The 55,744-nt window shown below is 39.0% G+C and carries 53 protein-coding genes and 1 tRNA gene (1 of these 54 cut by a window edge); 36 read left to right on the forward strand and 18 right to left on the reverse strand.

What is annotated here, in order from left to right; all coding sequences use genetic code 11:
• A tRNA-OTHER gene (locus DD649_RS10175) sits at positions 1 to 23 on the reverse strand (it extends 60 nt beyond the left edge of the window).
• Between the two features lie 250 nt (positions 24 to 273).
• Here DD649_RS10175 and mltA point away from each other — a divergent pair.
• Both mltA and tcdA read left to right on the forward strand, forming a co-directional pair.
• The gene (gene mltA, locus DD649_RS10180; RefSeq protein ID WP_294106854.1) at positions 274 to 1,368 is read left to right on the forward strand and encodes a murein transglycosylase A; all 1,095 of its coding nucleotides are present in this window, start codon (positions 274 to 276) and stop codon (positions 1,366 to 1,368) included.
• A 30-nt stretch (positions 1,369 to 1,398) separates the two neighbouring features.
• Positions 1,399 to 2,208, forward strand: coding sequence for a tRNA cyclic N6-threonylcarbamoyladenosine(37) synthase TcdA (gene tcdA, locus DD649_RS10185; RefSeq protein ID WP_336430514.1), 810 nt, complete (start codon positions 1,399 to 1,401; stop codon positions 2,206 to 2,208).
• Between the two features lie 47 nt (positions 2,209 to 2,255).
• Here tcdA and csdE read toward each other — a convergent pair whose 3' ends face one another.
• Entirely contained in the window at positions 2,256 to 2,714 is a 459-nt protein-coding gene (gene csdE / locus DD649_RS10190; RefSeq protein WP_294106859.1) for a cysteine desulfurase sulfur acceptor subunit CsdE, read from the reverse strand.
• 31 nt (positions 2,715 to 2,745) lie between these two features.
• Entirely contained in the window at positions 2,746 to 3,951 is a 1,206-nt protein-coding gene (csdA, locus tag DD649_RS10195) for a cysteine desulfurase CsdA (protein ID WP_294106861.1), read from the reverse strand.
• A 667-nt stretch (positions 3,952 to 4,618) separates the two neighbouring features.
• Here csdA and DD649_RS10200 point away from each other — a divergent pair.
• The 3 genes from DD649_RS10200 to rlmM are packed head-to-tail and all read left to right on the forward strand — an operon-like array spanning position 4,619 to position 7,079.
• Positions 4,619 to 5,560 carry a transcriptional regulator GcvA gene (locus tag DD649_RS10200; RefSeq protein WP_294106863.1) on the forward strand — a complete coding sequence of 314 codons (942 nt, stop codon included), beginning with the start codon at positions 4,619 to 4,621 and terminating at the stop codon, positions 5,558 to 5,560.
• A gap of 27 nt (positions 5,561 to 5,587) precedes the next feature.
• Positions 5,588 to 5,983: a DUF423 domain-containing protein gene (locus DD649_RS10205; RefSeq protein WP_294106865.1), complete on the forward strand. Its 396-nt coding sequence runs from the start codon at positions 5,588 to 5,590 to the stop codon at positions 5,981 to 5,983.
• Positions 5,976 to 7,079: a 23S rRNA (cytidine(2498)-2'-O)-methyltransferase RlmM gene (rlmM, locus tag DD649_RS10210; protein WP_294106867.1), complete on the forward strand. Its 1,104-nt coding sequence runs from the start codon at positions 5,976 to 5,978 to the stop codon at positions 7,077 to 7,079. The genes DD649_RS10205 and rlmM overlap by 8 nt, the downstream gene beginning before the upstream one ends.
• A gap of 65 nt (positions 7,080 to 7,144) precedes the next feature.
• Here rlmM and xni read toward each other — a convergent pair whose 3' ends face one another.
• The 3 genes from xni to queF form a co-directional block, all read right to left on the reverse strand.
• Positions 7,145 to 7,900, reverse strand: a complete 756-nt coding sequence (gene xni / locus DD649_RS10215; protein ID WP_294106869.1) for a flap endonuclease Xni — start codon at positions 7,898 to 7,900, stop codon at positions 7,145 to 7,147.
• 30 nt (positions 7,901 to 7,930) lie between these two features.
• Positions 7,931 to 9,298 (reverse strand): nucleotide 5'-monophosphate nucleosidase PpnN, encoded by a 1,368-nt coding sequence (ppnN, locus tag DD649_RS10220; protein WP_294106966.1) that lies wholly within the window; start codon positions 9,296 to 9,298, stop codon positions 7,931 to 7,933.
• Between the two features lie 128 nt (positions 9,299 to 9,426).
• Entirely contained in the window at positions 9,427 to 10,272 is an 846-nt protein-coding gene (gene queF / locus DD649_RS10225) for an NADPH-dependent 7-cyano-7-deazaguanine reductase QueF (protein ID WP_294106871.1), read from the reverse strand.
• 151 nt (positions 10,273 to 10,423) lie between these two features.
• Between queF and syd the strand changes: the two genes are divergently transcribed.
• Positions 10,424 to 10,984, forward strand: coding sequence for a SecY-interacting protein (gene syd / locus DD649_RS10230; RefSeq protein ID WP_294106873.1), 561 nt, complete (start codon positions 10,424 to 10,426; stop codon positions 10,982 to 10,984).
• 478 nt (positions 10,985 to 11,462) lie between these two features.
• Here syd and DD649_RS10235 read toward each other — a convergent pair whose 3' ends face one another.
• Positions 11,463 to 12,377: a DUF535 family protein gene (locus DD649_RS10235; protein WP_294106875.1), complete on the reverse strand. Its 915-nt coding sequence runs from the start codon at positions 12,375 to 12,377 to the stop codon at positions 11,463 to 11,465.
• A gap of 261 nt (positions 12,378 to 12,638) precedes the next feature.
• Here DD649_RS10235 and DD649_RS10240 point away from each other — a divergent pair, with 261 nt between their 5' ends.
• From DD649_RS10240 to DD649_RS10250, 3 genes are read left to right on the forward strand one after another with little or no spacing between them, the layout of a single operon-like run.
• The gene (locus DD649_RS10240) at positions 12,639 to 12,980 is read left to right on the forward strand and encodes a YqcC family protein (protein ID WP_294106877.1); all 342 of its coding nucleotides are present in this window, start codon (positions 12,639 to 12,641) and stop codon (positions 12,978 to 12,980) included.
• Complete coding sequence (gene truC / locus DD649_RS10245) at positions 12,981 to 13,739, forward strand: tRNA pseudouridine(65) synthase TruC (RefSeq protein WP_294106878.1); 759 nt, start codon at positions 12,981 to 12,983, stop codon at positions 13,737 to 13,739.
• Positions 13,740 to 13,777: 38 nt separating this feature from the next.
• Positions 13,778 to 14,230 carry a flavodoxin gene (locus DD649_RS10250; protein ID WP_336430517.1) on the forward strand — a complete coding sequence of 151 codons (453 nt, stop codon included), beginning with the start codon at positions 13,778 to 13,780 and terminating at the stop codon, positions 14,228 to 14,230.
• A gap of 109 nt (positions 14,231 to 14,339) precedes the next feature.
• Here DD649_RS10250 and DD649_RS10255 read toward each other — a convergent pair whose 3' ends face one another.
• The 4 genes from DD649_RS10255 to map form a co-directional block, all read right to left on the reverse strand.
• Entirely contained in the window at positions 14,340 to 14,726 is a 387-nt protein-coding gene (locus DD649_RS10255; RefSeq protein WP_294106882.1) for a DUF3461 family protein, read from the reverse strand.
• A gap of 362 nt (positions 14,727 to 15,088) precedes the next feature.
• Positions 15,089 to 15,916, reverse strand: a complete 828-nt coding sequence (dapD, locus tag DD649_RS10260; protein ID WP_294106884.1) for a 2,3,4,5-tetrahydropyridine-2,6-dicarboxylate N-succinyltransferase — start codon at positions 15,914 to 15,916, stop codon at positions 15,089 to 15,091.
• A gap of 65 nt (positions 15,917 to 15,981) precedes the next feature.
• Positions 15,982 to 18,621, reverse strand: a complete 2,640-nt coding sequence (gene glnD / locus DD649_RS10265; protein ID WP_294106886.1) for a bifunctional uridylyltransferase/uridylyl-removing protein GlnD — start codon at positions 18,619 to 18,621, stop codon at positions 15,982 to 15,984.
• A gap of 128 nt (positions 18,622 to 18,749) precedes the next feature.
• Positions 18,750 to 19,547 carry a type I methionyl aminopeptidase gene (gene map, locus DD649_RS10270; RefSeq protein ID WP_294106888.1) on the reverse strand — a complete coding sequence of 266 codons (798 nt, stop codon included), beginning with the start codon at positions 19,545 to 19,547 and terminating at the stop codon, positions 18,750 to 18,752.
• Positions 19,548 to 20,134: 587 nt separating this feature from the next.
• Here map and rpsB point away from each other — a divergent pair.
• From rpsB to tilS, 19 genes are all read left to right on the forward strand, one after another.
• Positions 20,135 to 20,860: a 30S ribosomal protein S2 gene (gene rpsB, locus DD649_RS10275; protein WP_294106889.1), complete on the forward strand. Its 726-nt coding sequence runs from the start codon at positions 20,135 to 20,137 to the stop codon at positions 20,858 to 20,860.
• A 136-nt stretch (positions 20,861 to 20,996) separates the two neighbouring features.
• The gene (gene tsf, locus DD649_RS10280; protein WP_294106891.1) at positions 20,997 to 21,848 is read left to right on the forward strand and encodes a translation elongation factor Ts; all 852 of its coding nucleotides are present in this window, start codon (positions 20,997 to 20,999) and stop codon (positions 21,846 to 21,848) included.
• A 207-nt stretch (positions 21,849 to 22,055) separates the two neighbouring features.
• Complete coding sequence (gene pyrH / locus DD649_RS10285) at positions 22,056 to 22,784, forward strand: UMP kinase (RefSeq protein ID WP_294106893.1); 729 nt, start codon at positions 22,056 to 22,058, stop codon at positions 22,782 to 22,784.
• Positions 22,785 to 22,892: 108 nt separating this feature from the next.
• Positions 22,893 to 23,450, forward strand: coding sequence for a ribosome recycling factor (gene frr / locus DD649_RS10290; RefSeq protein ID WP_294106895.1), 558 nt, complete (start codon positions 22,893 to 22,895; stop codon positions 23,448 to 23,450).
• 149 nt (positions 23,451 to 23,599) lie between these two features.
• Positions 23,600 to 24,793, forward strand: coding sequence for a 1-deoxy-D-xylulose-5-phosphate reductoisomerase (gene ispC / locus DD649_RS10295; RefSeq protein WP_294106897.1), 1,194 nt, complete (start codon positions 23,600 to 23,602; stop codon positions 24,791 to 24,793).
• A 187-nt stretch (positions 24,794 to 24,980) separates the two neighbouring features.
• Positions 24,981 to 25,733: a polyprenyl diphosphate synthase gene (gene uppS / locus DD649_RS10300; RefSeq protein WP_294106899.1), complete on the forward strand. Its 753-nt coding sequence runs from the start codon at positions 24,981 to 24,983 to the stop codon at positions 25,731 to 25,733.
• Between the two features lie 12 nt (positions 25,734 to 25,745).
• A complete protein-coding gene (gene cdsA / locus DD649_RS10305; protein ID WP_294106904.1) occupies positions 25,746 to 26,606 on the forward strand; it encodes a phosphatidate cytidylyltransferase in 861 nt (286 codons plus the stop codon).
• An 8-nt stretch (positions 26,607 to 26,614) separates the two neighbouring features.
• Entirely contained in the window at positions 26,615 to 27,967 is a 1,353-nt protein-coding gene (rseP, locus tag DD649_RS10310) for a sigma E protease regulator RseP (protein WP_294106906.1), read from the forward strand.
• Between the two features lie 41 nt (positions 27,968 to 28,008).
• Complete coding sequence (gene bamA / locus DD649_RS10315) at positions 28,009 to 30,435, forward strand: outer membrane protein assembly factor BamA (protein ID WP_294106908.1); 2,427 nt, start codon at positions 28,009 to 28,011, stop codon at positions 30,433 to 30,435.
• 90 nt (positions 30,436 to 30,525) lie between these two features.
• A complete protein-coding gene (skp, locus tag DD649_RS10320) occupies positions 30,526 to 31,020 on the forward strand; it encodes a molecular chaperone Skp (protein ID WP_294106909.1) in 495 nt (164 codons plus the stop codon).
• A gap of 3 nt (positions 31,021 to 31,023) precedes the next feature.
• Positions 31,024 to 32,061: a UDP-3-O-(3-hydroxymyristoyl)glucosamine N-acyltransferase gene (lpxD, locus tag DD649_RS10325; protein ID WP_294106911.1), complete on the forward strand. Its 1,038-nt coding sequence runs from the start codon at positions 31,024 to 31,026 to the stop codon at positions 32,059 to 32,061.
• Between the two features lie 130 nt (positions 32,062 to 32,191).
• Entirely contained in the window at positions 32,192 to 32,644 is a 453-nt protein-coding gene (gene fabZ / locus DD649_RS10330; protein WP_336430522.1) for a 3-hydroxyacyl-ACP dehydratase FabZ, read from the forward strand.
• A gap of 1 nt (position 32,645) precedes the next feature.
• Complete coding sequence (gene lpxA, locus DD649_RS10335; RefSeq protein WP_294106916.1) at positions 32,646 to 33,443, forward strand: acyl-ACP--UDP-N-acetylglucosamine O-acyltransferase; 798 nt, start codon at positions 32,646 to 32,648, stop codon at positions 33,441 to 33,443.
• A gap of 55 nt (positions 33,444 to 33,498) precedes the next feature.
• Complete coding sequence (gene lpxB, locus DD649_RS10340) at positions 33,499 to 34,650, forward strand: lipid-A-disaccharide synthase (RefSeq protein ID WP_294106917.1); 1,152 nt, start codon at positions 33,499 to 33,501, stop codon at positions 34,648 to 34,650.
• On the forward strand, positions 34,650 to 35,243 hold the full coding sequence (rnhB, locus tag DD649_RS10345; RefSeq protein WP_294106919.1) for a ribonuclease HII: 594 nt from the start codon (positions 34,650 to 34,652) through the stop codon (positions 35,241 to 35,243). Before lpxB ends, rnhB begins: the two co-directional genes overlap by 1 nt.
• An 11-nt stretch (positions 35,244 to 35,254) precedes the next feature.
• Positions 35,255 to 38,737: a DNA polymerase III subunit alpha gene (dnaE, locus tag DD649_RS10350; protein ID WP_294106921.1), complete on the forward strand. Its 3,483-nt coding sequence runs from the start codon at positions 35,255 to 35,257 to the stop codon at positions 38,735 to 38,737.
• Positions 38,738 to 38,749: 12 nt separating this feature from the next.
• On the forward strand, positions 38,750 to 39,709 hold the full coding sequence (gene accA / locus DD649_RS10355; RefSeq protein WP_336430525.1) for an acetyl-CoA carboxylase carboxyl transferase subunit alpha: 960 nt from the start codon (positions 38,750 to 38,752) through the stop codon (positions 39,707 to 39,709).
• Positions 39,710 to 39,802: 93 nt separating this feature from the next.
• The gene (locus DD649_RS10360) at positions 39,803 to 40,687 is read left to right on the forward strand and encodes a DMT family transporter (RefSeq protein WP_294106967.1); all 885 of its coding nucleotides are present in this window, start codon (positions 39,803 to 39,805) and stop codon (positions 40,685 to 40,687) included.
• Positions 40,688 to 40,703: 16 nt separating this feature from the next.
• On the forward strand, positions 40,704 to 42,056 hold the full coding sequence (tilS, locus tag DD649_RS10365) for a tRNA lysidine(34) synthetase TilS (protein ID WP_294106922.1): 1,353 nt from the start codon (positions 40,704 to 40,706) through the stop codon (positions 42,054 to 42,056).
• Positions 42,057 to 42,125: 69 nt separating this feature from the next.
• On the opposite strand, the gene rof is transcribed toward tilS, so the two are convergent.
• On the reverse strand, positions 42,126 to 42,389 hold the full coding sequence (rof, locus tag DD649_RS10370; RefSeq protein WP_294106924.1) for a Rho-binding antiterminator: 264 nt from the start codon (positions 42,387 to 42,389) through the stop codon (positions 42,126 to 42,128).
• Positions 42,390 to 42,661: 272 nt separating this feature from the next.
• Here rof and nlpE point away from each other — a divergent pair, with 272 nt between their 5' ends.
• From nlpE to chbG, 7 genes are all read left to right on the forward strand, one after another.
• Positions 42,662 to 43,318: an envelope stress response activation lipoprotein NlpE gene (gene nlpE, locus DD649_RS10375; RefSeq protein WP_294106926.1), complete on the forward strand. Its 657-nt coding sequence runs from the start codon at positions 42,662 to 42,664 to the stop codon at positions 43,316 to 43,318.
• 386 nt (positions 43,319 to 43,704) lie between these two features.
• Positions 43,705 to 44,025 carry a PTS sugar transporter subunit IIB gene (locus DD649_RS10380; protein ID WP_294106927.1) on the forward strand — a complete coding sequence of 107 codons (321 nt, stop codon included), beginning with the start codon at positions 43,705 to 43,707 and terminating at the stop codon, positions 44,023 to 44,025.
• Between the two features lie 112 nt (positions 44,026 to 44,137).
• On the forward strand, positions 44,138 to 45,496 hold the full coding sequence (gene chbC / locus DD649_RS10385) for a PTS N,N'-diacetylchitobiose transporter subunit IIC (RefSeq protein WP_294106929.1): 1,359 nt from the start codon (positions 44,138 to 44,140) through the stop codon (positions 45,494 to 45,496).
• Between the two features lie 158 nt (positions 45,497 to 45,654).
• On the forward strand, positions 45,655 to 45,999 hold the full coding sequence (gene chbA / locus DD649_RS10390; protein ID WP_294106930.1) for a PTS N,N'-diacetylchitobiose transporter subunit IIA: 345 nt from the start codon (positions 45,655 to 45,657) through the stop codon (positions 45,997 to 45,999).
• 44 nt (positions 46,000 to 46,043) lie between these two features.
• On the forward strand, positions 46,044 to 46,907 hold the full coding sequence (gene chbR / locus DD649_RS10395; RefSeq protein ID WP_294106931.1) for a transcriptional regulator ChbR: 864 nt from the start codon (positions 46,044 to 46,046) through the stop codon (positions 46,905 to 46,907).
• 112 nt (positions 46,908 to 47,019) lie between these two features.
• The gene (locus tag DD649_RS10400; protein ID WP_294106933.1) at positions 47,020 to 48,372 is read left to right on the forward strand and encodes a 6-phospho-beta-glucosidase; all 1,353 of its coding nucleotides are present in this window, start codon (positions 47,020 to 47,022) and stop codon (positions 48,370 to 48,372) included.
• 53 nt (positions 48,373 to 48,425) lie between these two features.
• Positions 48,426 to 49,181, forward strand: coding sequence for a chitin disaccharide deacetylase (gene chbG, locus DD649_RS10405; protein WP_294106935.1), 756 nt, complete (start codon positions 48,426 to 48,428; stop codon positions 49,179 to 49,181).
• Between the two features lie 90 nt (positions 49,182 to 49,271).
• Here the strand turns inward: chbG and proS are convergent, their stop codons facing one another.
• The 6 genes from proS to metN form a co-directional block, all read right to left on the reverse strand.
• Positions 49,272 to 51,002, reverse strand: a complete 1,731-nt coding sequence (gene proS, locus DD649_RS10410; RefSeq protein ID WP_294106937.1) for a proline--tRNA ligase — start codon at positions 51,000 to 51,002, stop codon at positions 49,272 to 49,274.
• A 120-nt stretch (positions 51,003 to 51,122) separates the two neighbouring features.
• Positions 51,123 to 51,842 (reverse strand): tRNA (N6-threonylcarbamoyladenosine(37)-N6)-methyltransferase TrmO, encoded by a 720-nt coding sequence (gene tsaA / locus DD649_RS10415; protein ID WP_294106939.1) that lies wholly within the window; start codon positions 51,840 to 51,842, stop codon positions 51,123 to 51,125.
• A gap of 6 nt (positions 51,843 to 51,848) precedes the next feature.
• Positions 51,849 to 52,250, reverse strand: a complete 402-nt coding sequence (gene rcsF, locus DD649_RS10420; protein ID WP_294106941.1) for an Rcs stress response system protein RcsF — start codon at positions 52,248 to 52,250, stop codon at positions 51,849 to 51,851.
• A 125-nt stretch (positions 52,251 to 52,375) separates the two neighbouring features.
• Entirely contained in the window at positions 52,376 to 53,197 is an 822-nt protein-coding gene (locus DD649_RS10425) for a MetQ/NlpA family lipoprotein (RefSeq protein ID WP_294106943.1), read from the reverse strand.
• A gap of 60 nt (positions 53,198 to 53,257) precedes the next feature.
• Positions 53,258 to 53,911, reverse strand: a complete 654-nt coding sequence (gene metI / locus DD649_RS10430; RefSeq protein ID WP_294106945.1) for a methionine ABC transporter permease MetI — start codon at positions 53,909 to 53,911, stop codon at positions 53,258 to 53,260.
• Positions 53,904 to 54,935: a methionine ABC transporter ATP-binding protein MetN gene (metN, locus tag DD649_RS10435; protein WP_336430536.1), complete on the reverse strand. Its 1,032-nt coding sequence runs from the start codon at positions 54,933 to 54,935 to the stop codon at positions 53,904 to 53,906. The genes metI and metN overlap by 8 nt, the downstream gene beginning before the upstream one ends.
• A gap of 170 nt (positions 54,936 to 55,105) precedes the next feature.
• Between metN and gmhB the strand changes: the two genes are divergently transcribed.
• Positions 55,106 to 55,672: a D-glycero-beta-D-manno-heptose 1,7-bisphosphate 7-phosphatase gene (gene gmhB, locus DD649_RS10440; RefSeq protein WP_294106947.1), complete on the forward strand. Its 567-nt coding sequence runs from the start codon at positions 55,106 to 55,108 to the stop codon at positions 55,670 to 55,672.
• The last annotated feature ends 72 nt before the right edge of the window (positions 55,673 to 55,744 follow it).

Raw genomic sequence — 55,744 nt, forward strand, 5'->3', positions numbered from 1 at the left:
CTACCAGACTGCTCCACCCCGCGTCCGATATGGGGCACTATACTCGGGATGAGATCTGATGCAAGTTTTTTCGTGTTTTTTTTCATTTATTACGGATTGTAGAACAAAATACATACTTGACGATTATTTTTTAATCTTAATCCATGGGAGTGTAGGCAACCGAAGGTATAAATAGAAAACAGAAATAGTGGGCTAAAATATGTTTACTCATTTCATTCTTAATTTGAGTTTGCTATTGTGCGCTTCATATTGGATTAGTTCGGGCAGAAAATCATGAAATTATGGCAAAAATGGTTAGTCACAGGTATGTGTGTTTCTTTTTTGGTTGGATGCCAATCTCACCCAACTGATAAAGGGCAGCAATATAAAGATGGTCACTTGGTTAGTGATCTTCAAAAGGTTAATCAAGTAAATACTCAAGGCCGCCCGATTAATACCCCTGATTTTAATCGCCAAGTTGTTGAAATTAAAAATGCCTCACCTCGTCTTTTTCAAAATAATAATGAAACTTATCATGCTATAGAGAGCTGGCTAATGGCAGGCGGTGACCCGAGCCAGTTAGTTAATTTCAATTTAGCGGCTTTTCAAATGGAAGGTGCAGATAATTATGGCAACGTACAGTTTACGGGCTATTACACACCTGTTATTGAAGCGCGACGTACACCTCAAGGTGAATTTCGCCATCCATTATATGGAATGCCACCTAAAGGTAAAAAGCGTTTACCTAGTAGAGCGGCAATTTATAACGGGGCGCTTAGTAATAATTTAATTTTAGCTTACAGTAACTCTGCGGTTGATAACTTCATGATGGAAGTGCAGGGGAGTGGCTATGTGAACTTTGGTGATGGCAGCCCATTAAATTTCTTTGGTTATGCAGGCAAAAATGGCCATGCATATAAAAGTATAGGTAAAGTGTTAGTTGACCGTGGTGAAGTGCCATTGAATAAAATGTCATTGCAAGCTATTCATGATTGGACAAACAGTCATAGCGAAGAAGAGGTTCGTCAACTATTAGAAGAGAATACGTCATTTGTCTTTTTCAAACCTCAATCGTTTGTACCTGTCAGAGGCGCGAGTGCGGTACCTTTGATAGCTAAAGCTTCTGTGGCATCAGATAAATCATTAATTCCAGCGGGTACAGCTTTATTGGCTGAAATACCGGTACTTGATAATAATGGTAAATTTACGGGGCAATATGAAATGCGTATGATGATTGCCTTAGATGTGGGTGGTGCAATTAAAGGACACCATTTCGATATCTACCATGGAACAGGTCATGAAGCCGGTAAAATGGCCGGGTTTTATAATCATTATGGACGAGTTTGGGTACTGAAGAAGGATCAACAGCTTTTTGGTGCTAGTAAGTAGTAGCCGTTTTAATTAAGGTCATTTGTTATTATGCAAACTCAGCTTTCTGATGCGTGGATGCAGCGCTTTGCTGGAATTGGGCGCTTATACGGGCAACAAGCACTTTTTCTTTTTGCTCGCTCTCACGTGTGCGTTATTGGTATTGGTGGTGTTGGGGTATGGGCTGCCGAGGCGTTAGCGCGTTCGGGTATTGGTTCAATCACATTAATTGATATGGATGATGTTTGTGTGACAAACACTAATCGTCAATTACATGCACTTAGCACCACTGTGGGACAACCCAAAGTAGATGTAATGAAAGCACGTATTTTGGCGATTAATCCCGAATGTATTGTGAATGTAATCGATGATTTTATTACTGTCGATAATGTGTCTGAATACCTCAGTACGGGGTTTGATTATGTTATTGATGCAATTGATAGTGTAAGGCCAAAAGCTGCGTTGTTAGCCTATTGCCGACGTTTTAAAGTCCCAGTTGTCACCACTGGAGGCGCAGGTGGTCAAATCGATCCCACTCAAATACAAGTTGTTGATTTGGCTAAGACGGTTCAAGATCCTTTAGCCGCTAAATTACGCGAACGTTTAAAGTCTGACTTTAATGTCGTTAAAAATAGTAAAGGTAAGTTGGGAATTGATTGTGTGTTCTCAACAGAGCAATTAGTCTATCCACAAAGTGATGGAACTGTCTGTGCGGCAAAAAGCACGGCGGATGGCTCTAAACGGATGGATTGTGCATCTGGTTTTGGTGCAGTAACAATGGTCACCGCAAGTTTTGGTTTTATCGCTGTTTCTCATGTACTTAAAAAAATGATCGCCAAAGCACAAAGAACGGTGAAATGATTAAATGAGGCTAATAATAAATTATATTAATAGCCTCATTCAGTTATTTAAGCCGGGGTCATCTCATTGGCGATATTTCTAATCGCAGTAATTAAGGATTGGATGCCATTTTGGCGAGATTCACTTAATTGACCAGATAATCCTGTTTGATTTAAAATATCAGTAAAATCGATTTCGAGGATTTGTTGGGCGGTTTTAAGCTCAATAGCTGCTAATAAAATTGCAAATAAGCCTTTAACAACACGACCTTCACTATCACCATAAAAATGGAAAGTCTCATCATCATTTAAGAGCGCGCCAATCCATACTCGGTTTTCACAGCCTTTAACCTCTTGAGTTTGTTGTTTCTCTTCATCGGTTAATGCAGGTAGCTGTTTGGCTAGTTGGATCAGCAAGCGGTACTTATCTTCCCATGCTTTTTGGGTAGAGAATTGTTCAACTATTCCTGGAATAACTATCTCAGTACCAAAAGGGTGCGGAGCAAGTTCATGTTTAGTCGAAGTCATTAGGCTTCCTTCTTCATCATTTAATATCGATTTAATCATTTAGTATTGAAAGGGCAAATTTGATTGCCTTAATAAATTGGTCAATATCTTGCTTGTTATTATAAGGCATTACTGAAATGCGTAAACAGCCTCTAATATTTAAAGCATCCATTAAAGGTTGAGCACAATGTTGCCCATAGCGTAGTGCAATATTTTGTTCGGTCAAGAGAAGCCCTAAATCACTATGATGAATATCTTTAAAATTGAAAGACAGTAAGGGTGAATTGGGCGTGCTATAACAAATCAAATTATCGAGTTGCGAGAGTTGTTCATGTGCATATTGGATCAGTGAGCAAGAATAAATTTCTGCTTGAACGAAGTCTATCTTATTTAACCACTCTAACACAGCAGAAAATGCGATTACCCCTGCTATATTAGGCGTTCCAGCTTCAAAACATTGTGGGATAGGGGCTGGAGTGAAATCATCAAAAGTGACGTCAGTTAGCATTTTGCCACCTCCATGCCAAGGGCTCATTTGTGACAGTAAACTTGGCTTTCCATAGCAGACACCTAAGCCTGTAGGACCATAAAGTTTGTGGGCAGAAAATGCATAGAAATCAATATCAATAGCGGATACATCAATTGGGAGATGAGCAATACCTTGGGCACCGTCAACGACCACAAGTGCACCCGCAGCATGGGCAAGTTGAGTGATTATGCTTAGGTCAGGTTGGTAGCCCGTTACATTTGACATTTGGGTGATTGCGACGACTTTACTTTTTGTATTTAGTTTTGATTTAAGTGCGTCTATATCTAATATTAGGCTGTCATTAATTGGCCATTTAACAATTTTAGCTCCAGTCTGCTTTGCCAGTATTAACCACGGTAATAAATTCGAATGATGCTCTATTTCACTTACAATAATTTCATCATCAGGTTGTAATTTTTCTCTAAAAAAGCTTTGGGTGATGAAATTTATGGATTCAGTGGTGCCGCGAGTCCAAATAATTGACTTTTCATTTGGTGCATTGATTAACTTTGCAACTCTAATTCGCCCTTGCTCATAGTCATTGGTAATTTTTAATGATTCAGCTGATTGACCTCGATGGACCGAGCTACCGGATAATTGATAGTAATTATTCGATGCCTCAATCATAGCTAAAGGTTTTAATGCGGTTGCCGCACTATCTAAAAAAGTAATATTGGCAGCTATAGCAGGGAAGGCTTGGCGAAATTGAGTAGCATTGAAGTGATCCATAGTGTTTATTCTTTTATACCTAGTTTGAGATTCATTTTGACAGACTAAATTTTAAAAATTAATTATTAGGTTTATCAAGAAGGATGATAGTTGAACCAGTCATTTTTTAATCTATTCGTTGAAATGTTTTGTTACATTTGCTATTAATTGTTTCAACGAAATTTAATTGATTTTAAGATGATTCAGTGTTTTGCATGACAATGCAATCCCTTTTCTGAACGATGAGTGATTTTTAGCTTAGTTTACGGACTAATTTCAAGAATTATCTTAAATATCCAAGTGAATATTTTTTCGGTAAACTAGTAGCTATTCATAGTTTGTTGTATTTATTAATTTATTTGCTTTACTAAATATTATAATAGGCAAAAAAAAGCACCGCGCTTAGGCGGTGCACTATAAAATCACTATGGACAGACAGGGTAAATGTACAGGAAGTGAAAATAAACAGTAGCAATAGCTACAACGTCTGGCATCCCCAGACAACTTGCAAACACAACATCACAACCACAAAGCCAAAAGTTCCAAAGTAACTAAACTCTGTAACTTTTCGTTCCGGCTTAGGAAGTGTGCATACTATAGGTATTTACTGGCGTATCCTCAAGGGACAATTTATAATGCTTCGGATGAAAAAAACTAATAGATACCTATATGCCAAATAGAAGTGATTATGTCTAAAAGATTACCGCCACTTAATGCACTGAGAGTCTTTGATGCCGCAGCCCGTCATTTAAGTTTTACTAAGGCGGCAGAAGAATTATTTGTGACTCAAGCTGCTGTTAGTCACCAAATGAAAAGCTTAGAAGATTTTCTTGGCTTAAAATTATTCCGTCGACGTAATCGTTCGTTATTATTAACGGAAGAAGGTCAAAGTTATTATCTTGATATTAAAGAAATTTTTTCTTCTTTAAATGAAGCAACTCGAAAGTTACAAGCGCGAAGCGCTAAGGGAGCATTAACCGTAAGTTTATCACCGAGTTTTGCTATTCAATGGTTGGTACCACGCCTTGCGGGGTTCAATCAAGCGTATCCTGGTATTGATGTGCGAATTCAGGCGGTAGATAGAGAAGAGGATAAATTGGCAGATGATGTCGATGTCGCTATTTTCTACGGTAAAGGTAATTGGTCAGGACTTCGAACAGATAGGCTCTATGCAGAATATTTGATGCCTGTTTGTTCTCCTTCGTTATTAACGGGAGAGCTTCAGTTAAAGCATCCTGAGGATTTGGCTAATCATATGCTATTACATGATTCTTCTCGTCGGGATTGGCAAGCATATATTCGGCAATTAGAATTACAAAATATTGTTAATGTACAAAAAGGGCCTATTTTTAGTCATAGCTCAATGGTTATCCAAGCGGCAGTGCACGGTCAAGGAATTGCATTAACGAATAATGTGATGGCACGAAATGAAATTGATGCAGGGCGTTTAGTTTGTCCCTTTAGCGAGGTGTTAGTCAGTAAAAATGCATTTTATCTTGTCTGTCAAGAAAGTCAGGCTGATATAGGAAAAATAGCGGCATTTCGTCAATGGGTACTCGCTCAGGCTGCAAGTGAACAAGAAAAATTAGGTTTTATTACGGGTGACCAAGATGTGGCGCTTAATCAGTAATCAAATATTTCATAAAAAGGTGTTACTGTGAATAGTCGTTTGATGTTAATTTTTGCGGGAATTAGTGGTTTTTTTACCGTGGCTTTCGGAGCTATCGGTTCCCATGCACTATCTTCAATCATGAGTGTCCATCAGATGGAATGGATTGAAGTCGGTATACGTTATCAGATGTTACACACAGTGGCTTTAATGGTGCTCGGTGCAATTTTACTGCGTAAAGTTGTACTGTGGTTCTATTGGTCTGGTGTTTTTTTCTCGGTAGGCATACTTCTTTTTAGCGGTAGCCTTTATTGTATGGCCCTATTGCAGGTAAAATACTTTTCTTATTTTACGCCTATAGGGGGAGTTTGTTTCCTTATTGGCTGGCTGTTAGTTGTTATCGGCGCTATGCGTCTAAGGAAATCGGCGTCACGCAATGAGTAATAAAATTGCATTATATTGCCGCCCAGGCTTTGAAAAAGAGTGCGCAGCAGAGATCACAGATAAAGCTGGGCAAAAAGAAGTCTTTGGTTTTGCTCGAGTAAAAGATAATAGTGGTTATGTCATTTTTGAATGCTATCAAGCTGAAGATGCAGATAAACTTGCACGTACTTTACCTTTTAGTGAACTTATTTTTGCTCGTCAGATGATAGTCGTTGGGGATTTACTCAAAGATTTACCCCCAGAAGACCGTATTACACCAATTGTGAATGTACTTAGCCAACAAGTTGCTCGAGCTGGTGATCTTCGCGTTGAGGTTGCTGATACTAATGAATGCAAAGAATTAATGAAGTTTTGCCGTAAATTTACGGTGCCTTTGCGTAACGCTTTACGTAAAGAAAAAATACTTCTTACACAAGAAAATTTTAAACGTCCGGTTATTCATGTGTTCTTTATTGCACCAGGTTGTTGCTATACAGGCTATTCGTATACCAATAATAGTTCTAGTTTCTACATGGGTATCCCTCGGTTAAAATTACCATCAGATGCGCCTAGCCGTTCAACACTGAAGCTTGAAGAAGCATTCCATGTGTTTATTCCTTATGATGAATGGGAAGAACGTTTAGCCAGTGGAATGAAGGCGGTAGACTTAGGGGCTTGTCCTGGTGGTTGGACCTATCAGCTTGTGAAGCGCAGCATGATGGTACATGCAGTTGATAATGGAACAATGGCTGAAAGTTTAATGGATACAGGGCAGGTTACTCATCACCAAGTTGATGGTTTTAAGTTCCGTCCAATATCTAATAATATCACTTGGCTTGTTTGTGACATGGTTGAAAAACCCGCTAAGGTTGCTGCGCTTATGACTGAATGGCTGCAAGAAGGCCTGTGTCGTGAAGCGATTTTTAACTTAAAATTGCCAATGAAAAAACGTTATGAAGAAGTCTCTCATATCTTAAACAAAATGCAGGTTCAGCTAAAAGAGCACAGTATTAACGTGCGTATTCAAGCTAAACAGCTATACCATGACCGCGAAGAGATTACAGTACATGTTCAGCGTGTCTGGTCAGCGAATCCAATGGCTCGTGAGTATTACTAGCATTTGATGGTATTCAATACGTTAAAGTAAAAAAGGTCACTTTAGAGTGACCTTTTTTATAGCAATTATTTGGCTTGATAGCGCAGTTGGTTCAAATTACCTTGAATAATGATGTCGGTCTTTAACGTGGCAATATCACGACAAATTAGTGCAATTTCTTGCTGGTTAATTAATTTTTTTTGCCATTTTTCATCTAGATTATCGATATTCGTGTATAAATTTTCAATCGATTGGTATTGCTGTAATAGCATCGTTGTACTTTTAGGACCAATTCCTGCAACTCCTGGTACTTTACTACTACTAATACCGGCAAGCCCCCAATAATCAGGAAGTTGTTCGGGCGTTACACCAAACTCTTTTTCAATAAAAGGAACATCTAACCATCGTTTTTGAAAATAATCGCGGATCCGAATATTGGGTGATAGTAATTGGCAATAGCCTTTATCTGTCGATACAATCGTCACCATATGCCCTGCATTTGCGATACGTTTTGCCAACGTCGCGGCAAGATCATCGGCCTCATCACCTTGAGATTGCCAACAATGAACCCCTTTTTCTTCAAATTGTGTTATCAGTGAAGGTAGGTTTTTTTGCAAGTCTTCAGGCATGGGTTGGCGACCTGCTTTGTAGTCAGGTAATTTTTCATGGCGCCAGCTAGAATGCCTTCCTTCTTCATCAAAAACAGCGACAACGTGGCTTGCTTCAGTATGATTGATGAGTTGAGATATCGCAGATAAGCAGGTATCTCCACATGGGCTTCCTTGCACCGCGTGGATACGACGAATTAGATTTAATGCATCAATAATTAATAAATGGATCATAAGTATCGGGCCGTCCTTGGCTGCTTAAATTTATTTCACAATTTCATAGCAAGGTTCGTAGGCAGTTCCGCCCGGCAGTTTCATACGATGCTGACTAACGAAGCCTTGTAATAAGATATCCATACGTCTCATGATGTCAGTATCACCATGGATTTTAAAAGGACCATTTTTTTCAATAGCTTTCATTCCTGATTCTTTCACATTACCCGCAACAATGCCTGAGAATGCGCGGCGTAGGTCAGCGGCTAATTTTTCAGGTGCCTGGCCCGGATGTAAGTTCAAAGAAGCCATATTTTCATGACTAGGCTCAAAAGGATGCTGTAAAGCATGATCAATTTTAATTGACCAGTTGAAACTATAGGCATCACCAGTACTGCGGCGGTTATCTTTAACTAGAGGCATACTTTTTTTCATGACTCTAGCGACTTCTTGAGGATTATCAATAATGATCTGATAATGCTTACTCGCTTCATCCCCTAAAGTATGGCGAACGAAATCATCAAGTACAGCAAAGTATTCTGCACTTTCTTTTGGTCCGGTCAGAACGAGAGGGAGAACTTGCTCACTGTTTTCAGGATCCATTAAGATACCCAGTAAATAGAGAAGTTCTTCTGCTGTACCTACACCACCTGGGAATATAATGATCCCATGGCCTAATCTGACAAATGCCTCTAGACGTTTTTCGATGTCAGGCATGATTAATAGTTCATTAACCAATGGATTAGGTGGCTCAGCTGCAATAATCGAAGGTTCAGTTAAACCGATAAAACGGCTATTTTTATATTGTTGTTGTGCATGGCCTACCGCAGCACCTTTCATCGGAGCTTCCATCGCACCTGGTCCGCAACCAGTACAGATATTGAGTTCCCTTAAACCTAATTCATTACCGACTTTACGGCCATACAGATATTCAGTTTCATTAATTGAGTGTCCACCCCAACATACGATCATGTTAGGTTCTTCATCAATATGTAAGGCGCGAGCATTGCGTAAAATAGAGAAAATCATGTTAGTTAAATGAACACTGTTTTCAATATCTAAATGAAATTGTTCTTTTGCGTTACTAATTTGAGCATGGACAAAAAGAATATCACGCAGTACTGCAAATAAGTTAGCTTGTAACGAGCGGATAATCTTGCCATCAACAAAGGCTTCTTCCGGTGGATTGATTAGTTCAAGTTTTACACCGCGTTCACGACGCAATACATTAATGTCAAAATCAATGCTTTTTGCCAGTAACTCTTTACTACTATCGGTTAAGCTGCCGGAGTGTAAAACCGCTAAAGAGCAATTTCTAAACAGCTGGTATAAATGGCTGCTAGCCGTTCTTTTTAACATATCAACTTCAAGCTGAGATAGTAGATCCATAGATCCTAATGGACTAATATGAGTAATCAAGTAACACTCCTTTATCCCCGCAGGGATCTTGATGTTGGATTGTGTTGAAATAGGTTCAGCGGCTGTTGTTTCAACTGCATTTTCCAATAATACATTTCAACTACATTCATTTTGACTATATTTTGTACTTATTGCCGTGCTAAGCGACCTGTTTGTGGTTTAAATTGCTCATTACTACGCCATGGGTTGATATCAAGGCCACCTCGGCGTGTATAGCGTGCATAAACACTCAATTTTTCAGGTTTACACAGTTGTGTTATATCGTTAAAAATACGTTCCACACATTGTTCATGAAACTCATTATGATGGCGAAATGAAATGAGATAGCGTAATAACGCTTCATGATTAATTTTTGGGCCACGATAATGAATTTGTACTGAACCCCAGTCAGGCTGATTCGTAATAAGACAATTCGATTTTAACAAATGGCTGACCAATGTTTCTTCAACAATTTCACTTTGTGTACAATCAGCTAAATAATGGCGGCTGAATTCATAATTATCGATATCAATATCTTGTTCATCTATACAGATACCATTAAATTGATGAATAGTTTGTTGTGAAAAATCATCTAGCTTATGGAGTGTAACGCTAACCTCGCCGTTAGCACAGTAACTTAAATCACTTTGCAAAACGCTTCGCACATTTTCCCACGTTTCAAATTTGGTTTGGTTAAAACTGTTGAGATAGAGTTTAAAACTTTTAGATTCAATAAGGTTGTCACTATTTGCATTTACACTAATAGAGCCTATTGCGACTTGAGGTAGACCTTTAGGGTTGAGCCATGAAAGTTCATACAGTGTCCAGATATCAGCCCCTTGAAATGGCAGAGCATCATTTCGAATTGCTAAAGGCTCTCTATTTAAGCTACGAGGAACCGCTTGTAATAACGTTGGATCGTATTGATCAATGTAAGCGGTTTTTTTACCGAGAGTTAAATTGTCGAGAGCTGGATTGTTCTGGTAGTGTGACATATTGATCCTTATACTTCATAAACTAAAATGAGGCTCAAAGCAGGAAAAGGGCGTAACAAGCACATTTTTTACGGTTAATCTGCTGTGATAATATCATTTATCAACCCTATTGACGTCTTTCAATTCAATTTGGTCTAAATAATACATAATTATGAATACAATAATTTCTGAATCACTTAACAATTTTACTCAGTTATATATGTCTCAATGGTTGGAGCAAACAGGTTTACCTCCAGCATCTGTTGATTTATATGGTATTCCCTCACCCTGTATCGTACGTACAGGTGAGAATTGGGTTTATTGGGAACCTCAACCTTTTCCGCTAGAAAATAAAAGTCTTCAAAAGGTTGCCACTGCACTTGATATTAGTTTACAGGATGATATTCATGGTTTTTATACCACTCAACTTGCGGGTGATATGAAAGCGAGATTTGCAGAGTTAGAGCTCAGTTTGGTTCAAGTATGGAATGAAGACGATTTTATTCGTTTACAAGAAAATTTAATTGGTCATTTAGTGACTCAAAAGCGTTTAAAACTGCCACCAACATTATTTATTGCGACTTTGGATTCTGAAATTGAAATGATTTCTATGTGCAATTTAAGTGGCGAAATTATTTTAGAAAAATTTGGAAGTAAAGAAAGAAGAGTACTTGCTCCTAATCTTGCTAGTTTTATAAATGCACTTTTACCGATAATTGAGCCACAAAGGTAAGATATCAGATACGAAGATGTGTAAGCATTTACCTACAATTGGGTTAAGCAATATCTTAAATATTTTTAATTTAAGTGAAATGATAATTATTTCACTTTTGATTTCATGACGTTACTATAGATACCCAATATCACTATGATTTGTAATGAATTTTAGTTTCCTCCACTAGGTTGTTTCATTAATAGATTTAATACATTCTTATGTGGCTGGACAGGGTAGATTGTTTAGCTTTTTATAAGTAAAAACAAAGTTATGGATGACTAATTAGACTTATTTTGTCTATTAAATTGTTTTTATTTGACAGGATGTCAGACGACAGGGAGTCGTTTTTGCAGGATGCTGTAAAACGTGTTTAAACTCGAGATGAGCCAGTCAATGTTTTTATTGGCTGGCTTTTTTCGTTAACGGCACTTTATTTCTTTATCGATAATTCAATTTTTGATTATGCGGTATTGATTATATACAGTAATAATTGTATTTAACTTGCTAATTTTTCTGATGTATTCGTATTAACTGAATATTGAGTGAGGGAGTTTATTATATTCTGGAACATGGCCTCTCTTAATGCTTCACGTCGACGAAATTCAGCTCGGCGCTGGCTTTTAACTAATTCAATATCTCGTACTGGTTCTTGAAGCGGAAGTTGATACCAACCTTTAGGCGTCAATATTGCACCACATTCTTGCCAAAAATTGTCATAGCTTGATTTTAAATGTTGGCTTTTAATATGGCTATTATTTGATATTCCCAAAATCGATGTAATGTTGAAATAAGCAGCGACTGCATAAATTGCTGACATTAATAAATTTTTAGGTCTCATACCATGCATTTGTTTGGTAATAGATTTAACTTGTTCAACACTTTGCTCAGTTGAGGGGCCTTGTAGAGAGCAGACATATAATTGTCCTTGGGGCCCGAATGAAAAACTCATTAAATAAATTTCATCACCGGTTTCATTGCGTAAATTTAAAGTTAAGTCACCTTCTCGAGGATATTCGGAGTAAATCAGTCTTAATTGCGCGAGATCGCCTGATTTAAGTTCTATATCGGCAACTTTAAGGCCTTCACGCTTATCTGAAAACATCGCCTCAATGGCATCAGGGGTAAAAGTATTTTCTATCAAATTCAATGTATGGCTTGCAGTAAGTAGCTTTTGTTTACCACTCCAAGCTTTGTGTAGGTATTTATTAATTGGGCGTTCAATAAAATGAGGAACATTACTTATTGTGCTTGATAATTGAGCACTATGGTAATTTTCACACATAAATTGATATTGCTGATATTGTTGTGAAGGCAGTTTAGCGATGCGAATACGTCGCTTTAATTGAACGTAACTATTGCTAAAGGATTTCCATATATTATTTTCTTTACGCCACTGCTTTAGTAATCCCATAAATAAACCATTTCTTCTGTGTTAGTAATACACAAGTATCAATTTGAAAAACATTCGATGATAAAGGTGGTTACAACAACAAATCATAAACGAAACTTAATTATTCTAAATGTATTGTGCAAATTAATCGGAGTAATTTAAAAAAGGGTGCCATGTTAGTAGTAGAACTTGTTTTTTATCGTTATCAGCACCATGTTTTCGACAGAATTGTAGAAAAAAATACAGTATATTTTGGGTTATCACCGTTAAATAGGTTTTAGTATGAATATCGAGCAACACATTGTTGAAAAATTGCGTCATGTAGAAGATGAAATGAAAGCCAAATCATTTTGGCGTGAATTACCGCCAAACGCAGAGGCATTTGAAAGTACTGAGCCATTTTCTATTGATACGATGGAAGCGCTGGAGTGGCTTCAATGGATTTTGATCCCACGACTGTATGAGTTGATAGAAAAAGGTGCCGCTTTACCCAGTAATTTTTCTATCGCGCCTTATTTCGAGGAAGTTTATAAGGATGACTGCAATGGTGATTTCATTGCGCTTTTTGAACATTTACGCGGACTTGATAATCTATTTCAGTTTACGCCAATGGGTAAGTTATAAATGTTAGAAATTATTTACCATGATGAATATATTATTGCCATTAATAAACCCGCTGGCATGTTGGTACATCGTAGCTGGATAGATAGTCAAGAAACCGTTTTTGTGATGCAGACTCTTCGCGACCAAATAGGGCAGTATGTTTATCCCATTCATCGTTTGGATAAACCAACTTCAGGTGTTCTACTTTTTGCACTATCAAGTGAAGTTGCAAGGCTGCTATCTGAGCAATTTGAGAATCATCAAATTGAGAAAACCTATCATGCCATCGTACGGGGTTATGTTACTGAGGAACAAAAAATAGATTATCCGTTGCTTGAAGAGTTGGATAAAATTGCTGATAAGCGAGCAACAAGAGAACCCGTATTACAAGAGTGTGTGACGCACTGTAAGCCGATTGAAACAGTTGAGTGTGCGGTTGCTATTGGTCGCTATGATACTGCCCGCTTTAGCTTGTTAGAGTTGAAACCTGAAACGGGGCGAAAACATCAATTAAGACGACATATGTCACATATTCGCCATCCTATCATTGGTGATAGTAAACATGGTGATTTGCGGCAAAATCGTGGGGTAACCGAACATTTTTCAGTTGCACGATTAATGCTACATGCGAGCCAATTAGTTTTAATTCACCCGATAACAGCGCAAAAAATAACGCTTATTGCAAATTGGGATACTCAATGGTTATCACTGATTGAGCAATTTGGATGGTTGGATGTTGCGACAAAACTAGGTTTTGATGCAGTAAATCAGGCGAGTTAATTTTTACATAAATTAAGCACGTAAATTGAGGAACGGTTATGTCTAAAATTGGTATTTTTGTTGGCACTGTCTATGGTAATTCATTGGCTGTCGCTGAAGCTGCGCAGGATATTTTAGCGCAACAAGGGCATGAAATTGTTATTTTTGATGAGCCTACATTGGATGATTGGCAATCTTATAATTCAGATAATAATATTGCTTTAATTGTCACGTCTTCTACAGGACAGGGTGATTTCCCCGATACCATAGCGCCACTTTTTTATGAAATTAAAGATGTACTCGGTTACCAACCTGATTTACGTTACGGCATTATTGCGCTTGGCGATAGTAGCTATGAAAGCTTCTGTGGAGCAGCTAAGCATTTTGACGAGTTACTGACAGAACAATCTGGTACACGTATTGGTGATGTGTTATTCATTGATGCAACAGAGGTGGATACGCCTGAAGAGTTTGCTAAAGCGTGGATTCAAGCTTGGAGTGAACTTATCTGAAGATCTGCACCGGTAAACTATCTTAGAAACTATCTTAAAAACTAAAGTACAGTTAATGTAGATATCACGGTGCAGTCATTTATTCTGCAATTTTAAAGCGATTTTTGAATTATTTACGTGTTAATTTTTCAAGATCTGCTTCAATTTCGGCAATTTTATTAGAGACAACATGTTCTAAATGGCGTAAGTCATCAAGAATTTTATGTTTTAAATCGAGTTCAGATTTATCGGTCTGACAGATTTGATCGAGCTCTTCAATAGCATAACGAAGATTAGTATTGATTTCGTTGATTTCTTTAAAATTATTACTGCCATCTGTCGCAGCAATTGTTTTGCGCTGGCGTGGATATTTAAATTTCACGCTTTTAGCAAAAAACTCGCCTTTGTCTTTGCGAAAATAAATTTTCAAAATATCGTTATTTGCTTCTTGGCGCAGGGTATAGCGGTCGATGTCTTGAGGGTTGCTGATACCTAAACTTTTCAAATTATCGTACATGTAAACTCACTTAGCCGTAGGAGACAGAGTCGATGAATAAATATGAGAGTATGGGCCGGTTATAACAATATCGGTCTATTTCTCGCTTCTAAAGGATGTGGTGGGTCTGTTTAAATGATAAACAGTATTTCTATTAACTATATAATATTAAATAGAATAGATGAAAATATCTGCGCACATCACATCATTATTATGGCGAAAAATAAAATAATACAGTTTTATTAATGGCAACCAGCTAAAGCCACGGTCATATTATGCGCGATTTATTGAAATTGACAAACCTCTCCTTACAAGAAAAAGAGGTCTATCATCTAATTGGAAGGGGAGAGTGTTAGGAAGCTACTCTGTCACCTAATGGAAAGTTATTCATCAATGCTTCGTAATAGCTCATTGATACCAACTTTACCACGGGTTTTTTCATCCACTTTTTTAACGATAACAGCGCAGTAGAGACTATAACGACCATCTTTAGAGGGAAGGTTGCCAGAAACGACAACAGAGCCTGCGGGTACGCGACCATAAAAAATTTCACCCGTTTCACGGTCATAAATTTTAGTGCTTTGACCGAGATATACACCCATTGAAATGACAGACCCTTCTTCAACGATAACGCCTTCTACAACTTCAGAACGAGCACCGATAAAGCAATTGTCTTCAATAATGGTTGGATTGGCTTGTAAAGGCTCAAGAACACCGCCAATACCGACGCCACCAGATAAGTGAACATTTTTACCAATTTGTGCACATGATCCGACGGTTGCCCATGTATCGACCATACTCCCTTCGTCTACATAAGCACCAATATTCACATAAGAAGGCATCAATACACAGTTTTTAGCAATATAGGCACCTTGGCGAACCGCCGCGGGAGGAACAACTCGGAATCCCTCTTTTTCGAAACGCGCTTTATCATAATCTGCAAATTTCATAGGGACTTTGTCGAAATAGCGACTTTCTGCACCTTCAATGACTTGGTTGTCATGAATACGAAATGAGAGTAAAACGGCTTTTTTTAGCCATTGATGGGTAACCCAAACGCCTGCAATTTTCTCTGCAACGCGGAGTTTGCCGCTATCGAGTAATGTTATAGTGTCCATTACGGCTTGTCTTACTGGCGCAGAGACGGTATTCGGTGTGATAGTCGCTCTGTCTTCAAACGCCTGTTCAATGATCGCTTGTAAATGCTGCATTGAGTTTATTTCTCCTTGGATAACGAAAAAAATGTTATATCCACCACAGATAAATGTGATGGATGTTATATTTTATCCTTCGATTTAAGGGCATCTGTCAACCTTTCTGATAACTCTTGTTGCATATTTTTACTGAGCGCTTTGTGATTTTTATCTGCAAGGACAAAAAAATCTTCAACTTTTTCGCCAATTGTGGTGATCCGCGCGCCGTACAATGAAATTTCCATTTGTGCAAAAATATGCCCAATTTTGGCCAGTAAACCTGGTTGATCAAGTGCGAATAATTCCATATAGCTACGACGTTCATTCGTAGAGTGTAGAAAATTAACTTTTGTCGGTACGGTAAAATGACGTAATTTTGCAGGGATCATCCGCGGCTTAGGTGGCAAAATTTCAGGTTGTTGAATGGCGAGCAGTAGCGTTTTACGGATCTGCTCATATCTATCTTTCGATAAGGCGGCGCCATTTGGCTCGAGTACGACAAACGTATCCATTGCCATATTGTCTTTGTTGGTGAAAATTTGAGCGCTATGAATGCTTAAATTACGTCTATCAAGTTCGCTAGCGACAGCGGCAAATAAGTGTGGTTTATCAGGGCACCAGATAAATATTTCGGTGCCACCATGTTTTGATTGAGTACTAATCAAAACTAATGGATGCGTTAAATCGTGTTTCAATAAATTACTGGCGTGCCAAGCGAGTTGTGACGGTGTGTGTCGTAAGAAATAATCTGCATGGCAACGAGACCATAATGCATTTAGTTTCTCTTCATCAATAGATGATTGGCGTAGTAATGATAAAGCCTGATAACGATGATGACGAATACGTTCACGTAAGTCTGGCGTGCTTTGCATTCCTTGATTTAATTGATGTTCAGTCAATAGAAAAAGTTCTCGAATAAGACTTTGTTTCCAACTATTCCATAATGTGCTGTTGGTGGCGCAAATATCGGCAACAGTTAGGCACATTAAATAATTTAGACGTGACACCGATTTAACTTCTAGTGCAAATTGTTTGATTATATCAGGGTCTTGAATATCTCTTCGCTGTGCAGTGACAGACATCAAAAGGTGGCTTTTCACTAGCCAAGCAGCAAGTTCCGCTTCTTTTATTGAAAAATCATGTTGTAGTGCAAAACTATAGACAAATTCAGCGCCAAGATCTGAATGATCGCCAGAGCGGCCTTTTGCAATATCATGGAACATCGCTGCTAGACGTAAAATTTCGGGTTGCAGTAACTTTGGATAAACACTGACACAAAGTGGGTGATCGCGGCGATTTTCTTCTAACGTAAAACTGTCAATTTTCTGAAGGACACGAATAGTATGCTCATCAACAGTATAAGCATGGAATAGGTCAAACTGCATTTGGCCGACAATATTGCTCCACAGTGGTGTATAGGCGCTTAAAACACTGTGCAAATGCATGGGAACAAAGGCCCCTTTAATTGCGCGAGGGTGTCGTAATATTTTCAAAAATAACTTTCGTGCTTCAGGGTTTTCACATAGAGGAGTGGCAAGATTCCGTCTAGCAAATCGTAATTGACGTAATGTAGTCGAATAAATACCAGTAATGTTTGGATATCGAGCCATTTGGTAAAACATTTTTAAGATGGTGGCGGGCTCTTTGATAAATAACGCTTCATCAATCACATCAATTAATGATCCGCGAAGTTGGAATTGTGTATCAATGGGGCGTGGTTTTTCATTCGGATTTAACGTTAAAATAGCTTCATCAAATAGCTGCAATAGCATTTGATTGAGCTCTCTGACTCGACGAGTTACACGATAGAAATCTTTCATCATCCGTTCAACAGGTTGATTTTTATCACCTTCATAACCCAGTAAGCGAGCAACACTAAATTGTCGATCAAATAACAGTCGATTATCGTAACGTTTAACCACTAAGTGTAAGGCAAAGCGGATCTTCCATAGAAAGGTTAAACATTCTTTAAGTTCGTGATGTTCTTCTTCAGTTAGAAAACCAAAACTCACCATTTCATCAACTGTAGTGGCACCAAAGTGGCGGCGGCCTATCCACAGTAAAGTGTGCACATCGCGCAAGCCTCCAGGGCTACTTTTAATATCTGGTTCTAAGTTGTAGCTGGTGCTGTGGTAGCGTTGATGGCGTTGGTGTTGTTCTTCAATTTTGGCGGCAAAAAAAGTGGTTGATGGCCAAAAGTCATCACTGAAAATAGTTTTTTGTAGTTGTAAAAATAAGGCGATATCACCACAAATTAATCTAGACTCAATTAGGTTGGTCGCCACGGTTAAGTCATCATTTCCTGCTTTAATGCATTCTGCCAATGAACGAACACTATGACCAATATCGAAGCGCAAATCCCAAAGCAACGTAATAAATTGCCCAATTTTGGTAGCAATTTCTTCGGCAAGAGGCTCTTTACTTAGCACTAAAATATCAATGTCCGATAACGGATGCAGTTCATGCCGGCCATAGCCGCCTACTGCGATTAAGGACATATTTGGACGTTTATCAAATTGATATTCTTGCCATAATCTTGTTAATAGCGCATCAAGGTAATCACTACGGACATGAACTAAATCCACCACGGATTGACCATGATTAAAGGCTACTTCTAACCAATTATTAAAGTCTTCAACATGCAATCTTAACGTTGATAGCTCAAGGTCAGAGGGTTGAAATAAATGAGGCGATAGATATGTTTTAGAAGATACTGTCATCATTTTCTTTCCGTGTTGATAAGCGCTACAGAAACTTTTATCAGCTTACGGTGTTTGAATAAAGATGAATAGTGAAAGATACCCCGAAGAAGGGGTATCCGAGACAAAATAATTTACTGATTAAGGGCTAATTACACATTAACGAGAACTGCTGAAATGAATGGCTCTTCTTCTTTGCGCAATGTGAGGATTTCACAACCATTATCTGTCACAACTAATGTGTGTTCGTATTGTGCTGACCAGCCTCTATCTTTAGTTTTGACGGTCCAACCATCTTTCATTGTGCGGATACGGTAATCACCAGTATTCACCATAGGCTCAATCGTAAATGCCATCCCTTTTTGTAGCACAACGCCTCCATCATCTGCATCGTAATGCAAGACTTGTGGTTCTTCATGGAAGCCGACGCCAATACCATGGCCGCAGTATTCACGTACCACGGAAAGATCATGTTTTTCGACAAACTCTTGAATAGCTTTACCCAAAGTACGTAGACGAATACCAGGTTTCACCATGCGCAATGCTAAATACAGGCTATCTTGGGTAATTTTACAAAGACGTTCGCCTTGAATCGTTGGTTTTCCAACAATAAACATTTTTGAGGTATCGCCATGAAAACCATCTTTAATAACGGTAACATCGATATTAACGACGTCACCCTCTTTTAGAATTTTATCATCGCTCGGAATACCGTGGCAGATAACATCATTGATGGAAATACAAACAGATTTTGGAAATCCGTGGTAGTTCAGACACGCGGGAATAGCTTGTTGCGTTTCAACAATATGCTGATGACAGAGGCGGTCTAGCTCACCCGTACTCACTCCAGGCACAACATGCGGAGCAATCATTTCTAACACTTCAGCCGCTAGTCGCCCAGCAACTCGCATTTTCTGAATATCTTCTTCAGTTTTGATAATAATAGCCATGAGTTCGGTCCACTTATGTCAATAACAAGATTATGACAATTTGATAAAAAGATTTGAAAATGAGCGGTTAGTACCGCTTATTCACCATTAATGATACTAATGGTAACAGCCACCGCATTTTCTGCCAACTAGCACAGAACTAGATGCCACATAGAATATGGAGTAAGGATACGTGAATCAGCTTCAGAGCCTTGTTCAATTTGAGCCTTTAATCGCACAAATTGCAAAAATAAAAATCTGGTGAACCTCTTGCAGATGAAAGGATTTACTGGAAAATACGTCAATGTATGCGTTATTTTTACAATTTAAAAAACAACAAAAGTTAGCTTATTCTTCCGTTTTATGGTATAAAGCGCGCCGGCAATCCATATTTTTCTTCTTACTTTTTGGTTTGTGTTGATTTTGACATAAGTGTGAATTGTAAATGATTAAAATGGGTATGCGTAAACTAAACTCAATTGTGTAAATAACACACACGAATCGACACATGCACCGGGGTGCTCCTATGCGTTTCTACGCAGCTTTGGAGTCGGTAGTATGGGATTCGTGGAGGCATAACCCCAATTACTTAAATACAGAGGTATTAAATGGCAACTGTTTCCATGCGCGATATGCTACAAGCGGGCGTTCACTTTGGTCACCAGACTCGTTACTGGAACCCAAAAATGAAACCTTTCATCTTTGGTGCGCGTAACAAAGTACATATCATCAACCTGGAAAAGACTGTTCCAATGTTTAACGAAGCTTTGGCTGAGTTGACTAAAATCTCTTCTCGTAAAGGCAAAATTTTGTTTGTTGGTACTAAACGTGCTGCAAGCGAAGCCGTTCAAGAAGCTGCTAACAGCTGCGACCAGTATTTCGTTAACCATCGTTGGTTAGGCGGAATGTTGACTAACTGGAAAACAGTTCGTCAGTCAATCAAACGTCTGAAAGATTTAGAAATTCAATCTCAAGATGGCACTTTCGACAAACTGACCAAGAAAGAAGCGCTAATGCGTACTCGTGAACTTGGTAAGTTAGAAAACAGCTTAGGCGGTATCAAAAACATGGGCGGCTTACCTGACGCTCTGTTCGTTATCGATGCAGACCACGAACACATTGCTATCAAAGAAGCAAACAATCTGGGCATCCCAGTATTTGCTATCGTTGATACAAACTCTGATCCAGACGGTATTGATTTCATTATCCCTGGTAACGATGATGCGATCCGTGCAATTAAGCTGTATCTGGGCGCTGTAGCAAACACCGTTCATGAAGGTCGTTCACAAGATCTGGCTGTTCAAGCAGAAGAAAGCTTAGTAGAAGCTGAATAATAAGGTAAAAGCCCTTATTAACCAGGTATTGCTATATATTGGTTAGAAGGGGCCTAATTAGGCCCCTTTTGTTTCTGTGAATCAGAACTATCCTTGTGGGGAATGCTCCCGTAAGGTATATCGAGGAAGAAATCACATGTCTGGAATTACCGCGGCATTGGTAAAAGAACTGCGCGAGCGTACTGGCGCAGGTATGATGGAATGTAAAAAAGCACTAGTTGAAGCTAATGGTGATATTGAATTAGCAATCGACAACATGCGTAAATCAGGTCAGGCTAAAGCCGCTAAGAAAGCAGGCCGTGTAGCTGCTGAAGGCGTTATCCTTGCAGAAGTATTTGCTGATGGTAAAACTGGTGCATTAGTTGAACTGAACTGTGAAACTGACTTCGTTGCTAAAGATGCAGGTTTCTTAGCATTCGGTAAAGAAGTAATGGCATCTGTTGTTGCTGATAAAAGTGCTGATATCGATGCACTGAAAGCAAAATTTGAAGAAGCTCGTGCTAACTTAGTTGCTAAAATCGGTGAAAATATCAATATTCGCCGTGTCGCTATTTTGGAAGGCGCAAATGTAGGTAATTACCTGCACGGCGCTCGTATCGGTGTTCTCGTTGCGGCTGAAGGCGCAGATGAAGAATTACTGAAACACATCGCTATGCACATTGCAGCAAGCAAACCAGAATATCTGACTCCAGACAACGTTCCAGCTGACGTTGTTGCTCATGAGCAACAAATTCAGTTAGACATCGCTATGCAATCTGGTAAACCACGCGAAATCGCTGAAAAAATGGTTATCGGTCGCATGAACAAATTTACTGGCGAAATCTCTCTGACTGGCCAGCCTTTCGTTATGGAGCCAAGCAAATCTGTTGGTGACCTGCTGAAAGAGAAAAATGCTACTGTTACTGGCTTCATTCGTTTTGAAGTTGGCGAAGGCATTGAAAAAGTTGAAACTGACTTTGCAGCAGAAGTTGCTGCAATGAGCAAGTAAGCAATATAAGGGCCGCCAATTGGCGGCCTTTCTTTAATACTCGTCATACTTCAAGTTATCTGGTTGTTGATTACATTCAGCAACATGTACTTTGAATTATTCTGAGTATATGACTGCTATATTCAGTCTAAGTCAAAATCAAGGCATATAGAGTCTATAATTCTATGTGCGTTACCCCAATAAATTATCTGTGTAGGACAGAACACCATGGCAACTAATGCGAAACCCGTTTATCAGCGTATTCTGCTCAAATTAAGTGGCGAAGCCTTACAAGGTGCAGAAGGTTTTGGTATCGATGCTAGCGTTTTAGATCGTATGGCTCAGGAAATCAAAGAACTCATAGAACTGGGAATACAGGTCGGTGTAGTTATTGGTGGTGGTAACCTGTTTCGCGGAGCCGGCTTGGCAGAAGCGGGTATGAATCGCGTTGTTGGTGACCATATGGGTATGCTAGCAACCGTCATGAATGGGCTTGCTATGCGAGACGCTTTGCATCGTGCTTATGTGAATGTAAGGCTGATGTCTGCAATTCCACTTAACGGTGTTTGTGATAACTATAGCTGGGCTGAAGCTATTAGCCTACTGCGTCATGGCCGTGTGGTTATTTTTTCAGCGGGAACAGGTAATCCATTCTTTACAACAGACTCAGCAGCTTGTTTGCGTGGTATTGAAATCGAAGCTGATGTTGTATTGAAAGCAACAAAAGTTGATGGTGTTTATTCTGCAGATCCTGCAAAAGATCCTGATGCTGTTCTTTATGAAAATTTAGATTATCAAGAAGTTCTGGAACGTGAATTGAAAGTAATGGACTTAGCGGCATTTACTTTAGCACGTGACCATAACTTACCAATTCGTGTTTTCAATATGAATAAGCCAGGTGCGTTACGTCGCGTTGTGATGGGCGAAAATGAAGGGACTCTGATTTCTCACCGTTAATACTCAGAGACATGACCTGAGTTTAAATGTATTATCTAATGTAAATTCAGACAATTTAAGCGAGGCTGCATTGCGGCCTTTAATAACTAGTTCTTAAGGGTTGAAAACGTGATTAACGAAATCCAAAAAGATGCTCAAGACCGTATGGAAAAGAGCGTTGAAGCACTAAAAAGCCAAATTAGTAAAATCCGTACAGGTCGTGCATCTCCTAGCCTGCTTGATGGTATTATGGTTGACTATTATGGTTCTTCAACACCATTACGCCAACTGGCTAACGTGACTGTAGAAGATTCACGTACATTAGCAATTTCAGTCTTTGACCGTTCAATGTCTCCGGCAATTGAAAAAGCGATTATGTCTTCAGATTTAGGTCTGAATCCATCTTCTGCTGGTACTGTTATTCGTGTACCTCTGCCTGCATTAACAGAAGAACGTCGTAAAGATCTAATCAAAGTTGTTCGTGGTGAAGCTGAACAAGGTCGTATTGCCGTTCGCAACATTCGCCGTGATGCTAACGATAAAGTTAAAGCTTTACTCAAAGATAAAGAAATCAGTGAAGATGACGAACGTCGTTCACAAGATGATATCCAAAAATTGACTGATGGTTATATCAAGAAAGTTGATGAAGCATTAGCGCAAAAAGAAACGGAATTGATGGATTTCTAATCCATCATTAGTAATGAAGCCATCTAGGTATACAGTTAATCTGTATATTTTGGATGGCTTTATTATTTTTCATACCTATTAAAGAATCCATTCTTATCTTTAAGCTGATATAATCTCAGTATTGAATTAATACAGAGTATCCGACTACTATGAAACGTCTGACAATCCTCGGTTCGACCGGCTCAATTGGTACCAGCACTCTTTCTGTTGTTCGACAAAATCCTGATAAATTTCAAGTTCTTGCTCTCGTGGCAGGGAAAAATGTTGCTGAAATGGCAAGCCAATGTATTGAATTTAATCCTAAATATGCGTCGATGGCCGATGAGTCATCAGCTCAATCATTGCGTAGGATTCTATCTGAAAATAATTGTAAAACCGAAGTTTTATCGGGTAAAGAGGCCACAATTGAACTTGCTGGGCTCGATGACGCTGACCAAGTCATGTCAGCTATTACTGGTGTTGCTGGATTATTGCCAACGCTTGCGGCGATCCGTAAAGGAAAAAGAATATTATTAGCGAATAAAGAATCTCTTATTACCAGTGGTCGTTTATTCTTTAATGCTATTCGTGAGCATAATGCAACAGTCTTCCCTATTGATAGCGAGCATAATGCGATCTTTCAAAGCTTACCTGAAGTGATTCAACTTAATTTAGGTTTTGCTGATTTATCGGCATCAGGTATTTCGAGTATTATTTTAACGGGTTCTGGTGGCCCATTTAGAGATACTCCACTTTCACATTTTGCTAATGTCACACCTGATGAGGCTTGTAATCATCCAAATTGGTCGATGGGACGTAAAATTTCTGTTGATTCAGCAACAATGATGAATAAAGGATTAGAATATATTGAGGCTTGTTATTTCTTCAATGCCACGCAAGATCAAATGGAAGTGATTGTTCATCCTCAATCCGTGATTCACTCAATGGTGCGTTATAGAGATGGCAGTGTTATTGCACAGCTGGGTACACCTGATATGCGCACGCCGATATCGTATAGTATGGCATATCCACAGCGTATAATGTCAGGTGCGAAGCCACTTGATTTTGCAACTTTATCGTCACTAACCTTTGTTCAACCTGATTTCCAACGCTATCCTTGCTTAAAACTTGCTATGGACGCATGTCATGAAGGGCAAGCTGCGACAACGGTTCTTAATGGCGCAAATGAAATAACGGTAGAAGCTTTCCTTGAAGGTAAGATCCGCTTTACGGATATCGCAAAAATTAACCACAAGACCATGGAAAAACATGTTTTTTCTGAACCAGTCTCGATTGAGGAGGTCTTAGAAATCGATGCATGGGCTCGTCGTGAAGCTGGAAAGTCAATTTCGCAAGAATTTTAATCTTAGTATGTGATTTATTTAGTTGCTGATACCCATGATATATCTTTAATATGTGATGGGTTCAAAAAACAAAGACAATATCAGTAGTTATCTGAGAATTTAAGGATGTGTCTTATCAGCATATTTAATAATAAAGGTTATTATTGAGTTGGATTCTCAAAGTTATACACACAAGGATTAACATTTAATGAACTCTAGTGGTGAAAATCTCGCTGAATCGATGATTCCTAAGCATGTCGCTATCATTATGGATGGTAATGGGCGATGGGCAAAGCAGAGAGGCAAACTCAGAATTACAGGTCATAAAGCAGGTGTTGAATCTGTGCGTAACTCTGTTCGTTTTGCAGTAAAAAATAAAATTAGCTCATTAACTCTTTATGCGTTTAGCAGTGAGAACTGGAGAAGACCAGAAAAAGAAGTCAGTTCGTTAATGGAGCTATTTGTTTTTGCGTTGGATAATGAAGTTAAAAACTTGCACAAAAACAATGTTAAATTAAAAGTTATTGGTGATATTAATCGCTTTAGTGAACGCCTTAGAAAAAGAATTGATAAAGCAGAGGCGCTGACACAGAACAATACGGGATTAAGATTAAATATTGCAGCGAACTATGGTGGGCGTTGGGATATTGCCAATAGTGTTAGACAAATATTTGAGAAAGTCAGTAATGGTGATATCGCTATTGACGATGTTAATGAAGAAACCATTAATGATTATGTCTGCATGAATGATCAAGAAAATGTAGATTTAGTGATTAGAACCGGTGGTGAACATCGGATTAGTAATTTTTTATTATGGCAGGTCGCATATGCGGAATTTTATTTCACCAACGTTTTATGGCCAGATTTTGATGAAATGGTGTTTCAAGATGCAGTTGATGCTTTTAGTAAGCGCGAACGTCGTTATGGTGGGGCTGAATCAGATGACGAGTTGGTTAAATAAAGGGAGAAAGATGTGCTGAAATATCGTTTACTAACAGCAATAATACTAATACCTATAGTTATTGCGGCATTATTTTTGCTTTCCCCTGTGAATTTTGGTTATGTGGTGATTGCGGTTTGTGCATTAGGTGCTTGGGAATGGGCGCAATTTGCGGGCTGGCATTCACAAGCAAAGCGTATTGGGCTAGCTGTCGTGTTTGCCGCTATACTGCTTGCGATTCAATTTTCTTTACCTAACATCGTTGAACTGGCTAGTGAACCGGTAATTTATTATGGGTTATGGGCAGGGCTCGTATGGTGGGTTGTTGCTATTTTATTAGTCATTACTTATCCAGCTTCCGCGTCATGGGGTAAATCGGTCATCGTACGCCTGTTATTTGGTGTATTAACCATTGTTCCTTTTTATTGCGGCATGATGGTACTCAGAACGATTGGTTATCATAGCGATACCTTCTTTGGGGCTTGGTGGCTATTATATGTCATGTTGTTAGTTTGGGGCGCAGACTCTGGCGCTTATGCTTTCGGCCGTACGATGGGACGTAATAAATTAGCCCCTAAAGTTTCGCCTGGAAAAACATGGGAAGGCTTAATTGGTGGATTGATTACTGCTGGTGTTATCTCGTGGCTGTTTAGTGCATTTGCACCGATCCCAGTGATGCCTGACTATTTACTGGTGACATCAATTATTGTGGTTATTGTTTCTGTGTTTGGTGACTTAACTGAAAGTATGTTTAAGCGCCAGTCAGGAATTAAAGATAGTAGCCATTTAATTCCGGGTCATGGTGGAATTCTTGACCGAATTGATAGTCTAACAGCCGCAATTCCAGTTTTTGCAGGGCTAAATTTGTTAGTTTTTAACGGTTTTGGTCTTTAGGATTATAAATGGGATTTATTTGGAGTTTAGCTGCATTTATCATTGCCATTGGGGTATTGATAACTGTACATGAATTTGGGCATTTTTGGATTGCCAGGCGTTGTGGTGTTTATGTTGAACGATTTTCTATCGGGTTTGGCAAAACACTATGGCGCAAGGTTGACCGCCATGGTACCGAGTTTGTTTTAGCGTTAATACCACTCGGTGGTTATGTGAAAATGTTAGACGAACGGGCAGGGGATGTAGCACCTGAACGTCGTCATTTGGCATTCAACAATAAAACGGTGGGGCAACGAGCTGCAATTATTAGTGCAGGTCCGATTGCGAACTTTTTGCTTGCTATTGTTGTCTACTGGATAGTCTTTATGATTGGGGTTCCATCAGTTCGCCCGATTATTGAAGATGTAAAACCGGGCTCAATTGCAGCGGCAGCAAATTTTACGCCTAAAATGGAACTAAAATCGATTGATGGTATCGAAACGCCTGATTGGAATTCAGTTCGTTTAGCGCTAGTGGGCAAAATTGGCGATCGTGAATTTACTGCACAAGTTTTGCCTCAAGGATATAATGAGCCAATTACGGAAACAGTTGATTTAACTGCGTGGCAATTTGATCCCGAAAAGCAAGACCCGATACTTTCGATTGGTATCATGCCTGTCTCTGCGAGAATTGATCCTGTTATACAAAAAGTAACACCGGGTTTAGCAGGTGATCGTGCAGGTTTAATGCCTGGTGATAGAATTGTCAGTGTAAACGGGGAAAAACTAGGTCTTTGGGACCCAGTGACGCGAATTATTCGTAGTAATCCCGGGACACTTTTAAAATTAGATGTAGAAAGAAACCAGCAACTTATTTCGCTTGTGCTTACACCTGATAGCCAAAATGGACAAGGTGGAGAGAAAATTGGATTTGCGGGTGTTGAACTTTCAGTGTTACCGTTAGCAGAAGAATATAGAATGGTACAGCAATACGGACCATTCGCTGCGTTTTATCAAGCAAGTGATAAAACATGGCAGTTGATGAAACTAACTGTCAATATGATGGGTAAACTGGTTGTTGGGGATGTCAAACTCAATAACTTGAGCGGTCCGATATCTATCGCGAAAGGTGCGGGGGTATCAGCCGAGTCAGGCTTGGTATATTATTTGATGTTTATTGCGCTTATTAGCGTAAATTTAGGTATCATCAATCTGTTTCCATTGCCTGTTTTAGATGGGGGACATTTGCTCTTCTTGTTAATTGAAAAAATTAAAGGAAGTCCAGTGTCTGAGCGAGTACAAGACTTTAGTTTCCGGATAGGTGCAATGGCATTGATTCTGTTAATGGGACTTGCACTTTTTAATGATTTCTCTCGCTTCTAATTTTTATTAGCTGGGGACCAGTAAGGAATACGCTAACAACGATGGCGATGAAAAAGTTGCTCATAGCGTCGCTGCTTCTCGGCAGCGCCACTGCATACGGTTCAGACGGATTCGTAGTTAAAGACATTCGTTTCGAAGGTCTACAACGCGTCGCCGTTGGTGCAGCATTATTGAACATGCCTGTTAGGGTGGGTGATTCGATTGATACTGAAGATATCAGTCGTTCTATCCGTTCCCTATTCTCAACAGGTAACTTCGAAGATGTTAGAGTCCTGCGTGATGGAAACACGCTGATCGTTCAAGTTAAAGAGCGGCCAACCATCGCAAGTATCACTTTTACCGGTAATAAATCGGTAAAAGATGACATGCTGAAGCAGAACTTGGAAGCATCTAATATTCGTGTCGGTGAAGCTCTTGACCGTACGACTATTGCGAATATTGAAAAGGGTCTAGAAGACTTTTACTACAGCGTTGGTAAATACAACGCGACTGTAAAAGCTGTTGTGACACCATTACCGCGCAACCGTGTTGATTTAAAATTTGTTTTCTCCGAAGGTGTATCTGCAAAAATTCAGCAGATTAATATCGTGGGTAACAAAAATTACACGACGGCAGAACTGGTTAATAAAATTCAGTTACGTGATGATGTTCCATGGTGGAACTTTGCTGCAGACCAAAAATATCAGAAACAAAAACTTGCTGGTGACTTAGAAACACTGCGCAGTTTTTATCTTGATCGCGGTTATGCTCGTTTCAATATTGATTCTACTCAAGTTAGCCTGACACCTGACAAAAAAGATATTTACATTACAATTAACATTACTGAAGGCGACCAGTACAAAATTTCTGGCGTTGAAATTAATGGTAATACGGCAGAGCATTTAGCGGATATCCAAGAGCTAATCACAATTACACCGGGTGAACTTTATAACGGTGCGCAAGTGACGCAAATGGAAAACAAAATAAAAGAGTTATTTGGTCGCTATGGTTATGCTTATCCACGTGTAATGACTCAGCCTGAAATTAATGATGAAGATAAAACGGTCAAACTGCATTTAAATGTTGATGCTGGAAATCGATTCTATGTTCGTGAAATTCGATTCCAAGGTAATGACACCAGCAAAGATACCGTTTTACGTCGTGAAATGCGTCAAATGGAAGGTGCTTGGCTAGGCAACGATCTAGTTGAGCTAGGTAAAGAGCGTCTTAATCGTACTGGTTTCTTCGAAACAGTTGATGTAGAAACACAACGTGTTCCAGGTAGCCCTGACCAAGTTGATGTTGTCTATAAAGTTAAAGAACGAAATACCGGTTCAATGAACTTCGGTGTTGGTTTTGGTACTGAAAGCGGCGTAAGTTTCCAAGTCGGCGTATCGCAAGATAACTGGATGGGTACGGGTAACGCTGTCGGTATCAACGCGAGTAAAAATGATTACTCAACTAACGTTGAATTCTCTTTCACTGATCCTTACTTTACCGTAAATGGTGTAAGTTTAGGTGGTCGTATTTTCTATAACGACTTTAGTGCAAAAGATGCCGATCTATCTGGTTATACCAACAAAACTTATGGTTTAGATAGCTTCTTAAGCTTCCCATTCAATGAAAATAACTCATTCCGTTTAGGTGCGGGTTATGTTCATAATGACTTGTCTGATATGCGTCCACAAGCTGCGATGTGGGATTACCTCTATTCTATGGGGGATAAACCACCAATCAATGAAACTGGTCGTAATAAAGAAAGCTTTGATGCCAATGACTTTACAGTGAATGCGGGTTGGACCTATAACTCACTGAACCGTGGTTTCTTCCCAACGTCGGGTAACAAAACCAACGTATCAGCGAAAGTCACAGTTCCAGGTTCTGATAACGAATACTATAAACTGCGTTTTGATACGGCTCATTATTATCCAATCAATGAAGATGAAACTTGGGTTGTTTTAGGTCGTGCGCAAGCGGGTTATGGTGATGGTATCGGCAGTAAGCAAATGCCATTCTATGAAAACTTCTATGCGGGTGGTTCAAGTACTATTCGTGGTTTCCGTTCGAATAATATCGGACCGAAAGCAGTTTATTTGAAACGTACTACAGTGAATGGTAACAGCGTTGTTGGGCCAGAGCCAGGAAGTCCATCAAGTGATGCAGTTGGTGGTAATGCTATGTACACCGCGTCATTTGAGTTGATCACACCAACACCATTTATTGACGAGAAATATGCGAATGCAGTTCGTACATCGCTCTTTGTCGATGCGGGTACTGTGTGGGATACTAACTGGAATAGTATTAACTCTGAGTGGCGTGCAGGAATGCCAGACTACGGTAAAGCGACAAATCTCCGCGCTTCAGCGGGTGTTGCTTTACAATGGATGTCTCCACTTGGACCACTGGTTTTCTCCTATGCGCAACCTATCAAGGATTACGAAGGCGACAAATCAGAGCAGTTCCAATTTAATATTGGTAGAACTTGGTAATATCTATCTAGTGTCTTCCTAAGAAAGCCCTCACAATTAAGTGAGGGCAACCAAAATTTCCAGCCATAAATATGGGTTAAGGAGTTTAGTGTGAAAAAATTGTTGTGTGCAGCGGGTGTGAGTATTGCTTTAGCAATGTCTGCAGGTGCTTATGCTGAAAAAATTGCTATCGTAAATGTAGGCGAAATTTTCCAAAATATGCCTGCTCGTGAAGCCGTTGCTAAACAGCTTGAAAGTGAGTTCAAAAGTCGTGGTACTGAATTGCAAAGTTTAGAAAAAGATTTGCAAACACGTGTAGAAAAACTACGTCGTGACGGTGCTACTATGAAGCAAAGCGAACGCGAGAAGCTTGAAGCTGAACTCATGACTAAACGTGACCAATTTGCTGAAAAAGCTCAAAAATTTGAAGAAGACAACCGTCGTCGTCAAGGTGAAGAGCGTAATAAAATTTTGACTCGTATTCAGGATTCCATTAAATCTGTTGCCGCTAAAGAAGGCTATGATGTTGTTATTGACGCAAATGCAGTTGCATATGCAAAAGATAGCATTGACATCACAAGTCAGGTTCAAAAACAGGTTAAATAATAGATGTCCTCAATTCGATTGGCTGACCTTGCTCAGCAGTTGAATGCGCAGTTACACGGTGATGGCGATATTGTCATCACCGGTATTGCTCCAATGCATTCAGCAAATAATCAGCAGATTACTTTTCTATCTGATAGCCGTTATAGCGACAAACTCACTGAGTGTCAGGCCGCAGCGGTTGTACTCACAGCAAAAGATCTTGATGTTTGTAAGGTTGCAGCTCTTGTGGTTGATAACCCTTATCTTGCATATGCTCGTATGGCTCAAATTATGGATACAACGCCGAGTCCGGCTGAAAATATCCATGCATCCGCAGTTATTGCTGATGATGTTCAATTAGGCGAAAATGTATCGATTGGCGCTAATGCCGTTATTGAAACGGGTGTAATTCTGGGCGATAACGTAGTGATTGGCGCGGGTTGTTTTATTGGTAAAAATACGCAGATTGGTGCTGAAACTCGCCTTTGGGCAAACGTCACCATATATCACAACGTAGAGATTGGCACTCAATGCTTGATCCAATCTGGTACAGTTATTGGTTCTGATGGCTTTGGTTATGCAAATGATCGTGGTAATTGGATCAAAATACCGCAGTTAGGTACAGTGATCATTGGCTCACGTGTCGAAATCGGTGCGAGTACAACGATTGACCGTGGTGCATTAGATAATACAGTTATTGGTAATGGTGTTATCATAGATAACCAGTGTCAAATTGCACATAATGTGACAATTGGCGATAATACAGCTGTTGCTGGTGGTGTTATTATGGCCGGTAGCTTAAAAATCGGTCGCTACTGTATGATTGGCGGAGCAAGCGTTATCAATGGTCACATGGAAATTTGTGATAAAGTAACGGTAACTGGAATGGGTATGGTCATGAGACCAATTACTGAACCCGGAGTATACTCTTCAGGCATCCCTTTACAGCCTAATAAAGCTTGGCGTAAAACAGCCGCTTTAGTCTTAAATATCAATGAGATGAATAAGCGATTGAAAACGATTGAGCGTGAGTTAGATAGCCAAAATCAAAAAAAACAGTAAACATTTTGTAATTCAGGCTAAAATAGTTATCTGAGTTACGTTTTTCCGGCCTGCCAGTTGACCTTGTTTCGAGGTTGAAGCAGGCCGATTCATTAATTAAATCTTATTAATAGACAGGAAGAGTATTTCGATGAGTGATAATCATACTCTGAATATAGAAGAAATCTTAGAACTACTTCCACACCGTTACCCGTTTCTTTTGGTTGACCGTGTATTGGATTTTGACGCAGGCAAATCTTTACGTGCAGTAAAGAATGTCTCTTTCAACGAGCCGTTTTTCCAAGGGCATTTCCCTAGCAAACCGATTTTTCCGGGTGTGTTAATTTTAGAAGCGATGGCGCAAGCTACCGGTATCTTAGCATTCAAAAGCTCGGGCAAATTAGAACCGGGTGAATTGTATTATTTTGCAGCAATAGATAATGCGCGTTTTAAACGCCCTGTTTTACCAGGAGATCAAATGATCCTGGAAGTCGAGTTCATTAAAGAGCGTCGTGGTGTTGCGCGTTTTAAAGGTGTTGCAAAAGTTGATGGAGAAATAGCCTGCGAAGCAGAAATGATGTGCGCCCGTCGTCGCGAGGTCTGATATGATTGATAAAACTGCTTATATCCACCCTTCATCTGTTGTCGAAGATGGCGCTATTATTGGTGCCAATGTTCACATTGGCCCTTTTTGCTATATTGGAGCTGACGTTGAAATTGGCGAAGGCACTGAACTGAAATCTCACATTGTTATTAACGGACATACTAAAATTGGTCGTGACAACGTGGTATTTCAGTTTGCCTCTATTGGCGAAATAAACCAAGATCTAAAATATCAAGGCGAGCCAACTCGTGTTGAGATTGGTGATAGAAACCGTATTAGAGAAAGCGTCACTATTCACCGTGGAACTACACAGGGTGGCGGCTTAACTAAAGTGGGCGATGATAACTTATTGATGGTTAATGTGCATATCGCGCATGACTGCTTAATTGGTAATCGTTGTATTATTGCAAATAATGGTACTCTCGGTGGACATGTCACTTTGGGAGACTTTGCAATTATTGGTGGTATGACCGCAGTTCATCAATTTTGTCAAATCGGCGCTCACGTCATGGTTGGCGGCTGTTCTGGTGTTGCACAAGATGTTCCTCCTTATGTGATTGCGCAAGGTAACCACGCAACACCATTTGGCTTGAACCTCGAAGGATTAAAACGTCGCGGTTTTGATAAAGAATCCCTACATGCTATTCGTAACGCTTATAAAACGTTATATCGCTCAGGTAAATCTTTAGAAGAAGCGCGCGAAGAAATTGCTGAAATGGCGAAAAATAATTCGCATGTACAAGTGTTCAGTGATTTCTTAGAGGAATCAGCACAGTCTAAACGTGGTATTATTCGTTAATATCTATTTTTATAGATAGGAATGATATTAGGCCTTTATTAAGGAGCGAATTTCGGTGAATAACAACCGCCCACTTACTATTGGCCTTGTTGCCGGAGAAACATCTGGTGATATTTTAGGTGCAGGGCTTATCCGTGCACTGAAAGAACAGGTACCGAATGCGCGTTTTGTCGGTGTCGCAGGACCTCTTATGCAAGCAGAAGGCTGTGAAGCTTGGTATGAGATGGAAGAGCTTGCTGTGATGGGAATTGTTGAGGTACTTGGTCGTTTACCTCGTCTCCTGACCATTCGTAAAGATTTAACCAAGCGATTCACTCAATTACAGCCCGATATTTTTGTTGGTATTGATGCCCCTGATTTTAATATTACGCTTGAAGGAAGGTTAAAGTCTAAAGGTATCAAAACCATTCATTACGTTAGCCCATCTGTATGGGCGTGGCGTCAGAAGCGCGTGTTTAAAATTGGCCGCGCAACTAACTTAGTACTTGCCTTTCTTCCCTTTGAAAAAGCGTTCTATGACCGTTTTAATGTTCCATGTCGTTTTATTGGACATACGATGGCGGATTCAATACCGCTTCATCCTGATAAACAAGCGGCAAGGGCGCGTCTTAATATTCCTGAATCTACGAAATGTTTAGCCTTGTTACCGGGAAGCCGCCATTCTGAAGTTGAAATGCTAAGTGCTGATTTTTTAAAGACAGCTAAGATTTTGCATCAGCACTTTACTGATTTACATATTGTGGTGCCTTTGGTGAATGAAAAGCGGCGTGAACAATTTAACGCTGTTTGGCAGGAAGTTGCCCCTGAACTCAATGTTCATATTTTAGACGGTCAAGCGCGTGATGCGATGATGTCTGCGGATGCAACGTTATTAGCGTCTGGTACGGCGGCACTTGAATGTATGTTAACTAAATGTCCAATGGTTGTGGGTTACCGTATGAAACCCTTTACTTTTTGGTTAGCAAAACGATTAGTTAAAACGCCTTATGTTTCGCTACCTAACTTATTAGCGGGTACTGAAATTGTGAAAGAGCTATTACAGGATGAATGCCAACCTGAACAATTAGCTCAGCAGCTTACCCCATTATTAGAGGGGGGAGAGCCGGTGGAAAAATTAAAACAAACTTTTTTACAACTGCATGAACTGATCCGTTGTGATGCAGATAAACAAGCTGCGGATGCAGTATTAGATTTGGTTAGGAAATAATGGATTTTATATACCCTAAAGCCAACTTAATTGCTGGCGTAGATGAAGTCGGCCGTGGGCCTTTAGTTGGTGCGGTAGTCACTGCTGCTGTTATCCTTGATCCTAATAATCCTATTCTTGGGTTAGCAGATTCAAAAAAGCTCACAGAAAAAAAACGTGAAAAGTTATTTGTTGAAATCCAAGAAAAAGCCCTTTGTTGGAGCATTGCTCGTGCAGAGCCAGAAGAAATTGATAATATCAATATATTGCATGCGACTATGTTAGCCATGCAACGAGCAGTTGCAGGATTATCAATCACACCTGATTTTGTTTTAATCGATGGTAATCGCTGTCCTAAATTGCCGATGCCTTCGCAAGCGGTAGTGAAGGGTGACAGCTTAGTACAAGAAATTAGTGCTGCATCTATTTTAGCTAAAGTGATAAGAGATAGAGAGATGGTTGAACTTGACAAAGTTTTTCCTGAGTATGGATTCGCAAAGCATAAAGGCTATCCGACAGCTTATCATTTAGAAAAACTGACGTTGCATGGGGCAACTGAGTTTCATCGTAAAAGCTTCGCCCCTGTGCGACTTGTTTTGGCAATGAAAGGGTAGGTATCAGGTTGATGGTTTCTCCTCGTTTTATTCACTTACGTGTTCATAGTGACTACTCTATGATAGATGGGTTGGCTAAAACCAGCCCATTAGTCAAAAAAGTAGCTGCAATGGGGATGCCTGCATTTGCAATTACTGACTTTACTAACCTTTGTGGTTTAGTTCGATTTTATGGTGCAGCCCATAGTGCAGGTGTTAAACCTATTATTGGTGCAGATTTTTATGTTGAAAGTGAGCTATTAGGTGATGATATTTCTCACTTAACAGTGCTTGCTAGGAATAATGAAGGTTATCAAAATCTTACACTTCTTATTTCTGAAGCTTATCAAAAAGGTTATGGTGCTATTGGCCCAACAATACAGCGTGATTGGTTAGCGAAACATAAAGAAGGTTTAATTCTACTTTCAGGCGGACGTAAAGGTGATGTAGGCCAGTGCTTACTACGAGGTAATCAAGCTCTAGTTGATGAATGCCTCGAATTTTATGAAGCACATTTTCCTAATAGCTACTATTTAGAATTAATAAGAACAGGCCGATCAGACGAAGAAAGCTATTTACATGCCGCTGTTGAGCTAGCCGCCAAAAAAGGTTTGCCAGTTGTTGCGACGAATGAAGTGTGTTTTCTTGAAAGTAGCGACTTTGATGCACATGAAATTCGTGTTGCAATTCATGATGGTTTTACGTTAGTTGATCCTAAAAGGCCTAAAAATTATAGTCCTCAGCAATACTTACGTACTGAAGAAGAGATGTGCGAGCTATTTGCTGACATCCCTGAAGCACTAGAAAATAGTGTAGAGATTGCTAAGCGCTGTAATGTAACTATTCGTCTTGGTGAATACTTTTTGCCACAATTCCCTACGGGGGAAATGAAGACTGAAGACTTTTTAGTCATGTGCTCACAAAAAGGCTTAGAAGAACGCCTTGAATTTCTTTTTCCTGATGAAAAAGTTAGAGCTGAAAGACGTAAAGAATATGATGAACGTCTAGAAATTGAATTAAATGTCATTAATCAAATGGGTTTCCCTGGTTACTTTCTTATTGTTATGGAATTTATCCAGTGGTCGAAAGATAATGGCGTTCCTGTAGGCCCAGGGCGTGGTTCTGGCGCGGGTTCGCTCGTCGCTTATGCATTAAAAATTACGGATCTTGATCCATTAGAATTTGACCTACTGTTTGAGCGATTTCTCAACCCAGAACGTGTTTCAATGCCCGATTTTGACGTTGACTTCTGTATGGAGAAACGCGACCTAGTTATTGATCATGTCGCTCAAATGTATGGACGTGATGCGGTATCACAAATAATTACATTTGGTACCATGGCCGCAAAAGCAGTTATTCGTGATGTAGGACGAGTTCTTGGGCATCCTTATGGTTTCGTTGACCGAATTTCAAAGCTGATCCCTCTTGATCCAGGTATGACACTGGAAAAAGCATTTGAAGCTGAGCCTCAGCTTCCTGAAGTTTATGAAGCAGATGAAGAAGTTCGAGCGCTGATAGATATGGCGCGTAAACTGGAAGGTGTTACGCGAAACGCAGGTAAACATGCGGGTGGTGTGGTTATCGCACCAACAAAAATTACTGATTTTGCTCCACTTTATTGTGATGCGGAAGGCAAAAACCCAGTTACTCAATTTGATAAAAATGATGTTGAGTATGCTGGTTTAGTAAAATTTGACTTCTTGGGTTTGCGTACACTCACAATTATCAACTGGGCGTTGGAAATGATCAACGCGCGGCGTAGTAAGAAAAATTTAGAACCTATTGATATTGCAGCTATTCCTTTACAGGATCAAAAAAGCTTCGATATGCTACAGCGTTCAGAAACAACGGCGGTATTCCAGTTAGAGTCCCGCGGTATGAAAGATCTGATTAAGCGCCTGCGGCCTGATAGCTTTGAAGACATGATAGCCCTTGTGGCACTTTTTCGCCCAGGGCCGCTGCAATCAGGCATGGTGGATAACTTTATTGACCGTAAACATGGTCGTGAAGAAATATCTTATCCTGATGTCGAATGGCAACATGAATCATTAAAACCTGTTCTAGAGCCAACTTATGGTATTATTTTATACCAAGAACAGGTTATGCAAATTGCTCAGGTACTTGCTGGATATACACTCGGCGGCGCAGATATGTTGCGTCGTGCTATGGGTAAAAAGAAACCTGAGGAGATGGCTAAGCAGCGTTCTGTTTTTGAAGATGGCTCTATCAAAAATGGGGTTGATGGTGAGCTTTCGATGAAAATCTTTGACTTGGTAGAGAAATTTGCCGGTTATGGATTTAATAAATCTCACTCCGCTGCTTATGCATTGGTTTCATATCAAACCTTGTGGCTAAAAGCCCACTATCCTGCTGAATTCATGGCTGCGGTAATGACTGCGGATATGGATAATACAGAAAAAGTTGTTGGTTTGGTTGATGAATGCTGGCGGATGGGACTAAAGGTATTACCGCCAGATATTAATAGTGGCTTATATCACTTCCATGTGAATGATGAAGGTGAGATAGTTTACGGCATTGGCGCAATTAAAGGGGTTGGAGAAGGGCCGATAGAGGCCATCGTTGAGGCTCGCCAAGAAGGTGGGATCTTCAAAGAGATTTTCGATCTTTGTGCTCGTGTTGACATTAAAAAAATTAACCGCCGTATGATGGAAAAACTGATCATGGCGGGTGCATTTGATCATTTAGGACCGCATCGTGCAGCGCTGATGTCTTCCTTGGAAGATGCATTAAAAGCTGCTGATCAACATGCGAAAGCGGAAGCTATTGGGCAAGCAGATATGTTCGGTGTTCTTGCTGATGCACCGGAACAAGTTGAAAGCTCATATGCAAGCGTGCCTAAATGGCCAGAGCAAGTTGTACTTGAAGGTGAAAGAGAAACATTAGGGCTTTATTTAACAGGGCATCCAATAACACGCTACTTAAGTGAGATTGAACGCTACACTAATGGCCTTAGATTAAAAGATGTGAACCCTACCCCTCGTGGTCAAATGACAACTGTGGTAGGTTTAGTACTTTCAGCTAAAGTCATTACAACTAAACGTGGAAATAGAATTGGTATCTGTACACTTGATGATCGTTCCGGTCGTTTGGATATTATGCTATTTTCTGATGCGTTAGATAAATACCAACATATGCTGGAAAAAGATAATATCCTGATAGTCACCGGTCAGGTCAGCTTTGATGATTTTAACGGTGGTAATAAAATGACAGTGCGTGAATTAATGGATCTTGGTGAAGCAAGAGAAAAATACGCACGCGGACTTGCGATATCACTGTCAGATAAACAAATTAACGATCAATTGTTGAACCGGCTTCGCAGCACTCTTGAACCTCACCGTTCAGGAACGATCCCAGTTCATTTGTATTATCAGAAGGATGATGCCAGAGCCAAACTTAAATTTGGCGTTGTTTGGCGTGTGACACCCGTGGATCCCCTTCTGAACGCTCTTCGAACTCTGCTGGGTAATGAGCAGGTAGAATTAGAATTTGACTAAAATAGGAATATTATGAGTCTGGATTTTCTTGATTTTGAACAGCCAATTGCTGAATTAGAGGCGAAAATTGATTCCCTAACTGCAGTTAGTCGTCAAGATAACAATTTAGAAATCAACCTGGATGAAGAGGTTGCACGTTTACGTGAAAAAAGTGTTGAGCTAACACGTAAAATCTTCTCTGATCTGGGAGCATGGCAAATTGCTAAGCTCGCTCGACATCCACGTCGTCCTTATACTTTGGATTATATTCCACGTATATTTACTGATTTTCAGGAATTAGCAGGGGACCGTGCATACGCTGATGATAAAGCTATCGTGGGGGGAATGGCTCGTTTAGATGGCCGTCCAGTCATGATTATTGGTCATCAAAAAGGGCGTGAAACAAAAGAAAAAATCCGTCGTAACTTTGGTATGCCTGCACCAGAAGGTTATCGTAAGGCACTGCGCCTGATGGAACTTGCAGAACGTTTTAATCTCCCTATTATTACTTTCATCGACACACCAGGCGCATATCCAGGTGTTGGTGCAGAAGAACGTGGTCAATCTGAAGCGATTGCACGTAATCTACGTGAAATGTCACGCCTATCTGTTCCTGTTATCTGTACTGTTATTGGTGAAGGTGGATCTGGTGGCGCTTTAGCTATTGGTGTTGGTGATAAAGTGAATATGCTGCAATACAGTACTTATTCTGTTATCTCACCAGAAGGTTGTGCTTCTATTTTATGGAAAAGTGCAGATAAAGCCCCATTAGCGGCCGAAGCGATGGGAATTACCGCACCACGCCTTAAAGAGTTGAAATTAATAGATAATGTTGTGCCTGAGCCATTAGGTGGAGCACATCGTAATTATGATGCTATTGCAGAATCACTCAAAGCACGTCTTGTTGAAGATCTTGATGCACTTGATGAATTTGATAAAGAAGCATTAAAAAATCGTCGTTACCAACGTCTGATGGACTATGGTTATTGCTGATTTTTAATAATTAATTCTATTAAAAAAACGGGAGTATGGTTTTACCAGCTCCCGTTTTTTATTTGCTCGCAATCACATGCAGAAGGGCTGGCAATGCGCCAATATAATTATTTGATCTATGCATTAGTGTGCGTACTAATATGGAGCTTTATCCCTATTGTGTCGCGTTTTGGACAAGATGGTATGGATAGCTTTCAATTTTTATTTTGGTCTAATCTCATGTCAGCAATTTCGGTCATATTTGTTGCTTTGCTTGCTGGCTATAAACCAACTAAATTATTCATTCTTCCTGTTGATATTTTAATCAAAGTATTTGTTCTCGGTGTTCTTGATTGTCTATTTTATCTACTTTTATACTATGGCTATTCTATTGAAAATGGCATTGCAGTGCTTGTTATTCAATATAGTTGGCCTTTAGTGATTATTTTATTATCGGTTTTTTTATTAAAAGACAAATTAGCAGGACGGCAGATTATAGGCGTGGTGATTGGTTTTATTGCTGTTATCATCACGTTTACTAAAGGACAAATTACTCAGCTACAAGTGGAAAATCCAACGGCTCTTTTACTGGTATTTAGTGGCGCATGTTGTTTTGCCTTGATGTCTGTATTTTCTCGCCGATATTCTATCGATCCTTATATTAGTACTGTCTGGTTATTTATTTTTTCTACGTTAACTTCACTGGCTTTATTATTTTTATTTAGCGAAATACAACTCCCGTCAGAGGCATCGCTGTGGCCTACGATAATTAACGGTGTTTTGATCAATGGGGTATCCTATATTTTATGGTTTAAGGCGATGAATACAGGTCACTCGGCAAAAATTGCATCAATAGTTTTCTTATCTCCAGTATTATCGGTGATTTGGTTAGTCTTAATTTTAAGTGATCCTTTTGAGATGGCATATATTATTGGAATAGTATTAGTGATCATCTCTGGGATTTTATGTGTTGGTTTTGGTAAAAAACAGAAAAATTAGTGGGTAAGGACAAGTAATGGATAAGCAATCACAGCTCATTATTGAGCAGGTATTCAGTAAAATTGGTGATTTTAAAAAAATACTCGTTGGATTCAGCGGTGGTATTGATTCAACTGTCCTACTACATGCCCTTTATCAAATAAAAAAAACTTGCCATCCATCACTACAAATTCGAGCAATTCATGTCCACCACGGTTTGAATATTAAAGCAGATTCTTGGGAAGCTCATTGCGCTTTATTATGTCAGCAATGGGATATCCCTTTTATTTGTTGCCATGTTTTGGTTGATCCTGCCAACAATGGATTGGAAGCCGCAGCACGAGAGGCTCGTTATCAAGCTTATCGAGACGAGTTACTCGATGATGAAATTATTGTTACTGCGCAGCATTTAGATGACCAAGCGGAGACGTTTATGTTAGCGCTTAAACGTGGAAGTGGCCCGGCAGGATTATCATCCATGCCTGAATTATTACCTTTTGCTATAACAGCCGGCACAACGTATTTACTGCGTCCTTTATTGTCGATTGCTCGTGTTAATTTAGAACATTATGTTCAAGACAATCAATTACGTTGGGTTGAAGACGACAGTAATCAAGACGATAAATATGATCGAAATTATCTTCGATTACGTATAATGCCATTATTATCAGCTCGTTGGCCACATTTTCCGAATGCGATAGCGCGTAGCGCTTCTTTGTGCGCCGAGCAAGAATCGTTACTTGATGAGCTATTGCAAGATATTCTCGATGAAATGATGGATTATCGTGGCGGCTTATTTATTGATAGTCTGCATGATTGCTCAATCGCAAAAAGAAATGCCTTAATTCGTCGTTGGATAGGTTTACATCAATTACCGATGCCACCTTTTAACCAATTACAGCGTATTTGGCAGGAAGTCGCATTAGCGCGTCAAGATGCGGAGCCTATTTGTCGGTTAGGAAATGTTGAAATAAGGCGTTATCAAAGCGCTTTGTGGATCGTCAGGCGTATTAGTTCGTTAGCGAATAAACAATATGATTGGAATTATCCAGAAAGTTTCATTTTGCCTGAATCCCTTGGTAAGCTCTATATTATGCAAGGGCAGGGACAAATCCGTCCACCATATCAACATGAAAAAGTGACAGTGCGCTTTGGTTTACAAGGAATTATTAATATTGTAGGCCGTACTCATTCTCGAAATAGTAAAAAAATATGGCAGGAACTAGGTATTGCACCTTGGATGCGTGAGCGGACACCTTTGGTTTATTATAATGATGAGTTAATTACAGCGGTAGGATGCTTTGTGACGCCAGCGGGTTATATTGGCGAAGAACAACTCGGTATTGCGATTGATTGGCAAAAAAATGATGAATTTCAAATACCGTTGTAATGACTAGAATGAGAAACCCCTTATGACTGTGACCATCATAAGGGGCATAGAAGAACTCAACTGCGAGTATTAGTGAGAGTGGTCGACAATTATCGTGCCGATTTCAGGATGACTGAAGGTATTAATACAATCCAAACGTAGCTCCATTGTGCCATCATGTGTTTCAACAATCAGGTATTCTACTTTTTTACGCAGAAGCAAATCACTGGCTTGCCCTTCAATATTCTCTCCGCCATTAAGTTTAATCTGTAACTTCAACTGGCGTTGGCATGCGATTTCTAGATATTCGTAATCATCACAATTGATAGGTTGATATTCAGTATCTGTAGACATATTCCCTCACCACTGTGTTAGTGGCGGTTATTGCCGCCTTGAACATTTTGTATCAAGCAAAAACATGCTTAATACGATAATAGCATAGTAATTTTAATAACTATAATCGGCGCTAGATGAAAAAGACAATTCTTATTCATTAAATTAATGAATAACGTATTTTATCAGTAATGTCCTAATTATCTTATGTGCCCCATCTTTTTGCTGCCTGAGATGATACGATGTTGTTATTAGTTAAAGAGTTAAACATGAATGTTCACAAGGGAATTATAATGAATAAGTCACTATTATTAGTCTTAATGGCGGTCGGTACAGTTACATTAGCTGGTTGTCAAAGTGCGGCGAAAAATCCAAATACGGCACAAATTGATAATGCATATACTGGCGTTATCCCTTGTGCAGACTGTTCTGGTATTGAGGCAACTCTGTTAGTTAACCAAGATGGCAGTTACGTCGAACAGTTGATTTATATGGGTACAAAAGAAGGTAATCGTGCATTCCATGATGCAGGTAAATGGGATGTGGACGGTGAAAAATTACGCTTAACGAATGAAAAAAATGACCTAACTTATTTTGCTAAAGCAGCAGATGGTAAATCGGTCACTTTACTTGATTTGGAAGGTAATCCTATTGAAACTCAGATGAATTATACCTTAAATCAAGTCACACCAAGCAAAAAAGTGGGGCAATACCGCTACATGGCGGATGCGGCAGTATTTACTGAATGTGAGTCTGGCCGTCAATATTCCGTATCAGGTATTGAACTCGAAAAAGGCTATAGTGAAACAGGTGTAGAAGGTGGCACACCTGTATACGTTGAGGTGGAAGGTTATTATTCAGTACGCCCTTCTATGGAAGATGGTCAGTTTGACTCAGCACTTATTCCAACCGGAAAAGCTAAATTTGATAAGACTGCTGCTTGCCAATAATTTAATGATCTAACCTTACTCTCCTAAATTTTAAAGGCCCAATGTTTATATCATTGGGCCTTTTTGTCGTTTAAATAATTAAAATTCATGAAAATACTCTGATTTTTTTACTTATTCCAAAAAAGATGTGCTTTTGATATCAGTATAACTTTTTAATTGACGCGAAATATTTGCATAAATGTGAAGAGGGTCATGGCGATAGGTCAATGAGAGACAATTATAGATAACAATGAAATATCGAAAAATAGGGAATGTACGTATACTGCCTTCAACTAGAAGTAATTTAGTGGCTTTATGTGCTTAAGACAAAAAAACATAAGTCTATAAAAAAATTTATAAATTACAGAAGAAACCAAAAAATAATTAGAACTGCTTAAGGATAAAGAATGAACAAGAAAAATATCTACTTATTTTGTTCTGCTGGAATGTCTACTTCTCTATTAGTTAACAAAATGAGAATTCAGGCAGAAAAATATGATGTTCCAGTCAATATTGAGGCCTTCCCAGAAAGTTTGGCCGCTGAAAAAGGTGTTGATGCGGATTTAGTGTTACTGGGACCTCAAATTGCTTGGATGTTAGACGATATTCAAAAGTTATTACCGAGTAAACCTGTTGTGGTTATCGACTCGTTATTGTATGGGAAAGTTGATGGTCTTGGTGTATTAAAAGCCGCAGTTGCAGCAATTAAAAATAAAACGACAAATTAAACTTAGAGAGCTACTTACTACCTCTACTAAATAATGACTCCATCACGATGAGACTATCACTACAGGGTTGTCACTAGAAAATGGAGCACACTCAAAAATTGAGGGTATTCTTATGAGTCTCGCAATAAATTCGCTTGAAAAGGCACTCCTCCCATTCGCGGTAAGATTGGGAAAGCAGCCTCATGTTAATGCAATAAAGAATGGTTTTATTCGTATTATGCCACTGACTTTAGTTGGGGCAATGTTTGTTCTTATTAATAACGTTTTTCTTAGCTTTGATGTCGGGTCGTTTTTCTATTCTATGGGGGTTCGATTAGAACCGAGTACGATAGAAACAATTAATGGATTTAAAGGAATTGGGGGGAATGTCTATAACGGAACCCTCGGTATTATGTCATTGATGACACCTTTTTTTATTGCGATGGCATTAGCTGAAGAACGCAAGGTTGATCCACTCGCTGCAGGTCTGCTTGCTATAGCTTCATTTATGACCGTGACCCCTTATGAAGTTAATGGTGCTTATGCTGTTGGTGCCAACTGGCTCGGTGGTGCAAATATTATTTCAGGTATTATTTTGGGATTAGTTGTGGCCGAAATGTTTACCTTCATAGTGCGTCGTAACTGGGTCATTAAATTACCTGATAGCGTTCCTCCTTCAGTTGCTCGTTCATTCTCTGCATTAATTCCTGGTTTTATTATCCTATCTATTATGGGGATAATTTCATGGTCATTGAGTGGTATTAGTACTAACTTTCACCAAATAATCATGGATTCAGTTTCAACACCACTCGCCTCAATGGGTAACGTTGTCGGCTGGGCATATGTGGTATTCACATCACTATTATGGTTTTTTGGTATTCATGGTTCTTTGGCATTAACGGCGCTTGATAGCGGTATTATGACGCCATGGGCATTAGAAAACGTCTCCTTATATGCTGAATACGGTTCGGTAGATGCCGCAATCGCTGCGGGTAAGTCATTCCATATGTGGGCTAAGCCTATGTTGGATTCTTACGTATTCTTAGGGGGTACAGGGGCAACGCTTGGGTTAATTATTGCTATCTTTATTGCATCACGACGTGCTGATCATCGTCAAGTTGCTAAGTTGGCACTACCCGCAGGTATATTCCAAATTAATGAACCTATTATTTTTGGACTACCGATTATCATGAACCCTGTCATGTTTATCCCATTTCTTCTTATTCAACCTTTACTCGCAGGAATTATGGTCGCCGCTTATTACTTAGGGATTATCCCGCCGATCACAAATATTGCACCTTGGACAATGCCAACAGGACTAGCTGCATTCTTTAACACTAATGGTAGCGTGGCCGCTCTATTGCTTGCTTTATTTAACCTTGGTGTTGCGGTACTAGTTTACTTACCATTTGTTGTCATCTCGAATAAGGCACAGAACACTATTGATGAAGAAGAAAGTGAAGAAGATATTGCAAATTCACTGAAATTTTAAAATTAGAGGATTTATTCACTAAATAGTTTGAGTTGCATGTAAATGATAAACGAAGACAGTCCAGGTTACTAAAATAGTGTGAGCTATAAAATGTCGTGAGTCACCATGCAACTTGACGTATAACGGGGATATTCCTCCTTTAAAGTAGAGATAAAGTTATGTTTGAATTAGATGATATTCAAGACGATACAGTAAGTGAGTTAGAAGAAGTTGTTATGGGGCTAATTATTAATGCAGGTCAAGCAAGAAGTCTTGCTTATACTGCACTAAAAAAAGCCAAAGAAGGTGATTTTGCTACAGCTAAAAGTTTAATGGAGCAATCTCATTCTGCTTTGAATGAAGCACATAAAGTACAAACAAAATTAATTGAAGACGATATGGGTGAAGGGCGAGTAAAAGTTAGCCTAGTGCTTGTTCATGCTCAAGACCATTTAATGAATGCGATGCTAGCACGTGAGTTAATTACTGAGTTAATTGAGCTTCATGGAAAAATAAATAGTTAAAAGGTTGAACAGATAAAAAGCAAACCGATAGAAAGGAGATTATAATGCAGATATTAATGAATAGAACAGACATTGCTGCGGATATTAAATTAGTTCAAGAACGTGAGCTTTTTAATAATAAAACCTTTCATGTCGTTATTTATAATAAGATTGAAAGTGCTACTGGGTTACATCAACATGATTATTATGAATATATGATTGTTTTAACTGGACGCTGCTATCAAATAATTAATGGTAAACGGGTTCTTTTGGAAAGAGGCGATTTTGTTTTCTTGCCAATAGGCTCTAATCATAAAAGCTCTTATGATTTTGGCGCAACCAGAGTATTAAATGTTGGAATAAGTAAGTCATTTTTTGACAAACATTATTTGTCATTACTTCCTAGTTGCTTTGTTGCCTCTCAAGGGTATCAATTAAAAAATGAATTTATGGCTTATATTGAGTCAGTAATCGCATCACTAAACTTTCGTGATAGTGAATTTAATGAATTTGTCGAGTTAGTGACATTTAATGTGGTCAACAGATTACGTCATTATCGTGAAAAAAGCCTGCAAGATGATGCACCTATGTGGCTTAAAACGACATTGGAAGAAATGCATGATATTGCTATGTTTAGCGAAAGTGCATTACAAAACATGATTACAATTACGGGTAAATCTCAAGAGTATCTAACTCGAGTTACTAAACGTTTTTATGGCAAAACGCCAATGCAACTTATTAATGATATTCGAATCAATTTTGCAAAAAAACAATTAGAAATAACAAATTATACAATTACAGATATTGCTTTTGAATCTGGATATAGTAGCCCAAGCTTATTCGTGAAGAAATTTAAAGAGTCAACATCATTAACTCCAAGCGATTACCGAAAAAATCTTTTTAGCGTTGAACAACGTGTCGGCGGTTAAATATTCACTGATGTAATTAGCTTTAATTAGCTGAATTTTTTGAGCACAACCATTTTTAATTAAAAATGGTGTGCTTTTCTATACTTAAAATACAAGGTTATATGGAGTTAATATGACTAAAAAATTGAAAATTGTTACTATAGGTGGTGGTAGTAGTTATACTCCTGAGCTATTAGAGGGTTTCATTAAGCGTTATCATGAACTTCCAATAACTGAATTATGGCTTGTTGATGTCGAAGAGGGAAAAGAGAAGTTAGATATTATCTTTGACCTTTGTCAGCGAATGGTTAAGCACGCTAACATTCCATTAAAAGTGTATAAAACACTGGATCGTAAAGAAGCGCTGAAAGATGCTGATTTTGTGACAACTCAGTTACGAGTTGGCCAATTAAAAGCGCGAGAAATCGATGAGTCAATACCATTAAAGTATGGTTATTTAGGGCAAGAAACTAATGGTGCTGGTGGACTTTTTAAAGGGCTACGTACGATCCCTGTTATTTTTGACATTATAAAAGATGTTGAAGAAATATGTCCTAACGCATGGATCATTAACTTTACTAATCCAGCTGGTATGGTCACAGAAGCAGTTTATCGACATACAAATTTCAAACGTTTTATTGGGGTATGTAATATTCCAATTGGTATGAAAATGTTTATTACAGATGTACTGAATTTAACGGATAAAGACGAATTATCAATCGACTTATTTGGTTTAAACCATATGGTTTTTATTAAAGACGTTATTGTTAATGGCAAATCACGTTTTAATGAGTTATTAGATGGAATTGCATCGGGAACATTAAGTGCTAACTCGGTTAAAAATATTACAGATTTAGCCTTTGATGAAGGGCTGATCCGTTCATTAAATTTAATACCATGCTCATATTTATTATATTATTTTAAACCTAAAGAAATGTTGGCGATTGAGCTTGGTGAGTATTACAAAGGTGGAGCAAGGGCTCAAATTGTACAAAAAATAGAGCACCAGTTATTTGAGCTTTATAAAAACCCTTCGCTAGATGTTAAACCAAAAGAGTTAGAATTACGAGGTGGGGCTTATTATTCAGATGCTGCTTGTGAAGTTATTAATGCAATTTACAATGACAAAAATACTGAACATTATGTAAATATTCCGCATCTAGGTAATATTGATAATATTCCAGCAGACTGGACTGTAGAAATGACCTGTACTTTAGGGCGTAATGGTGCGACACCACACCCTAGAATCACACATTTTGATGATAAAGTGCTTGGGCTTATTTACACTATCAAAGGTTTTGAAATTGCGACAAGTCGCGCTGCAACTAATGGCGACTTTAATGATATTTTATTAGCAATGAACCTTAATCCTTTAATACATTCAGACAAAGATGCTCGTCAAATAGCAAAAGAGTTGGTAATTGCACATAAAAAGCATCTTCCTAAATTTGAAAAAGCAATAAAGCAGCTTGAGCAAGAAAAGTAAATACGATTATTAGCGGTAAAGCTAGTTATCTGGGTAAATAGAAGGAAATAATAATGACATCGTTATTGATTGTTAATGCCGATGATTTTGGGCTATGTCAGGCAGTTAATTATGGCATTATTGAGTCTCATCGAAATGGTATTGTTCATTCGACAAGTGCGATGGTGAATATGCCAGGTATATTCCATGCGGCTAAATTAAGCCATGAATATCCTACGCTAGCAGTTGGTATGCATTTTGTATTAACTGCTGGAACGCCATTATCATCGATACCATCATTAACCCGCGAGGGAATGTTAGGTAAGTGGCTATGGGAGATAGATTCGAGTGAATTAGCATTAGGCGAAATTGAGCAAGAATTACATCGTCAATATGATTATTTTGTACAAGTGTTTGGTCGAAAACCAAGTCATATTGATAGTCATCACCACGTTCATATGCTCGCGGGTATTTTTCCTATTGTTGTTAATTTTGCACAAGAAAAAGGCATTGCCCTGCGGGTTGATCGCCAATTAGAAAAAAATTGGCCACCAATGTCTTATTCGGTCACGAGTACGGATTATTTTAGTAGTGATTTTTATGGCGATGAAATTACAGAATCTTTATTTCTTAAGATACTTGATGAGTCAAAACAACGTGGAGATAGTTCAATTGAAGTGATGAGCCATCCTGCATATATTGATAATGCGTTATTGAAAAGTAATTATGCTTATCAGCGGTTAATTGAACTAGATGTGTTAACGTCAGCAGCGCTAAAGGCTCAAATTTTAGAACGTGGTTTTAAACTTGGTTCGTATTTAGATCTTTAATAATAAGCCCAAACTCTAATAGATGATAAATATTATCGATTATCTTGAGTTCGGGCTTTTTTAATTTTATTAATTTAGATCGTTAATCAGTTACTTTTTCAGGTACGAGGCCAGTTTTCCTTTTAGGAAAGTCACGACATTATCAAGACCAACGAGTTCTTTATCATCACTACGGCGAGCTTTGTATTCAACCTGATTATTATCTAAATTACGGTCACCAATAACAATAGTATATGGGACACCAATCAGTTCCATGTCAGCAAACATCACGCCTGGACGCTCTTTCCTATCATCAAAAATCACATCAATACCTTGTGCTTTTAGATCTGCGTACATTTTCTCAGCAACTTCTTTAACGCGATATGATTTATGCATATTCATCGGTAAAATAGCTACTTGGAATGGTGCAATGGCATCTGGCCAAATAATTCCGCGCTCATCATGGCTTTGTTCGATAGCGGCAGCAACAATACGTGTTACACCGATACCATAACAACCCATAGTAACGATTTGGTTGTGGCCTTCTTCGTTTTGCACTGACGCTTTCATAGCCTCGGAATATTTTGTTCCAAGTTGGAATATATGACCAACTTCAATACCACGTTTAATGAGCAATGTTCCTTTGCCATCTGGGCTAGCATCACCTTCAATCACATTACGTAAATCAAAAGTACTAGGTAATGTTAGGTCACGTTGCCAGTTGATACCAAAATAGTGTTTACCATCAATATTAGCACCGGCCCCAAAATCACTCATTACAGCGACACTTCGGTCAATGACGATAGGTAATGGCATATTGATTGGGCCTAAAGAACCCGGGCCTGCATTAACGGCTTTTTTTATCTCTTCTTCAGTTGCAAATTCTAATGGGCTGGCAACTAAAGGATGTTTCTCAGCCTTGATTTCATTAAGTTCGTGGTCGCCACGAATTAACAATGCAACTAATGTATGACCCGAATCTTCTTTTGCATGAACAATCAGTGTTTTAACTGTTTTTTCTATCGGTAACTGGAATTGTTCTACCAGTTCAGCAATCGTTTTTGCATTTGGCGTGTCGATAAGACGCATTTCTTCAGTTGGTGCTGCACGCTCAATCGCTGGAGCAACGGCTTCTGCAAATTCAATATTCGCCGCAAAATCAGACTCTGTTGAGAAAACAACATCATCTTCACCACTTTGTGCAAGAACTTGGAATTCATGAGAAGCACTGCCACCAATAGAGCCGGTATCTGCTAAAACTGCACGGAAATCAAAGCCAATACGGGTGAAAATTTTGCTATAAGCCGCATACATTTCATCGTAAGTTTCTTGTAGTGATTCTTGATTTATATGAAAGGAATATGCATCTTTCATAATAAATTCACGTGAACGCATTACACCAAAACGTGGGCGAACTTCATCACGAAACTTAGTTTGGATTTGAAACAGATTCAAAGGAAGCTGTTTATAAGACGTAATTTCATTTCGAACTAAATCTGTAATGACTTCTTCATGGGTAGGGCCAAGAACGAAAGGGCGTTCTCCACGATCAGCAAAACGCAGTAATTCAGGACCATATTGCTCCCAACGTCCACTCTCTTGCCATAAGTCAGCAGGTTGCACGACAGGTAATGACACCTCAATAGCGCCTGCATTTTCCATTTCTTCACGAACGATATTTTCTACTTTACGCAGAACACGCACACCTGTGGGTAGCCAGTCATAAAGACCAGAAGCAAGTTTACGGATCATTCCTGCACGCAGCATCAGTTTATGACTGATAACTTCTGCATCCGCAGGGGTCTCTTTTAGAGTTGAGAGCAGATATTTGCTAGTACGCATTGTATAGGTTCCATTAGAACAACAAATTTTGGTAGGCGGCGTGCTTACCAAATAAATTATGGCTGCTATGCAGCATTATAGAGAGCTAGTCTACCAGTGACGGTGAATTGTCAAAAGGGGTTAAATGTTTTTTTCATTACGTTCGATGGAGAATACTTCAGTCACGCTATCAATGACGCGCCAACGAACATTAAAATCGAGTAGATGAACTGCATAATCACGAATTTCAGTTGATTGTTTTTTATAAGCAGGACGAGGGTCTTGCATTAACACTTGTTCGATAAATTGTGCAAGCCCAGGGTATTCATTTTGATATATTTGCAGCTCTTTTTGTGCTTGAGAACTAAAAATAACGTGCATGTTATCTGATGGGGCATCTTGCGCATATCCAGCTTCAGCCGTTGTAATTGCCTCAGCAAAAGGCAAGTACGGTTTAATATCAATGACTGGCGTTCCATCAACAAGATCAAGGCTACCGAGCTCTAAGATGACTTGATTATTTTTTGTAATAACACCCTTGAGTTCAACAAGCGACATACCAATTGGGTTAGGTCTAAAAGTTGAACGTGTTGCAAATACGCCAAGTTTTTCATTCCCACCAAGTCTTGGCGGGCGAACTAAAGGTTTCCAACCCCCTTCCATGGTTTGATGGAAAACAAATAATACCCAAATATGACTAAATTGGGTTAATCCCCTGATTGCGTTTTGGTCATTGAAAGGAGGGTGTAAATGTAGTCGTCCAGAGCCACCTGGAACAAGTCCAGGTTGGCGTGGAATGGCAAACTTTTCCTTATATGGTGACTCTATATGCCCAATGGCATTAAATTGGAAAGATTGCATTTTTGATTATTCAACAATTTGTAGTGCACTACCTTCGCAGATTGTTGCTTGATAACAGCCTGGCGAAGTCATGGTTTGACACTGGTGTAATAGCACGGCATCAGCAGCAATATAGGCTGCTTGAGTTAGCATACTCGTTTTTGCTGAATTAAGGTTTGCTGGTGGGCTTTGAACACTTTCTCTGCATGATTCACCTGAGACAACCCCTAAATCTTTAAAGGGCATTCCTAACAATTCCTCAGGACTATTCATTAGTTTTACATTGGCTGTGTCTGCTTTAGTAACGCTAGGCACTGGTTTAGACAATTTCATACTTGAGAAGCCTTTATTTTGCCCTGGACTCGTGTATTGATTAATTCCACACCCAGCTAAAACGAAAGCTGCTAAGGTGAGCAATAACAGTCTCATAAATTATACCTTTCTTATATGTTTATAAAATTTCTTCGCTATATGTAGTTTATCTATATTACAAAAAATACTAGATGGCACGAAGCCATCTAGTATATTAAACAGTTTTTTACCAATATAAAAGATTACCAGCCTTTAACTGCACCACCATCAAAGACTTCATTTGCTTTACTTGCTACTTCATTTGATTGATATGCTTGAATAAACTTCTTCACATTCTCGCTATCTTTATTATCTTCACGAGCAACAATAACGTTTACATAAGGTGAATCTTTATCTTCAACAAATAAACCATCTTTTGCTGGAGTCAATTTTGGTGTTGCACTACTTGCCCAAGTGGTATTGATGATTGCCAATGCGATTTTTTGGTCATCAAGTGAACGAGGTAGTTGTGGTGCTTCTAACTCAACAAATTTTAAGCCTTTTGGATTTTCAACAACATCCAAAACAGTTGGCATCAAACCTGTGCCATCTTTTAATTTAATTAAGCCTTGCTGTTGCAGCAGTAATAAAGAACGACCTAAATTAGTTGGGTCATTTGGTAGAGCGACTTGTGCTCCATCAGCTAGTTCATCAACAGATTTAATTTGTTTAGAGTAAGCTGCAATTGGGTAAATAAACGTATTGCCTACTGGCACTAATTTATAGTTACGGTCTTTAATTTGTTGTTCAAGATAAGGTTTATGTTGGAATGCATTCGCATCAATATCACCTTTACTTAAAGCTTCGTTTGGTAAAACAAAATCATTAAATGCAACTAATTCAACATTTAAGCCATATTTTTCTTTAGCGACTTTTTGTGCAACTTCAGCAACTTCTAACTCTTTGCCCATAATCACACCGACTTTAATACTATTTGGATCTTTTTCTTTTTCGCCACAGCCAACAAGAACTAATGAGCCTAATAGCGCGCCGACTACTGCAATAGATTTTAACTTGATAGACATAATTGACCCCTATAAACACTTTCTTTTATAGCACCCTAACGGCGCTGCTATTTTTACAGACTATCTATGTGACACTTTCTTCATTAAATATTCACCACTAAATTGAATGATGAATACTAAGATAATTAACAACACAAGAACGGTATTCATAATCATTGGATTATAAGTGTAGTAGCCGTACTGCATTGCAATTTGTCCTAAACCACCTGAACCAACAGCACCACCCATTGCGGAATAGCCGACTAACATAATTAAGGTAATCGTTGCTGCGTTAATGATCCCAGGTAATGATTCAGGTAATAAAACCTTTCTAATAATTTGTAATGGGGTTGCACCCATTGCTCTTGAAGCTTCAATTAGGCCACTTGGAACTTCTAATAATGCATTTTCTACCATGCGTGCTATAAAAGGAATTGCACCAACAGTCAACGGGACTATCGCACCTTCTATTCCAATAGCTGACCCAACAAGAAATTTGGTAAATGGGCTTATCCAAACTAATAAAATAATAAATGGAATGGAACGGAAAATATTCACTACAGATGAAATGACACTATAAAGAAGCGTATTTTCCATCACTTGCCCACGACGTGTAATAAATAGCAAAACACCAGTAGGTACACCCATAATGAAGCCTAAAATGGCAGAAACGATGGTCATGATAATCGTATCAATCGTTCCTGATATAAGCAGTGCAATCATTCCCTCAGACATACCCTAAAACCTCTACTTTTACATGGTGTTCTTTTAAAAATTCAATTGTGGATTCAATTCCACCATTAACGCCGTGTAATTCTGCTAACATCACGCCGAATTTGACACCACCTGCGTAATCAATTTGCGAGCTTAATATATTAATATCAATGTCAAATTTACGAACCACCATTGAAATTAAAGGTGCGTCAACAGATTGGCCTGTGAACTCAAGTTTTAATAATGGTGATAAATCTTGAGCTGGTTCATTTTTCAGACGCTCTTTATAGTCATCAGGAATATCAATAACTAAAGTTGATTTAATAAATGCTTGAGCAATAGGCGTTTTCGGATGAGAGAAAACTGCGCTGACTTTATCTTGCTCAATTAATTGACCATCACTGATGACTGCAACTTGATCACAAATACGTTTTACAACATCCATTTCATGAGTGATAAGTAAAATAGTTAATCCTAATCTACGATTAATATCTTTAAGCAACTCAAGGATAGAACGAGTAGTTGCAGGATCTAACGCGCTCGTTGCTTCATCACAAAGTAAAACCTTAGGCGAATTAGCTAGTGCGCGGGCAATAGCAACACGTTGTTTTTGTCCCCCTGAAAGGTTTGCTGGATATGCGTCTTTTTTATCAGTCAAGCCAACCAGTTCAAGTAATTCATTAACACGCTCTTTAATTTTATTTTTAGGTGTATTGTCCAATTCAAGAGGTAGTGCAATATTATCGAAAACAGTACGTGATGATAATAAGTTAAAGTGTTGGAAAATCATGCCAATACCGCGACGTGCTCTTGTTATTGATTTTTCAGGTAGTGCAGTCAAATCTTGACCATCTACAATCACTTGGCCTGATGTTGGACGTTCAAGCATGTTTACACAACGAATGAGCGTACTTTTTCCAGCCCCTGATGCACCAATGACGCCATATATCTGACCAGCAGGTACATGCAGGCTAATATTCGTTAGCGCCTGAATGTTACGGCTTCCTTGCTGGAAAACTTTATTTATATTTGAGAGCTTTATCATTTATGTTTTCTGACTTTTACCAAAATAGTTATTTAGATAGTGTATCTAATATACTTGGATGTTAAGGCGTCTAGACGTCTAAGTCAATAAAGTTTGATCTATTTATTCTATTCTCATTTATTTTCTTTTCGTGAGATACTAAAAAACATTCAAGTTAGAGGAGCAAACAGGTGAGTAAAGGTATACCAGCAATTTTCTTAGATAGAGACGGTACAATTAATATCGATCACGGCTATGTGCATAAAATAGATGACTTTCAATTTATCGAAGGTGCTATTGAAGCTATGGCTGAATTGAAAAAAATGGGTTATGCACTCGTTGTAGTCACTAATCAATCAGGCATTGGTCGTGGTGTTTATACTGAAGATCAATTTATGCAATTAACGGAATGGATGGATTGGTCGCTGGCAGATAGAGACGTAGAACTTGATGGAATTTATTTTTGTCCTCATCATCCTGAAGCAACAATAGAAGAATACCGAGAAGAGTGTAATTGCCGTAAGCCAAAACCGGGTATGTTACTAGATGCACAATCAGTTTTAGATATCGATATGGCTGCCTCTATTATGGTTGGCGATAAACTTGCTGATATACAAGCAGGGAAAGCAGCACATGTCGGTACGACTGTACTGGTTAAAAGTGGTCAAAAAGTAACAGATGAAGCAATTTCGAGTGCGGATATTGTTATAAATAGCATCGCAGAGCTACCAGAAGCTTTAAAAAGAATCAAAAAATAGGCGTTTTGGGTAATAAGTCAGCGGTTGAAAAAGTTTTTCAAAAAAACACTTGCCAGAATTTTCTGACTCCCT

It is taken from the genome of Providencia sp. (genome assembly GCF_003533305.1).
GTDB lineage: Bacteria > Pseudomonadota > Gammaproteobacteria > Enterobacterales > Enterobacteriaceae > Providencia.

Bases quoted from the DNA above. Each gene is read 5' to 3' on its own strand.
- mltA (WP_294106854.1), top strand. From the start codon at position 274: ATGAAATTATGGCAAAAATGGTTAGTCACAGGTATGTGTGTTTCTTTT.
- tcdA (WP_336430514.1), top strand. From the start codon at position 1,399: ATGCAAACTCAGCTTTCTGATGCGTGGATGCAGCGCTTTGCTGGAATT.
- csdE (WP_294106859.1), bottom strand. From the start codon at position 2,714: ATGACTTCGACTAAACATGAACTTGCTCCGCACCCTTTTGGTACTGAG.
- csdA (WP_294106861.1), bottom strand. From the start codon at position 3,951: ATGGATCACTTCAATGCTACTCAATTTCGCCAAGCCTTCCCTGCTATA.
- DD649_RS10200 (WP_294106863.1), top strand. From the start codon at position 4,619: ATGTCTAAAAGATTACCGCCACTTAATGCACTGAGAGTCTTTGATGCC.
- rlmM (WP_294106867.1), top strand. From the start codon at position 5,976: ATGAGTAATAAAATTGCATTATATTGCCGCCCAGGCTTTGAAAAAGAG.
- xni (WP_294106869.1), bottom strand. From the start codon at position 7,900: ATGATCCATTTATTAATTATTGATGCATTAAATCTAATTCGTCGTATC.
- queF (WP_294106871.1), bottom strand. From the start codon at position 10,272: ATGTCACACTACCAGAACAATCCAGCTCTCGACAATTTAACTCTCGGT.
- syd (WP_294106873.1), top strand. From the start codon at position 10,424: ATGAATACAATAATTTCTGAATCACTTAACAATTTTACTCAGTTATAT.
- DD649_RS10235 (WP_294106875.1), bottom strand. From the start codon at position 12,377: ATGGGATTACTAAAGCAGTGGCGTAAAGAAAATAATATATGGAAATCC.
- DD649_RS10240 (WP_294106877.1), top strand. From the start codon at position 12,639: ATGAATATCGAGCAACACATTGTTGAAAAATTGCGTCATGTAGAAGAT.
- truC (WP_294106878.1), top strand. From the start codon at position 12,981: ATGTTAGAAATTATTTACCATGATGAATATATTATTGCCATTAATAAA.
- DD649_RS10250 (WP_336430517.1), top strand. From the start codon at position 13,778: ATGTCTAAAATTGGTATTTTTGTTGGCACTGTCTATGGTAATTCATTG.
- DD649_RS10255 (WP_294106882.1), bottom strand. From the start codon at position 14,726: ATGTACGATAATTTGAAAAGTTTAGGTATCAGCAACCCTCAAGACATC.
- dapD (WP_294106884.1), bottom strand. From the start codon at position 15,916: ATGCAGCATTTACAAGCGATCATTGAACAGGCGTTTGAAGACAGAGCG.
- glnD (WP_294106886.1), bottom strand. From the start codon at position 18,621: ATGATGACAGTATCTTCTAAAACATATCTATCGCCTCATTTATTTCAA.
- map (WP_294106888.1), bottom strand. From the start codon at position 19,547: ATGGCTATTATTATCAAAACTGAAGAAGATATTCAGAAAATGCGAGTT.
- rpsB (WP_294106889.1), top strand. From the start codon at position 20,135: ATGGCAACTGTTTCCATGCGCGATATGCTACAAGCGGGCGTTCACTTT.
- tsf (WP_294106891.1), top strand. From the start codon at position 20,997: ATGTCTGGAATTACCGCGGCATTGGTAAAAGAACTGCGCGAGCGTACT.
- pyrH (WP_294106893.1), top strand. From the start codon at position 22,056: ATGGCAACTAATGCGAAACCCGTTTATCAGCGTATTCTGCTCAAATTA.
- ispC (WP_294106897.1), top strand. From the start codon at position 23,600: ATGAAACGTCTGACAATCCTCGGTTCGACCGGCTCAATTGGTACCAGC.
- uppS (WP_294106899.1), top strand. From the start codon at position 24,981: ATGAACTCTAGTGGTGAAAATCTCGCTGAATCGATGATTCCTAAGCAT.
- rseP (WP_294106906.1), top strand. From the start codon at position 26,615: ATGGGATTTATTTGGAGTTTAGCTGCATTTATCATTGCCATTGGGGTA.
- bamA (WP_294106908.1), top strand. From the start codon at position 28,009: ATGGCGATGAAAAAGTTGCTCATAGCGTCGCTGCTTCTCGGCAGCGCC.
- lpxD (WP_294106911.1), top strand. From the start codon at position 31,024: ATGTCCTCAATTCGATTGGCTGACCTTGCTCAGCAGTTGAATGCGCAG.
- fabZ (WP_336430522.1), top strand. From the start codon at position 32,192: ATGAGTGATAATCATACTCTGAATATAGAAGAAATCTTAGAACTACTT.
- lpxA (WP_294106916.1), top strand. From the start codon at position 32,646: ATGATTGATAAAACTGCTTATATCCACCCTTCATCTGTTGTCGAAGAT.
- rnhB (WP_294106919.1), top strand. From the start codon at position 34,650: ATGGATTTTATATACCCTAAAGCCAACTTAATTGCTGGCGTAGATGAA.
- dnaE (WP_294106921.1), top strand. From the start codon at position 35,255: ATGGTTTCTCCTCGTTTTATTCACTTACGTGTTCATAGTGACTACTCT.
- accA (WP_336430525.1), top strand. From the start codon at position 38,750: ATGAGTCTGGATTTTCTTGATTTTGAACAGCCAATTGCTGAATTAGAG.
- DD649_RS10360 (WP_294106967.1), top strand. From the start codon at position 39,803: ATGCGCCAATATAATTATTTGATCTATGCATTAGTGTGCGTACTAATA.
- tilS (WP_294106922.1), top strand. From the start codon at position 40,704: ATGGATAAGCAATCACAGCTCATTATTGAGCAGGTATTCAGTAAAATT.
- rof (WP_294106924.1), bottom strand. From the start codon at position 42,389: ATGTCTACAGATACTGAATATCAACCTATCAATTGTGATGATTACGAA.
- nlpE (WP_294106926.1), top strand. From the start codon at position 42,662: ATGAATAAGTCACTATTATTAGTCTTAATGGCGGTCGGTACAGTTACA.
- DD649_RS10380 (WP_294106927.1), top strand. From the start codon at position 43,705: ATGAACAAGAAAAATATCTACTTATTTTGTTCTGCTGGAATGTCTACT.
- chbC (WP_294106929.1), top strand. From the start codon at position 44,138: ATGAGTCTCGCAATAAATTCGCTTGAAAAGGCACTCCTCCCATTCGCG.
- chbA (WP_294106930.1), top strand. From the start codon at position 45,655: ATGTTTGAATTAGATGATATTCAAGACGATACAGTAAGTGAGTTAGAA.
- chbR (WP_294106931.1), top strand. From the start codon at position 46,044: ATGCAGATATTAATGAATAGAACAGACATTGCTGCGGATATTAAATTA.
- DD649_RS10400 (WP_294106933.1), top strand. From the start codon at position 47,020: ATGACTAAAAAATTGAAAATTGTTACTATAGGTGGTGGTAGTAGTTAT.
- chbG (WP_294106935.1), top strand. From the start codon at position 48,426: ATGACATCGTTATTGATTGTTAATGCCGATGATTTTGGGCTATGTCAG.
- proS (WP_294106937.1), bottom strand. From the start codon at position 51,002: ATGCGTACTAGCAAATATCTGCTCTCAACTCTAAAAGAGACCCCTGCG.
- tsaA (WP_294106939.1), bottom strand. From the start codon at position 51,842: ATGCAATCTTTCCAATTTAATGCCATTGGGCATATAGAGTCACCATAT.
- rcsF (WP_294106941.1), bottom strand. From the start codon at position 52,250: ATGAGACTGTTATTGCTCACCTTAGCAGCTTTCGTTTTAGCTGGGTGT.
- DD649_RS10425 (WP_294106943.1), bottom strand. From the start codon at position 53,197: ATGTCTATCAAGTTAAAATCTATTGCAGTAGTCGGCGCGCTATTAGGC.
- metI (WP_294106945.1), bottom strand. From the start codon at position 53,911: ATGTCTGAGGGAATGATTGCACTGCTTATATCAGGAACGATTGATACG.
- metN (WP_336430536.1), bottom strand. From the start codon at position 54,935: ATGATAAAGCTCTCAAATATAAATAAAGTTTTCCAGCAAGGAAGCCGT.